This is a genomic window from Paenibacillus sp. FSL R7-0189 (genome assembly GCF_037969925.1).
Taxonomy (GTDB): Bacteria; Bacillota; Bacilli; order Paenibacillales; family Paenibacillaceae; genus Paenibacillus_AQ; species Paenibacillus_AQ odorifer.
Genome location: NZ_CP150223.1, coordinates 6170846 through 6228516, shown reverse-complemented (window position 1 = coordinate 6228516; position 57671 = coordinate 6170846). Strand labels below are relative to the sequence as shown.

Annotated in this window: 56 protein-coding genes and 1 pseudogene (2 of these 57 running past the window's edge); 49 read left to right on the top strand and 8 right to left on the bottom strand. The window is 41.1% G+C overall.

From position 1 onward, the window contains the following. Positions 1 to 210, bottom strand: partial view of a LysR family transcriptional regulator gene (locus tag MKY63_RS27260; protein WP_036678261.1) — the beginning only. The gene continues 675 nt to the left of window position 1, outside the view; only the first 210 of its 885 coding nucleotides appear in the window; the start codon lies at positions 208 to 210; its stop codon lies beyond the left edge, outside the window. A 173-nt stretch (positions 211 to 383) separates the two neighbouring features. Between MKY63_RS27260 and MKY63_RS27255 the strand changes: the two genes are divergently transcribed. The 9 genes from MKY63_RS27255 to MKY63_RS27215 all read left to right on the top strand — a co-directional run bounded on the left by MKY63_RS27255 (position 384) and on the right by MKY63_RS27215 (position 10714). Next, complete coding sequence (locus MKY63_RS27255; RefSeq protein WP_036678259.1) at positions 384 to 1073, top strand: YeeE/YedE thiosulfate transporter family protein; 690 nt, start codon at positions 384 to 386, stop codon at positions 1071 to 1073. Positions 1074 to 1138: 65 nt separating this feature from the next. Next, positions 1139 to 1366 (top strand): sulfurtransferase TusA family protein, encoded by a 228-nt coding sequence (locus tag MKY63_RS27250; RefSeq protein WP_036678256.1) that lies wholly within the window; start codon positions 1139 to 1141, stop codon positions 1364 to 1366. A gap of 22 nt (positions 1367 to 1388) precedes the next feature. Then, positions 1389 to 1949: a YeeE/YedE thiosulfate transporter family protein gene (locus MKY63_RS27245; protein ID WP_232061338.1), complete on the top strand. Its 561-nt coding sequence runs from the start codon at positions 1389 to 1391 to the stop codon at positions 1947 to 1949. 84 nt (positions 1950 to 2033) lie between these two features. Next, positions 2034 to 3254 (top strand): FAD-dependent oxidoreductase, encoded by a 1221-nt coding sequence (locus tag MKY63_RS27240; protein ID WP_339810572.1) that lies wholly within the window; start codon positions 2034 to 2036, stop codon positions 3252 to 3254. 244 nt (positions 3255 to 3498) lie between these two features. Continuing rightward, positions 3499 to 4467 carry an ABC transporter permease subunit gene (locus MKY63_RS27235; RefSeq protein WP_076129315.1) on the top strand — a complete coding sequence of 323 codons (969 nt, stop codon included), beginning with the start codon at positions 3499 to 3501 and terminating at the stop codon, positions 4465 to 4467. Positions 4468 to 4496: 29 nt separating this feature from the next. Further along, positions 4497 to 5393: a carbohydrate ABC transporter permease gene (locus MKY63_RS27230; RefSeq protein WP_036678249.1), complete on the top strand. Its 897-nt coding sequence runs from the start codon at positions 4497 to 4499 to the stop codon at positions 5391 to 5393. Between the two features lie 72 nt (positions 5394 to 5465). Continuing rightward, entirely contained in the window at positions 5466 to 7151 is a 1686-nt protein-coding gene (locus MKY63_RS27225) for an extracellular solute-binding protein (protein WP_172628815.1), read from the top strand. Positions 7152 to 7323: 172 nt separating this feature from the next. Continuing rightward, entirely contained in the window at positions 7324 to 8904 is a 1581-nt protein-coding gene (locus MKY63_RS27220) for a response regulator (RefSeq protein WP_076146120.1), read from the top strand. A gap of 16 nt (positions 8905 to 8920) precedes the next feature. Further along, entirely contained in the window at positions 8921 to 10714 is a 1794-nt protein-coding gene (locus MKY63_RS27215) for a sensor histidine kinase (RefSeq protein ID WP_339810570.1), read from the top strand. 37 nt (positions 10715 to 10751) lie between these two features. On the opposite strand, the gene MKY63_RS27210 is transcribed toward MKY63_RS27215, so the two are convergent. Beyond that, positions 10752 to 10958 carry a DUF1657 domain-containing protein gene (locus MKY63_RS27210; protein ID WP_036678243.1) on the bottom strand — a complete coding sequence of 69 codons (207 nt, stop codon included), beginning with the start codon at positions 10956 to 10958 and terminating at the stop codon, positions 10752 to 10754. 208 nt (positions 10959 to 11166) lie between these two features. On the opposite strand from MKY63_RS27210, the gene MKY63_RS27205 reads away from it, so the two are divergent. From MKY63_RS27205 to MKY63_RS27150, 12 genes and pseudogenes are all read left to right on the top strand, one after another. Then, positions 11167 to 12027 (top strand): DUF421 domain-containing protein, encoded by an 861-nt coding sequence (locus tag MKY63_RS27205; protein WP_036678238.1) that lies wholly within the window; start codon positions 11167 to 11169, stop codon positions 12025 to 12027. Positions 12028 to 12995: 968 nt separating this feature from the next. After that, positions 12996 to 14165, top strand: a pseudogene (locus MKY63_RS27200) (right-handed parallel beta-helix repeat-containing protein); the annotation flags it as partial. Positions 14166 to 14298: 133 nt separating this feature from the next. After that, positions 14299 to 15750: a spore germination protein gene (locus MKY63_RS27195; protein ID WP_036678236.1), complete on the top strand. Its 1452-nt coding sequence runs from the start codon at positions 14299 to 14301 to the stop codon at positions 15748 to 15750. Then, positions 15747 to 16898, top strand: a complete 1152-nt coding sequence (locus MKY63_RS27190) for a Ger(x)C family spore germination protein (protein WP_036678233.1) — start codon at positions 15747 to 15749, stop codon at positions 16896 to 16898. Before MKY63_RS27195 ends, MKY63_RS27190 begins: the two co-directional genes overlap by 4 nt. A gap of 21 nt (positions 16899 to 16919) precedes the next feature. Further along, complete coding sequence (locus tag MKY63_RS27185; RefSeq protein ID WP_038570738.1) at positions 16920 to 18008, top strand: GerAB/ArcD/ProY family transporter; 1089 nt, start codon at positions 16920 to 16922, stop codon at positions 18006 to 18008. Positions 18009 to 18141: 133 nt separating this feature from the next. Beyond that, positions 18142 to 19119, top strand: coding sequence for a MoxR family ATPase (locus MKY63_RS27180; RefSeq protein WP_339810567.1), 978 nt, complete (start codon positions 18142 to 18144; stop codon positions 19117 to 19119). 3 nt (positions 19120 to 19122) lie between these two features. Continuing rightward, the gene (locus MKY63_RS27175; RefSeq protein ID WP_339810565.1) at positions 19123 to 20211 is read left to right on the top strand and encodes a DUF58 domain-containing protein; all 1089 of its coding nucleotides are present in this window, start codon (positions 19123 to 19125) and stop codon (positions 20209 to 20211) included. Next, positions 20208 to 21539, top strand: a complete 1332-nt coding sequence (locus MKY63_RS27170) for an FUSC family protein (RefSeq protein WP_036678223.1) — start codon at positions 20208 to 20210, stop codon at positions 21537 to 21539. The genes MKY63_RS27175 and MKY63_RS27170 overlap by 4 nt, the downstream gene beginning before the upstream one ends. Positions 21540 to 21671: 132 nt before the next feature. Beyond that, entirely contained in the window at positions 21672 to 24269 is a 2598-nt protein-coding gene (locus tag MKY63_RS27165; protein ID WP_339810563.1) for a hypothetical protein, read from the top strand. Between the two features lie 39 nt (positions 24270 to 24308). Further along, a complete protein-coding gene (locus MKY63_RS27160) occupies positions 24309 to 25028 on the top strand; it encodes an ABC transporter ATP-binding protein (RefSeq protein ID WP_036678220.1) in 720 nt (239 codons plus the stop codon). Beyond that, positions 25018 to 26406 (top strand): ABC transporter permease, encoded by a 1389-nt coding sequence (locus MKY63_RS27155; RefSeq protein WP_170914247.1) that lies wholly within the window; start codon positions 25018 to 25020, stop codon positions 26404 to 26406. Before MKY63_RS27160 ends, MKY63_RS27155 begins: the two co-directional genes overlap by 11 nt. A 30-nt stretch (positions 26407 to 26436) precedes the next feature. Further along, positions 26437 to 27525: an efflux RND transporter periplasmic adaptor subunit gene (locus tag MKY63_RS27150; RefSeq protein ID WP_076129326.1), complete on the top strand. Its 1089-nt coding sequence runs from the start codon at positions 26437 to 26439 to the stop codon at positions 27523 to 27525. A gap of 19 nt (positions 27526 to 27544) precedes the next feature. Here the strand turns inward: MKY63_RS27150 and nagZ are convergent, their stop codons facing one another. Beyond that, on the bottom strand, positions 27545 to 28843 hold the full coding sequence (nagZ, locus tag MKY63_RS27145) for a beta-N-acetylhexosaminidase (protein WP_339810560.1): 1299 nt from the start codon (positions 28841 to 28843) through the stop codon (positions 27545 to 27547). Positions 28844 to 28970: 127 nt separating this feature from the next. Here nagZ and MKY63_RS27140 point away from each other — a divergent pair, with 127 nt between their 5' ends. Next, on the top strand, positions 28971 to 29474 hold the full coding sequence (locus MKY63_RS27140) for a ferritin (protein ID WP_076129328.1): 504 nt from the start codon (positions 28971 to 28973) through the stop codon (positions 29472 to 29474). A gap of 37 nt (positions 29475 to 29511) precedes the next feature. Here MKY63_RS27140 and MKY63_RS27135 read toward each other — a convergent pair whose 3' ends face one another. Beyond that, entirely contained in the window at positions 29512 to 30870 is a 1359-nt protein-coding gene (locus tag MKY63_RS27135) for a PQQ-binding-like beta-propeller repeat protein (protein WP_339810557.1), read from the bottom strand. A 249-nt stretch (positions 30871 to 31119) separates the two neighbouring features. Here MKY63_RS27135 and MKY63_RS27130 point away from each other — a divergent pair, with 249 nt between their 5' ends. The 9 genes from MKY63_RS27130 to MKY63_RS27090 all read left to right on the top strand — a co-directional run bounded on the left by MKY63_RS27130 (position 31120) and on the right by MKY63_RS27090 (position 39303). After that, complete coding sequence (locus tag MKY63_RS27130; RefSeq protein WP_036678210.1) at positions 31120 to 31989, top strand: cation diffusion facilitator family transporter; 870 nt, start codon at positions 31120 to 31122, stop codon at positions 31987 to 31989. A gap of 150 nt (positions 31990 to 32139) precedes the next feature. Further along, the gene (locus MKY63_RS27125) at positions 32140 to 32550 is read left to right on the top strand and encodes a bacteriohemerythrin (RefSeq protein WP_051491008.1); all 411 of its coding nucleotides are present in this window, start codon (positions 32140 to 32142) and stop codon (positions 32548 to 32550) included. Between the two features lie 152 nt (positions 32551 to 32702). Next, the gene (locus MKY63_RS27120) at positions 32703 to 33896 is read left to right on the top strand and encodes a metallophosphoesterase (RefSeq protein WP_038570755.1); all 1194 of its coding nucleotides are present in this window, start codon (positions 32703 to 32705) and stop codon (positions 33894 to 33896) included. Between the two features lie 140 nt (positions 33897 to 34036). Continuing rightward, positions 34037 to 34489, top strand: coding sequence for a MarR family transcriptional regulator (locus MKY63_RS27115; protein WP_038570758.1), 453 nt, complete (start codon positions 34037 to 34039; stop codon positions 34487 to 34489). A 17-nt stretch (positions 34490 to 34506) separates the two neighbouring features. After that, positions 34507 to 35313, top strand: a complete 807-nt coding sequence (locus MKY63_RS27110) for an NmrA family NAD(P)-binding protein (protein ID WP_076099327.1) — start codon at positions 34507 to 34509, stop codon at positions 35311 to 35313. Positions 35314 to 35384: 71 nt separating this feature from the next. Then, positions 35385 to 36062: a response regulator transcription factor gene (locus MKY63_RS27105; protein ID WP_036678199.1), complete on the top strand. Its 678-nt coding sequence runs from the start codon at positions 35385 to 35387 to the stop codon at positions 36060 to 36062. Further along, on the top strand, positions 36059 to 37435 hold the full coding sequence (locus MKY63_RS27100; protein ID WP_339810553.1) for a HAMP domain-containing sensor histidine kinase: 1377 nt from the start codon (positions 36059 to 36061) through the stop codon (positions 37433 to 37435). The genes MKY63_RS27105 and MKY63_RS27100 overlap by 4 nt, the downstream gene beginning before the upstream one ends. Before the next feature lie 69 nt (positions 37436 to 37504). Further along, positions 37505 to 38623 carry an ABC transporter permease gene (locus tag MKY63_RS27095; RefSeq protein ID WP_339810550.1) on the top strand — a complete coding sequence of 373 codons (1119 nt, stop codon included), beginning with the start codon at positions 37505 to 37507 and terminating at the stop codon, positions 38621 to 38623. Then, on the top strand, positions 38620 to 39303 hold the full coding sequence (locus tag MKY63_RS27090; RefSeq protein WP_036678191.1) for an ABC transporter ATP-binding protein: 684 nt from the start codon (positions 38620 to 38622) through the stop codon (positions 39301 to 39303). The genes MKY63_RS27095 and MKY63_RS27090 overlap by 4 nt, the downstream gene beginning before the upstream one ends. A 24-nt stretch (positions 39304 to 39327) precedes the next feature. On the opposite strand, the gene MKY63_RS27085 is transcribed toward MKY63_RS27090, so the two are convergent. From MKY63_RS27085 to MKY63_RS27070, 4 genes are read right to left on the bottom strand one after another with little or no spacing between them, the layout of a single operon-like run. Continuing rightward, positions 39328 to 40218: a LysR family transcriptional regulator gene (locus tag MKY63_RS27085; RefSeq protein ID WP_036678189.1), complete on the bottom strand. Its 891-nt coding sequence runs from the start codon at positions 40216 to 40218 to the stop codon at positions 39328 to 39330. Between the two features lie 22 nt (positions 40219 to 40240). Beyond that, the gene (locus MKY63_RS27080) at positions 40241 to 41095 is read right to left on the bottom strand and encodes an SDR family oxidoreductase (RefSeq protein ID WP_076099325.1); all 855 of its coding nucleotides are present in this window, start codon (positions 41093 to 41095) and stop codon (positions 40241 to 40243) included. A gap of 15 nt (positions 41096 to 41110) precedes the next feature. Beyond that, positions 41111 to 41392, bottom strand: a complete 282-nt coding sequence (locus MKY63_RS27075) for a GNAT family N-acetyltransferase (RefSeq protein ID WP_254924520.1) — start codon at positions 41390 to 41392, stop codon at positions 41111 to 41113. A gap of 29 nt (positions 41393 to 41421) precedes the next feature. Further along, a complete protein-coding gene (locus MKY63_RS27070) occupies positions 41422 to 42258 on the bottom strand; it encodes an AraC family transcriptional regulator (RefSeq protein WP_305953517.1) in 837 nt (278 codons plus the stop codon). 154 nt (positions 42259 to 42412) lie between these two features. On the opposite strand from MKY63_RS27070, the gene MKY63_RS27065 reads away from it, so the two are divergent. The 18 genes from MKY63_RS27065 to MKY63_RS26980 all read left to right on the top strand — a co-directional run. Further along, positions 42413 to 43576: a Gfo/Idh/MocA family oxidoreductase gene (locus MKY63_RS27065; RefSeq protein WP_339810547.1), complete on the top strand. Its 1164-nt coding sequence runs from the start codon at positions 42413 to 42415 to the stop codon at positions 43574 to 43576. 25 nt (positions 43577 to 43601) lie between these two features. Further along, complete coding sequence (locus MKY63_RS27060) at positions 43602 to 44363, top strand: sugar phosphate isomerase/epimerase (RefSeq protein WP_038570765.1); 762 nt, start codon at positions 43602 to 43604, stop codon at positions 44361 to 44363. Between the two features lie 30 nt (positions 44364 to 44393). Beyond that, positions 44394 to 45482, top strand: a complete 1089-nt coding sequence (locus MKY63_RS27055) for a Gfo/Idh/MocA family oxidoreductase (RefSeq protein ID WP_036678180.1) — start codon at positions 44394 to 44396, stop codon at positions 45480 to 45482. Positions 45483 to 45512: 30 nt separating this feature from the next. Then, on the top strand, positions 45513 to 46514 hold the full coding sequence (locus MKY63_RS27050) for a Gfo/Idh/MocA family oxidoreductase (RefSeq protein WP_339810545.1): 1002 nt from the start codon (positions 45513 to 45515) through the stop codon (positions 46512 to 46514). Positions 46515 to 46747: 233 nt separating this feature from the next. Beyond that, the gene (locus MKY63_RS27045) at positions 46748 to 47788 is read left to right on the top strand and encodes a hypothetical protein (RefSeq protein ID WP_076099321.1); all 1041 of its coding nucleotides are present in this window, start codon (positions 46748 to 46750) and stop codon (positions 47786 to 47788) included. Positions 47789 to 48003: 215 nt separating this feature from the next. Continuing rightward, positions 48004 to 49512 (top strand): malate:quinone oxidoreductase, encoded by a 1509-nt coding sequence (locus MKY63_RS27040; protein WP_339810541.1) that lies wholly within the window; start codon positions 48004 to 48006, stop codon positions 49510 to 49512. Positions 49513 to 49651: 139 nt separating this feature from the next. Continuing rightward, positions 49652 to 50068 (top strand): GntR family transcriptional regulator, encoded by a 417-nt coding sequence (locus tag MKY63_RS27035; RefSeq protein ID WP_036678170.1) that lies wholly within the window; start codon positions 49652 to 49654, stop codon positions 50066 to 50068. After that, the gene (locus tag MKY63_RS27030) at positions 50065 to 50751 is read left to right on the top strand and encodes an ABC transporter ATP-binding protein (protein ID WP_036678167.1); all 687 of its coding nucleotides are present in this window, start codon (positions 50065 to 50067) and stop codon (positions 50749 to 50751) included. Before MKY63_RS27035 ends, MKY63_RS27030 begins: the two co-directional genes overlap by 4 nt. Continuing rightward, complete coding sequence (locus tag MKY63_RS27025) at positions 50748 to 51593, top strand: hypothetical protein (protein ID WP_038570781.1); 846 nt, start codon at positions 50748 to 50750, stop codon at positions 51591 to 51593. The genes MKY63_RS27030 and MKY63_RS27025 overlap by 4 nt, the downstream gene beginning before the upstream one ends. Before the next feature lie 24 nt (positions 51594 to 51617). Beyond that, entirely contained in the window at positions 51618 to 52817 is a 1200-nt protein-coding gene (locus MKY63_RS27020) for a hypothetical protein (protein ID WP_036678162.1), read from the top strand. A 208-nt stretch (positions 52818 to 53025) separates the two neighbouring features. Then, entirely contained in the window at positions 53026 to 53508 is a 483-nt protein-coding gene (locus MKY63_RS27015; RefSeq protein WP_038570783.1) for a DUF2975 domain-containing protein, read from the top strand. A gap of 10 nt (positions 53509 to 53518) precedes the next feature. Further along, positions 53519 to 53734 carry a helix-turn-helix transcriptional regulator gene (locus MKY63_RS27010; protein ID WP_036678155.1) on the top strand — a complete coding sequence of 72 codons (216 nt, stop codon included), beginning with the start codon at positions 53519 to 53521 and terminating at the stop codon, positions 53732 to 53734. A gap of 2 nt (positions 53735 to 53736) precedes the next feature. Next, positions 53737 to 54513 (top strand): DUF817 domain-containing protein, encoded by a 777-nt coding sequence (locus MKY63_RS27005; protein WP_038570784.1) that lies wholly within the window; start codon positions 53737 to 53739, stop codon positions 54511 to 54513. Positions 54514 to 54697: 184 nt separating this feature from the next. Then, positions 54698 to 55354, top strand: coding sequence for a CatB-related O-acetyltransferase (locus MKY63_RS27000; protein WP_038570785.1), 657 nt, complete (start codon positions 54698 to 54700; stop codon positions 55352 to 55354). Positions 55355 to 55504: 150 nt separating this feature from the next. Beyond that, complete coding sequence (locus MKY63_RS26995; RefSeq protein ID WP_036678147.1) at positions 55505 to 56020, top strand: GNAT family N-acetyltransferase; 516 nt, start codon at positions 55505 to 55507, stop codon at positions 56018 to 56020. 29 nt (positions 56021 to 56049) lie between these two features. Next, a complete protein-coding gene (locus tag MKY63_RS26990; RefSeq protein ID WP_076141673.1) occupies positions 56050 to 56286 on the top strand; it encodes a DUF3977 family protein in 237 nt (78 codons plus the stop codon). Positions 56287 to 56334: 48 nt separating this feature from the next. Next, positions 56335 to 57219 (top strand): GNAT family N-acetyltransferase, encoded by an 885-nt coding sequence (locus tag MKY63_RS26985; RefSeq protein ID WP_339810535.1) that lies wholly within the window; start codon positions 56335 to 56337, stop codon positions 57217 to 57219. A gap of 34 nt (positions 57220 to 57253) precedes the next feature. Next, positions 57254 to 57671 carry the 5' end (the start) of a serine hydrolase gene (locus MKY63_RS26980; protein ID WP_339810533.1) on the top strand. Its footprint extends 971 nt past the window's final position, so only the first 418 of its 1389 coding nucleotides appear in the window; the start codon lies at positions 57254 to 57256; its stop codon lies beyond the right edge, outside the window.

The window sequence follows — 57671 nt, the reverse complement described above, 5'->3', positions numbered from 1 at the left end:
TTGCTCCGCATACTTCTCCGCTATAATCCCTGCTTCTGTAAGGCTGGCCCCTTTATTACTTCTCACAAAAAGCTCAGAACCCAGGGTATTCTCCCAGGATTTCAACTGCTGACTAAGTGCGGATTGGGTGATATGAGATTTCTGAGCGGCTTTAGATATACTTTTTAACGAAGCAATATCTAAAAATAATTTAAGCGTTTCCATATTCATACTTATTCCTCCTGTTGCCCGCTGTTAGTGCACACTATAGCATACTTGATTACGCTCCATCTGTGCCATTAGTAACACTTATACAGCATAAAGAAAGCAGATAACCACAGCTCGAATAAGTATGTTACTATTTTCACATAGTCAATTACATAAAACGATGGAGGTGTTAGAATATGGGGCAAACCGTAAGTCCCGAAACGAAATCAACCCGAACCAGAGCTCCTAGAAAACCTAAAAAGAGTCAGTTGCCCATCGCGTTGCTGGTTACAGTTCTCATTATTGGGTTTGGTTTTTTCCTAGACCATTCCCACGATAAAATGGTTGTCTACCTGCTTTTCGGTATTTCGTTTGGCGTTATTTTGCAAAGATCACGATTCTGCTTTACTGCATCACTTAGAGATCCATGTATTACAGGCAGCACATCGGTAACAAGAGCTGTACTGATAGCATTTTCTCTCGCTACGATCGGATTTACAGCCATTAAGTATCCAGCGTTCCTGGAAGGTAAACCGATTCCTGGGATGGACAATGTGGGTCAAATCAGTTTTGCTTTGATAATTGGCGCTGTATTATTTGGAATTGGCATGGTTATTGCAGGTGGTTGCGCTTCGGGTACATTGATGCGTGTAGGTGAAGGGTTCACAATGCAGATGCTGTCGCTTGTATTTTTTATCATTGGTTCACTTTGGGGATCACATGATATGGGTTGGTGGAGAGCTAACGTTATAAAGGATGCACCAACAGTATTTTTACCAGACGTCTTTGGTTGGCTTGGAGCACTAGTTGTTCAGTTCCTGATCATTCTTCTGTTGTACATCGCTGCAGTTAAATGGCAAGAGAAAAAGATGGGAAGCGCAGATTAGTATAAGTTATTACGTGAATATTTTCACTATTGGTATTTCAAAAAAATATAAAGGTGGTTTTTAAGATGGCTGAATTTACACTTGATTGCATGGGAGAAGCTTGTCCGGTACCGTTAATGAGAACAGAAAAGAAGATGACTGAACTAAATGTTGGAGACGTTTTAGTTGTTGCTATTGATCATAGTTGCGCAATGAAAAACGTACCAGAATGGGCGAGAAAACAGGGACATAATGTGGAAATCGAAGAGGTCGATGATGGCGAGTGGGAAGTTGTTATTGAGAAGGTAAAATAGGATCGCTGAGTAGGAAAGGACGGTGAATGAAACGGTGAACGAATTCTGGTTGAAGATATCGTCTAACCGCTTTTACAAGCAATTGCTCAAAGAACCGTTTACTTATGTAACTGGAGCTGTACTTCTGGCTGTGTTCGCTACAGCACATCTGGCTGTTTTCTCAAAAGGATGGGGAGTAACCAGCGCCTTCGCGGACTGGGGAGCTTGGGCGTATCGACTGGTAGGAGGAAATGTAGATAACTGGGCTTACTTTAGTACGGAGAAAGCTCAAAAAACATTATCTTCCGGATTTTTAAATGATGGTGGGTCCATTCGAAATGTAGGGATTATCTTAGGTGCATTAGCAGCGACATTGTTTGCTTCCGAGTTCAAGCTTAAGAAAATTAAGTCCAAAAAGCAGGTAGTGGCAGCTGTACTTGGTGGGTTGCTCATGGGGTACGGAGCTAGACTGGCTAATGGATGTAATATAGGTGCATTATTTACGGCTATAGCTTCTTTATCGCTTTCAGGCTGGATTTTTGGATTGTTCCTGCTGGTTGGTGCATTTATAGGCAGTAAATTATTAGCCAAATTCTTTATGTAAAAGTGAAATAGGCTGAGCTTATAGTGCTGACGAGAGTCAGCCTATTTTATTGAAACCAAAATCTACACAGGAGGGACAATTGAAATGGAAAAGAAGACAGAACAGTATGATGTCGTCATTATCGGTGGCGGGGCTGCTGGATTAACAGCAGGGATCTATTGTGGACGAGCAAAATTGAAGACACTCCTTTTGGAAAAATCGCTGGTAGGCGGTCTTGCGACTTATACTAATGAAATAGAAAATTATCCTGGTTTTCCTGAAGGAACGACCGGAACAGACCTTATGGGATTATTTCATAAACAAGCCAAAAAATTTGGTGTTGATTTCAAAATGACAGATGTCAAATCTGTCTCGGTAGCAGAAGACATTAAAGTAGTGGAGACCTTTCGGGTTCGATATGAGTGTAAAGTCATTATCATAGCCAGTGGAGGAAAACCAAGAATTACAGGTGCAGCTAATGAAGATATGTTCTTATATGATAAAGGGATTTCCTTCTGTGCAACCTGTGACGCTGCGGCAAATACGGGGAAAACAGTTATGGTCGTTGGCAGTGGTGATGCAGCTATTGAGGAAGGGATGTTTCTGACTAAGTTTGCAGATAAAGTGATCGTATCTGTCATGCATGATCATGGGAAAATGGATTGTAATGAAATTGCCAAAACGCAGGCACTAGAAAACCCTAAAATGGAATTCATGTGGAATACGGTGGTGAGTTCTTTCGAAGGTGAGGAACGTTTAAATTCCGTCGTCCTGAAAAATTTAAAAGCTAATGAACTGCAAAACGTAAAGGTCGATTCATGTTTCTTATTTATTGGATACACCCCGAACACAGAAATCTTATCAGGTGTAGTAGAGTTGAATCGTAATGGATATGTACGTATTAATGAGAAAATGGAAACGAATATACCTGGGGTTTTTGCAGCAGGAGATGTGTGCGATAAGTTTCTTAAACAAGTTGCTACTGCTGTTGGCGATGGTGCCATTGCAGGGTATGGTGCAGAGAAGTATATATCTGAATGTGAGGTTTATGAGCATCAAATTCTGAATCAAGGCAAAGCATCTGTTGTTTATTTATGGAATGCCACAGATCCTTCCTGTCGGGAGTTATTGCCTCTAATTGAAGGATTTGAGCAATCCCATTCGGATGTCAGGGTCACAAAGGTAGATGTATATAAGTCACCCGGACTTGCCGCCAAGCTAGGAATAGATTCAGTTCCTTCTATTGTTTATCTGGATAATGGGAAGGTCCAAAAAGTAATTACTGAAAAGATAAATGAAGAAATACTGAGTACTCTTGCTAATTAAGGAGAAAGTCAAAGACACATGCAGATGTTATCTCTGTATGTGTCTTTTTTTATTCAAGCTTAAGGAATATGAGACGAGCTAATGCAAGAGAGTGTCAAAGTATCAATAATAGTTGTTTTGTCATATATTTTTGAAAGCGCTTAAACCTTATGATTATTTTATAAATGTTGCAACTATAGCGGAGGGAGAAAGGACATCAATTATCTGTACATATCTTCAAAATCATCACAAGGAGGATTCACCTATGGCGAACGCAAGCGTCGCACCAGACAAGAGATCCGGACCGAATCTCAACAAGCAACGAACTAGCGGGATCAGACGCTTTTTTAAGCAAATAGATCTACAGCTTATGGTATTACCAGCACTTGTTCTAGTTTTTATTTTTGCCTATATCCCCATGTACGGGATTCTAATTGCATTCCAGGATTACAAGTTAGGGAATAGCTTTATTAGCAGTGACTGGGTTGGCTTAAAGCACTTTATTTACTTCTTTAATGCTCCTGAATTTGAAGTGGTTATGAAAAATACAATCATCATCAGCTTACTGAAGTTTTGTTTTGGATTTCCTGCACCGATTATTTTGGCGTTAATGCTAAACGAAGTCCGTAAGATGTTCTTTAAACGGGTTATTCAGACCGTTACTTACTTGCCTCACTTCTTATCTTGGGTAGTTATCGGCTCAATGGTTACCTCGATGTTATCCGTAGATAACGGCAGTATAAATATGCTGCTTGAGAAATTGAAATTCATTGATGAACCGATCAACTTCCTTTCCATGACAGAATATTTCTGGGGCATTTTAGTTACAACCAATGTATGGAAAGAAATTGGATTTGCTTCTATCGTCTACTTAGCTGCCATTGCTGGTATTGACCCGCATTTATACGAAGCGGCTTCGATGGATGGTGCAAGTCGGTTTAAACAGATATATTTGATTACGTTGCCTTCAATTATGCCAGTTGTAATCATCTTTATGATTTTGGCAATCGGTAATCTGGTGAATGCAGGATTCGAAGATATTTTGATCCTAGCTTCCAATCCAGCTCTACGAGAAGTGTCAGATTCAGTTGATGTATATGTTGTACGTGTCGGTATAGACAATTTCAGGTACTCCTATGCGACTGCTATCGGATTGTTCAAGGCCGTGATCAGCGTGACATTACTTACCTTTGCCAACTTCATTGCCAGAAGAGCAGGGAACAGCTTGTGGTAATGAATTACTCAATATAGGGGGACCAAACTATGAAACGTATTAATATAGGAGATCGAATATTTATAGGATTCATATATGTATTTTTGACCTTACTGGCGTTTTCCGCTTTTTATCCTTTTTGGAACTCACTTGTTATTTCCTTTAATGAGGGGATGGATACTTCGAAAGGTGGAGTTACTTTCTGGGTCCGTGAGTTCACGCTTGAGAATTATAAGATTGTTTTTGAAGATTCCCGTCTAATGGGTGGATTCGTCATTGCTACATTGCGGACAGTAATCGGTACAGTAACAGCGATACTGGCCACTTCGATATTCGCTTATGGAATGTCGAAGCGTGAACTGATGGGTCGCAAATACTACATGATTATGTGTATCATTACTATGTATTTCGGAGGGGGACTCATTCCGTCATACATGCTTATCAGAAGTTTAGGTCTCTTCAACTCATTTTGGGTGTTTATTATTCCTGCACTGGTCAGCGTATGGAATATGATCATATTCCGGACCTTCTTTCAAGGTCTTCCACAAGGTTTAGAGGAGTCAGCAAAGATTGACGGTTGCGGATATTGGGGGACTTTTGTCCGCATCGTACTTCCTTTGTCGGGACCAGTTATTGCAACATTATCTTTGTTCACAGCAGTAAATCACTGGAATGAGTGGTTCGTAGCGAGTATTTACATTACGAAAGAGGAGTTAATGCCGATTCAGACCATTTTAAGACAGATATTGTTCTCTAATATTGCTTCAGAACAGCTGTCAAATGTAGATGCAAGCTCCATTGCTCATATTAACTCGGCTAAGAAAATAACCTCGAAGTCATTAACGATGGCTACGATCATGGTTGCAACTATTCCGATTGTATGTGTGTATCCATTCCTACAAAGATTCTTCGTTAAAGGGGTCTTGGTCGGATCATTGAAAGAGTAGGATGATAGAATGAGATTGGGTTTAGAGCGTATTGCTTTGAACATAGATTACAAATTGAAAGGGGAAAATACATTGAAGACTAAGAGAAAGATGCTTCTCGGTATGATGTCTACCTTGCTATTGACGACTTTGGTGGCGGGTTGTGGTGGCAACAATTCAAGCGCTCCGGCGGCAACTGCTGAACCAGAGAAAGAAGGAGGAACAGCGGTCAATACAGCAACTGAAGCTCCTGCGGCTGATTTGTATGAATTAGGGAAAGAACCGCTTGAAGTCTCATTCTACGGAAATTACGGCTGGTATCAAATGCCGAAATGGGGCAAAGATGCTGCTTCTAAATGGATTTTAGATAATCTGAAGATCAATGTCACAGGAATTAGCTCTGGTGGTAATAACGCTCAAAAGCTGCAAACGATGATCGTTGGTAACGAGCTGCCGGATATTGTGTGGACCGAAAAAGGTGCTGACGTAGAACGTCTTCGCCAAGCGGATATGCTAGTTCCTTTGGATGAATATATTGATAAATATCCAAACTTTAAGAAATACTTAACAGCTGGACATTTGGAATTGCTTCGTTCCCCTGATGGGAAGATCTATCAGCTGCCGAATTATTATACAACTCAACCAAACGGAAATGCCGGTTATGCTATTAATAAAAAGATTTACAAAGAGCTTGGTTCTCCTAAGCTAGAAACGACAGATGATTTGTATGCTTATTTAAATGCTGTTAAGGCAAAGTTCCCTGACGTTATTCCGTTCGAGACGGGTTTAGCGAGAGATGGTAACGGAATTGACCAGTTATTCTCCTCTTTTAAAGAGAGTAATCTGTCGTATACTAGAATATACGCCGTACCTGATGGCGACAAAATGGGTTCGATATACAAGGATGAAGGATTCCGTGAGTCTGTTGTATTTGCTGCTAAATTAATGCGTGAGAAGCTAATGACGCAGGATGCGAATACACAAACAGAAGATCAAATTAGAGAGAAAGCGATGAATGGCAAGTTTGCTGTTATTGCGACTTTTGATCCAATGAAATTGCTCGCCACTGCTGATGAAGAGATGAAGAAGACGGATCCAGAAGCTGGTTATATGTTTATTAAACCGATTTACAAAGCTGGTTTGGATCAAAGTAAGATTACTCCAGGAACGTACAATCAGTTAGGTTGGAACGTTGCTACAATCACTAAAAACGCTAAAAATCCAGAGGCTGTATTCGCTATGCTTGACTGGATGACAGGACCAGAAGGTTCTATGGTTCTTAACTGGGGTCCTCCAGGACCAGATGGTTATTGGGATGGATTTGAAGCAGATGGACTTACTCCTAAATTTAATAAAGATAAGTATCTGAATGAGCCAGAAGCTCTGTCCGAAATTAGCGGAAAAGCCGGTGACTTGGTATGGGTAGGTAATACAGTTTTCTTGGATAATACAAAGAAAATGATGTTGCAAACCCTTCCAGCTGACAAGATTGACTTTAGTAACCGTTGGCAGATGGAAGTTACTTGGGCTTCACAAGGTGACTTTACGGAGTTCCTGAATTGGGATCCGGCTCCAGACAGTGAAGAAGGTATTATTAGACAAAGTGTCAGAGATATCTGGTTAACAGCAAGAGCAAAATCAATGTATGCGAAGACTGATGCAGAAGCATTAGCAATTCTTGATAAAGCACATGAAGATTCTATCAAGGTTGGCTATGAGAAATTCCTCGATTATGTAACAAAAGTATGGACAGAAAATAAGAAAGCTTTAGGTAAATAATAATTTGTAATACGAAGGTTTGCTATTTAGCGAGCCTTCGTTTTTACGTCCCATTTCTAGTGCTCATTGCTTTATAAGCTGTTAGGTAAGAGAATGAATGGTATACTGAAAAAGATTGGTTAGTAGAATTCAGCAGGTTGGTTTAAAAACATTTCAAAGGAGGATTGTGTTGATGTACAACGTATTATTAGTAGACGATGAGATGCTTGATCTTGAAGGCATGAGACAATTCATTCCTTGGAATGAACTGGGTATGCAGGTCGTGGAGGCAGCGAATAACGCGTTTACCGCATGCGATATTTTAGAACAGCATGTTATTGATATTATTGTTAGTGATGTGAATATGCCGAATATGTCGGGTCTAGAGCTGGCTCGGATTGCCATAGAGAAAAAAAACGATATACGTGTGATTTTTGTAAGCGGTTACCAGGATTTCAGTTATGTGAAACAGGCGCTTTCGCTAAAAGCGTATAGCTATGTCCTTAAACCAATGGATGACAAGGAACTTATTGCTGCACTTCAGAAAGTTAAGCAGGATTTAGATGATGAAAGTAAACGGCGTGACGTTGAAGAAGCTTATCAGCATATGATTCCTATGGCCAAAAATGATTTGTTGATCCGCTTGTTTGAAGGGGAATGGGAGGGGGATACTCAAGCTGGAATGTTGAAGCTTATGAAATCCTACGGTCTGGATAAGCTGGAATGGCCTATACGTGTGGCGGTCTTGGAGCTGGACTATTTCAACTGGTTTCAAGAACAGGATAATCTAACTAAACATCTAATGTCCAAGGACTTTCTATATGAAGTGAATACAATTGCTCAGAAGCACAGGATGCCTCATTGCTATAAGGTATCGTCTTATCGAATCGCGTTGTTGATTAACGAACAGGAGATGGAGAGGTTTATTGAAGAAATTTATGACTCGATTCGTACAAAATTTCCTGTCACTATGACCGTAGGTGTAGGGAAGCCTACATTTGCTATGGAACAGGTCCACACCTCCTATCGGCAAGCTATGGAAGCCGTTGACGGAAAGATGTTTCTTGGCAAAGGCAAACTTATTATGTATGAAACGGTTAGCAGCGAACCTGGAATGATTGATGCCCGTACGTTGGATACCCGTATGGATACGCTTTTTAAAGCGATGAAAGAATATGAGTTAGTCCTTATTTATGATGAGATCGATAAGCTGTTCAGATCCGTGAGTAGTCTAAGATCTAAATTTACGATTCATAATCTAGCCATGTATATTATATGGAAGCTGGATCAGCAGTTGAAGGAGGTTAGCGAGGATTTATTTGAAATCTTAGGTATGGAGTTACATAGTTTAGATATTTTGCTTCAATTCGATACGATCAGTGATATACGCTCTTGGCTTGTACTCAAAACGTTTGAAATATCCGAGTACCTACGAAGCAAAACAGAGTCAGTGAACAATAAACTGATTAGAGAAATTATGCAAATGATGAAGGATAAGATGAGCGAGAATTTTACGTTAAAGGATATTGCACAGCAGTTCTCTTTCTCACCCAACTATTTGGGATATCTATTTAAAGAGGAAACTGGGAAAACGTTCAGCGAAGTACTCATTCAGCTGCGAATGGAACAAGCAGGCAAGCTTTTGAAAGATCCGAAGTGTAAAATCTATGAAATCGCGAGCCAGGTAGGTTACCGTTATCTTCCTTACTTCAGCAGACAGTTCAAAGAAGCCTATGGTATGACACCTATGGAGTATCGTAAGCGGGAGAAGTGATGGGGGATGATGTTGCATGAAACAACCAAGAAGAAAACATAAGTATGTGCCGATAGGGTATAAATTAATGCTGACCTATATTTTTTTCATTATTATCCCTGTATCCGTGATCGGTTTTGTCTCTCACTCTATGTACAATGATTCATTACGCGAGCATACAAGTTCGAATATTAAAGGTACGTTGTTGCAGATTCGCGATAATATTGATTATAAAATGGGGGAAGTTATTCGGATATCAACGCAATTATATAGTGATTATGATTTCTATCGGAATTTGCGAAGTTATGAAGAAGGCTGGGAAAATTATGATAGGATGTCTATGAAGGTACTTCCAAAGCTGGACGTAGCTATTCAATCAACGGGTATGAGGATTGGGATGTCGCTATTTTTAAAGAATGAATCCATTCCTGAGATCTATTCGAATTCACTTGAGGGCTATCTGGATAATAGTAGCTTCTATCATCTTTACCATATGAAACGGATTGAAGGGAAATCCTGGTATTATGATTTTCCAACCGAGAAATACGCGGAGACTATGAAATGGTGGCAGATCGAGCGCGATGTAGAAAATAATCGGATCTCGTTGCTCCGTAGATTAATAGATACATACGACCCTCTCGTGCCTAAGGAGATTGGCTTCTTGCGGATTAATGTAGGCATTCCAGATCTGTTCAATAGTGTGAATTATACGAAGATAGGAAAAGGAAGTATTCTAATTTTAAAAAACGAGTTCGGAAGAACGATGTACCAATCGGGAGAACTACCAGAGCACTATACCAATGAAACCGAACTTAATAAGGATTACCTGACGATTAGTGAAACAGTTACGGTTTCTAACCAAGCTTGGCAATTAAACGCGCTAGTTCCAATTACAATACTTGAACAGGATGCAGTGAAGGTACGACTGTTTATTATTTCAATGTGTCTCATCTGTTGTATTGTCTTTAGTTTTGTCGGCATATTTATATCCCGATATTTTTCAATTCGGATTAATAAGTTCGTGTACGTGCTGAATGCCTATCGGGAAGGTGATCTTCACAAGCGTATTTCCTATCGAGGTAAGGATGAATTCTCTCAGATTGCAACCGCGTTAAATGATATGGGCGAGAATATCGATATGTTGATTAAAGAAGTATATTTGACGCAGCTTCAGAAGAAGGAAGCAGAGCTTGAAATTCTACAATCACAAATCAATCCTCATTTCCTATATAATACGTTATCTTCTATTATTCAATTAGCCAAGTTTGGTCAAAATGAGAAGCTGCAGCAGATGGTGCTGGAATTAGCGAAGTTTTATCGCCTGACGCTTAATGAAGGACGTACCATGATTCCGGTCCCCACTGAAATTGAACAGGCTAACGCTTATTTAGAAATTCAGAAAATTAAATACGGTGATCGTCTGGAAGTTATGTTTGATTTTGATACAGAAATCTGGCCTTATGAGACCATAAAACTGATTTTACAACCATTTATCGAGAACGTGCTGAAGCACGCCTGGTGTGGTGACCACATTCATTTACGCATTGTTGGGCGTAAAGAGGGCAATGATATTCTGTTCCGCATCATTGATGATGGAATCGGCATGAGACAGGAACGTATTGATCAAATTTTTGATCCAAAGGGCCATACGAATACAGGTTATGGGGTCCGTAATGTGGATCAGCGGATTAAACTGCAATATGGATCTGAGTATGGCGTAACCATTTTTAGTCGTGTCGGAATTGGCACTTCTGTTCAGATACTTATTCCGGCTAATAAGGGCAAGCGTGGCATTCGTTCAAATATTGTACATGATGAAAAGGGGTCTTAAAGCTAGTTTTTCTAGCCTAAGACCCCTTTAGCTTTAATTAGAACCCTTTATATTGAGGCTCTTCGGACTCTAATTCGGTTACCCGGTTCTCTACTTGAGTTACGATTTGTTGTGTTTGCTCAGCTGCGTTTGTGAACAAGGTTTTTGCACTCTCGTTTTGTGTTTCTAGTGCAAATTGTTCAAGACTGGCTTGAGCACCTTTTAAAGAAGATAAACATGTTTTTACTTGTGAGGCTACTGTCATTGAGTTTCTCTCCTCTGTGTTGGATTATTAGCAAGACGATTGCTATTGTCCTCAAATGCATCTATCGTTATGCAGGAAAGAAATTCATGTTTGTAGTAATAGAGGATTTTCCATAAATAAGTAGTGGAATTCCGGAGTGAATGCGGCTTTATTGACAAATAATGAGTGTTAGTAAACAAGCTTTGATTCAAAAAGGAGGGTATTTGTAATGCCGGAGTGGTTGGAGGTTATAGTTCGAACGCTCTTTGCTGTGGTTGTACTTTTCTTTTTAACAAAATTACTGGGAAAGAGACAAGTATCGCAGCTCTCGTTCTTCGAGTATATTACGGGGATAACTGTCGGCAGCTTAGCCGCTTATATTTCTTTGGATACGGATAAGTTATGGCATTTAGGGCTCATTGCACTGATTGTATGGGTAGCTTGTTCTTTAGGGATCGAATACCTTCAGATGAAGAGTAAAAAAGCAAGAGACTTTATTGATTTCAAGTCTACCGTACTAATTAAGGACGGAAAAATTCTCGAAGATCACATGAAAAAAGAACGTTTAACCACAGATGAACTGCTGGAGGAGTTACGCAAAAAAGACGTTTTCAATATATCGGAAGTGGAATTTGCGATTATGGAATCTGATGGAGCCATAAATGTTTTACTTAAGAGTGAAAATCAGCCGCTAACCCCTAAGCAATTGGGTATAAAGGTTGCTCCAGAGAAAGAGTCACAAGTTGTCATTATGGATGGTAAAGTGCTCGACAAACCATTAGATACTCTAAATCTAACGCGAAGCTGGCTTGATGGTGCCCTTGAAAAAATGGGTCTGACTGTTGAAAATGTGTTTCTTGGACAAGTTGATTCTTATGGTGAGCTGACAGTCGATTTGTATGCCGATAACTTTAAAGTCCCACAGCCGCAGGATAAGCCACAATTATATGCTTTGCTGAAAAAGTGTGAAGCTGATTTAGAGATGTTCAGTTTATCAACAGATAACGAAAAAGCTAAAAAAATGTATGAACAATGTTCGGAGCAATTGCAAGCTTCACTGAAGGTTTTGAAACCGTTAATTCAAAACTAAGGGTATAGATAAGGCACTCTCGAGTGAGATCGAGGGTGTTTTTTTATATTAATTTAAATAAATGTAATAATATGGGCACAAAGTAGCTGTACAACTTCAAAATATTAATTATAGTTGAGATTAGGCTGGAGTTATAGATGACACAGGATTGGAGGAATGTCCTCGCTTTTTATTTAAATCACAAAAACAAGGAGGAAGATGTTCACGTGAAACTAAAAGGAAAATTTTCATTCGGAATTATGGTTACGCTTACAACTTCGCTGGTTCTAGGTAATTTGGTATGGAGTAACCCTACCGCACAGGCAGCAAATATTTTTAGCAATGATTTTGAGAATGGAAATGCCGACAATTGGACGAGTACAACAGGAACTTGGTCTGTAGTTGAAGAGAGTGGCAATCATATGTATTATCAATCCAGTCAAAACGAAGGACGTTCGTTCTCCGGTAGCAACACGTGGACAGATTACAGTGTTCAAGCCGATGTGAAGATTGATAATTTCAATGGAACTAATCGAACTTATGTGTGCGGGCGCTATGTTGACGGAAATAACTATTATGCTGCATCTCTGTCTAACAGTAATGGTGGGACGCTTGAAATACGAAAAAAGGTGAATGGTTCAAGTTCAACACTGGCTAGTAAAACTGATTTTCCTATAACCACTGGAACTGCCTATACAGTTAGGCTGGAGCTTAGTGGAGATTCGCTTAAAATGTATGTAAATGATGTTTTGCAGTTAAATGCACACGATAACAATTTGACGGCAGGAGGTATTGGACTTGTAGCTTATAAGACAGCAGCGAAGTTCGACAATATCAATGTCTCCGATATCACAACGGGCACTCCGACATCTACGCCTACCGTAGCACCAACAATTGCACCAACGGTAGCTCCTACGGCTACTCCAACAGCAAGCGCAACCCCCACTGCGACAGTAGCTCCAACCGCCACTCCAACTGCAACACCAATTGCAGGCTCGATTTATGTAGCCCCTAATGGTCTGGACAGCAACGCAGGAACAATTGGTAGTCCAACCACACTGGCCTCAGCGATTACGAAGGTAGCCCCCGGGGAAACCATCTATATGCGTGGAGGGGTTTACACGTATTCTTCAACAATAATTGTTGGACAAGATAATAGCGGAAGCTCTAACTTACGAAAGAACATCGCTGCATATGGGACTGAGAAGCCTATACTGGATTTTTACGCCCAGCCATTTGACCCAGCTCAACGTGGTTTGCAGATATACGGAAACTACTGGAAGGTAAAAGGATTAGAGATAAGAGGCTCAGGAGACAATGGGCTCTTTATTGGCGGGAACTATAACATTATTGAGAATGTTGAAACCCATCATAATCGGGATTCGGGACTGCAAATCAGCCGTTATGCTTCATCTCTGACCAGCATGAGTCAATGGCCGAGCTATAATCAAATCATTGGAGTATACTCTCATGATAATTATGATCCAGATAATGGAGAAGACGCTGATGGTTTTGCTGCTAAGCTGACTATAGGTCCTGGTAACGTATTTGATAAATGTATAGCTGCATGGAATACAGATGACGGCTGGGATCTTTACAGTAAATCAGAAACAGGCCCCATCGGAGTGGTGACGATCAAGAATAGTATCTCCTATAAGAACGGACAGACCTCAGATGGAAATTCAACGGCAAACAGCGATGGGAATGGATTCAAACTAGGTGGTGAAAAGATTGCAGTAAACCACATTGTACTGAATAGCATCGCATTTCAAAATAAAAAACACGGATTCACTTACAACAGTAATCCAGGTTCCATCCAGTTAACAAATAATACTTCTTGGAGTAACGGACAGAGTAACTTTGCTTTTGATACCGGTACTCACCAATTTACGAACAACTTGTCTTTTGCAGGAGGATCGAGCGATAAAACAAGTGGCACCGATATTCTAAGTACTAATGTGTGGTGGAAGAGTAATGCAAGTACCAATGCCAAGGGTTTGGTAGCCAGTGCCGCTGATTTTGTAAGTCTTACGCCTTCAGTGGTGCGAAATGCTGATGGATCTTTTAGTCTGGGCAGTTTCCTCAAATTAACTGGGGGTAGCGACCTAATCGGATCTGGAACACCTAGCGGAACTAATATTGGTGCTACATTTCCTTGATTTGAAATCTAGGGGTTTGATGGGCATGAGTTCGGTACTATACCGGACTCATGCCTTTTTGCTCTGATATAAGAATAAACCTTCCATTTCATTGGCAAACTAAGCCAGATTAACAAGTCACAATCTTGGAGGTATGCCGCAGATGTCTGGAATTATTGAAACAATTAAAGAACAACTAGAGGGATCTAGTGATGCAGTTTTTCAATCCATTCGCCTTCACGGGCATTCCTGCCACTTGATCTATATCCCATTCATTGTGAATTCCCTGAGTCTTCATAAGGATATTGCATTGCCGCTAAGAAATGAAGCAAATTCAGAGCACAAATGGTCTGATTTTTTAGAACGACTGGATCGAGGAGCTGTTTTTCCAATCCCGTATCTTAAGGAGTTTGACTTAAACAAGGCTGTAGATCTGATCGTCGCTGGAAAAGTAGTGCTTTGTTTTGAAGAGCTTCCTTATGTTTATTATTTTGAGATCACGCAATATCAGAAAAGATCGGTCACGGAATCACAAAATGAACTTGTGGTGATTGGACCTCAAGAGGCATTTATTGAAGATATTGAAACGAATCTGTCCCTGCTCCGACACAAAATTAAACATCCGGATCTAAAGACTATTCATTATACGATTGGTAAATATACAAAAACCGATGTGTATGTTGTATACATTGAAGGTCTTTATAAAAAAGAAGTTCTTGCTGAAATTGAAAAGCAAATAAATGAAATAGAAATTGACGGAATATTGGGCATTAGTTATATATCGGAACAATTGCGGAAGGGGAACTTGACACCATTTCCGGTATTTCAATATACAGAACGCCCCGACTCGGTGGCAGCTTCTTTAATGGAAGGCCGGATTGGAATATTACAGGATGGCACACCCACTGCAATGATTGCACCTACATCTTTTTTTACAATGCTACAATCCTCTGAGGATTATTATCAAAGCTTCTATGCAGCAAGCTGGATTCGAATCGTTCGATTTGTGTTCTCCATCATATCCATGATTCTTCCATCGCTTTATGTTGCGATTACAACCTTTCATCCTCAGATCATTCCCTCAAACCTGTTAATTACGATAGCATCTGCCAGAGAGAATATTCCTTTCTCAGCATTGACTGAGGCTTTAATCATGGAGCTTACCTTCGAGGCCCTTAGAGAAGCTGGAACCCGAATACCAAAGCCTGTGGGCCAGACCGTTTCTATTATTGGGGGTATAGTCATCGGTCAAGCTGCGGTACAAGCAGGAATTGTATCTGCTCCAATGGTCATTGTGGTTTCTATCACCGGAATTGCCACCTACATCATTCCCCATTATGAGCTGGGTTTGACTTTTCGTTTACTTCGTTTCCCTTTATTGATTATGGGGGGGACGATGGGATTACTCGGGGTATATATTACAGCCTTTTTGATTTACGGGCATCTGGCTAATCTTAGACCGTTAGGTTCACCGTATTTACAACCCGTTGCTCCTTTGGTGTTACAAGACTGGAAGGACACATTATCTCGTTTTCCCTCTAACTATATGAAGAAACGAAGCAACATTTATAGCAACAGGAATCTAAGGAGACAGAAACAAAAATGAGAACTCTAAAAATTGGAGTTGTTATACTTCTACTCCTAAATGTAACAGGCTGCTGGTCGTCCAAGGTGGAACTGGACGAATTAACCTTTGTATACGGCTTGTTTATAGATGTAGGCAAAGAAGCAGGCACCGTTGAAATTACGATTAACTCTCCTTTGCCCAATCGTCTTAACTCATCAAGCCAACCCGCTAGTGGTGGCGGCGATGGAAATAGTTATTCTACAGTTTCCAAGACCGCAGATACGATAGCAGATGCCATGTTACTAGTCCAAAAAGACCTAACACGTCAGCTTAGTCTTTCCCAATTAAAAATAATCGTCTTAGGGAAAGCTTATGCAGAACAAGGAATCGGTGAACTTCTGTTATGGATTAGACGAGAGCCAGCCCTTCCCCTTGGAACCTATGTCATGGCGAGTCCCGGCAGTGCCAAAGAGATGAATACATTAACACCTATCTACGAACAATTGCCTTCTGATGTACTAATGAGCTTTGGAACAGAAAAATATATGTTTTCAACTACAATCAAGGACTGCTTGTTCGCCGAGGCATCTGGAGTTGGGTTTGCTATAAATAATCTTTCATTTGGTAAAAAAGAGGAAACTACAAAAGAAGGTAAACCACAATATTGGGCAGGCATTCAAGGGGCCATGTTGTTTCAGAATGAGAAAATGAAGGGAATACTAAAGCTTAAAGAAGGTAGGGCATTGGCATGGGCCGCAGGCAAGCTTAAGCTGTCGGTTTATTCTGTTACCTGGGATGGAGGAGAAAGTGCGGCAAGTGTTGTATTTGTTAGCACCAAAGCTTCAAAGAAAGTAAAACTAACGGATAAAGGCCCAGTGTTCACAGTGAAATTAAAAGGAAAAGCTAGTGTGATTTATTTAAGGGACCCTAAGAAAAGAAATCTAGAAGAGATCAGTAATATCATTACAGAGAAACTAAGCGATAAAATTACTGCTAATCTGACCGAAGCTATACGTTTATCCCAAGAAGCAGGTGCGGATGTTCTACAACTCGGCATGTTACTGGAATGGAATGATCCGAAACTTTGGAAGGAAGTAAGAGAACGTTGGGATAATTACTACACTCACGAGGCAGATATTAAGGTGGCAACGGACTTTCGAATTGTAGATTTTGGAACAGCAAAATAAAGAACTGAGGAATGAAAAGTTATGCGTACAACAAAGTGGCAGCTGTTCCGGTTTATCACTATTTTTTTCAGCTCACAAACCACCATTTTTTTGATTCCAACTATTATTGCTAGTTCCTCCTATCAAGGCTGGATTGCATTAATAGTTGGCTCTTTATTAGGCTTGATTTTATTATGGTTTACAATCTATGTTGGTAAGCTGCGACCTAATCAAGCTTGGGTTCACTTTGGAAAAGAGATCATTGGCAAATGGCCACATAAATTTATGCTACTGGTCCTACTATGCTGGTGTGTTTATTATGTTTCTTACGATATAGAGAACTTTGTACTATTCTTTGGTTCAAATTATTTAAGAGGAACTCCGCCGCTGTTTATTCAGCTTGTAATTGGTTTGGTGATTATGTACACAGCAAGTCTAGGTTTTGTAACGATTACATATATGGCCGACGGATTATTTATTATTTTTCTAATAACCACGATCATTTTATTTAATTTGTTCCTTTCGAACGCGGATTTTAATATGTTACCAGCTTTTATTCATTATCATGATCCTGGAATCGCCATGAAAGACTCTATTGTGGTCATGTCATGGTTTGGAGAATGGATTGTTCTCTTGTTCGTTGCACCTGATTTAAAAATTGAAGCAAAGATGTTAAAAAGATTGGTATTTGCACAGCTCTATGTATCAATCACTGTCTTAATTGGATGGATATTGACGATGCTGAGTTTTGGTCCACATCTTGGTCAGCAGCTCCAATATCCTTTTCTTGAGATGGTGCGTAGTTCGAAAGAAGAGAATTTATTAGGGAATACTGACCCGCTTTTGATTGGAATATGGTCGTCATCTATGTTTATTCACAGCTCTTTCCTTATCTACATAGCTTCAAAATGTCTATCGAGTTTGTTCAATACTAATGGTAAAAAAATTTACGTTCCTCTTTTAACACTGGCTTCAGTGACAATAGCATACTTATATTCACGAAACGTCGGCAGATATTACGAACATTATAAAAGCTTTGCAATTGTGATCATTTGGCTAATCGTAGAAAGCATACCTATCTTTTATGGGATTGTAGCTTTCATTCGATATCGGCATAAGACTGTGAAATGAAAATCGAAAGGATGACGGGGGCTGTCTAATTATGGACATTGCCTTTTTTGTGTGAATTATAAATTGGGTACGCTTTCTGTTATGATTAAAGCACTTATTACATAATTATCCTCAGATTGGATGGTGCATTCACATGAATCTTCAAGAAGTTACTGAACTTATCAAATCTATTAGGGCCAATCTTGCCAAAGTCATTGTAGGAAAAGAGGATGGAGTAGACTTGCTGCTGACCGCATTACTTGCGAATGGACATGTTCTGCTGGAAGATGTACCAGGAACGGGTAAAACCTTGCTCGCAAAGGTTCTTGCCAAATCAATAGATTGTTCATTTAAGCGCATTCAATTTACACCGGATTTATTGCCTTCTGATTTAAGCGGGATCAACTATTACAATCAGAAGACGGGAGAGTTTCAGTTCAGACCGGGTCCGGTATTTGCTAATATACTGCTGGCTGACGAAATTAATCGTGCAACACCTAGAACTCAATCCAGCCTATTAGAGTGTATGGAGGAACGGCAAATTACTATCGATGGCGTAACGCACGGATTAGAAGCACCATTTCTTGTCATTGCTACTCAGAATCCGATAGACAACCAAGGGACCTTCCCACTGCCTGAGGCTCAGTTAGATCGATTTTTGATGCGGATTACTACGGGTTATCCTACCTTCGATGAAGGGATACATATTTTACAGCGTTTTCGTGAGAATAATCCGCTCGAAGAGTCTTTTCCTGTAGCAACGGCACAAGATATTCAAGCCGCACAGCGTTTAGCCGCATCGGTAAGTATCAGTGATGATTTATTAGGTTATATCGTACGGATAACGGAAGCTACCCGCAAATCTACGGCAGTAAAACTGGGGGCGAGTCCACGTGCTAGTGGCGCGTTGCTTAGATCAGCTCAGGGATATGCACTTATTCAAGGCAGATCTTATGTAACACCGGATGATATCAAAGCCGTAGCTGTTTCCGTGCTTGCACATCGTCTGCTGCTTCATCGGGGATTAGGCTCAAGAGAGGGACAAGCCGCGGATATTGTATTGCAAGTGCTACGTGAAGTTGAGGTGCCTGCTGAACCCGTGACGTCCTTAAGTGGCGGAAAGGTGGAATGACCTATGGCTTTGCCTTGGTTCATTTTCATTACTGTGGCGTTGGTGTTACTTCTTGCTGACATTTATAAACGGAATGGCCTGAAAGCGCTTAGTTATTCTCGCTATTTTTCACGTAAGACTGCTTATGAAGGAGAACGTATTGAGATGATCGAGGAGATCGTTAATGCGAAACTTCTTCCTTTGCCGTGGCTCCGATTGGAGTCTAGTATTGCGAGAGGTCTGGAATTTGGAAGTCAGGATAATCTTGGGATTAGTACAGGAGAAATCTCTCAGAATCATATTAGTTTATTCTATTTAAAATCTTATCGTCATATTAAAAGACGGCATCAGGTGACATGTGAGCGTCGTGGTTTATATCGTTTGGAATCCGTGACTATGACAACGGGAGATCCATTTGGTTTGACTCGAAAAAACAAAACGTATCCACTCGAGTTAGAGTTATTGATCTATCCCGTTCTGCTGAATCTAGACGAGCTTCCATTGCCCATTCATAGCTGGCTGGGTGAGCTTCCTGTGAAAAGATGGATCGTTGAAGACCCTTTTCTGACTGCTGGCATTCGTGAGTATAGCTCAGGAGATTCTATGGGATTGGTAAACTGGAAGGCTACAGCACGTACTGGTGTTATGCAGGTTCATAAAAAAGATTATACTGCTGACTCCCGACTCGTCATCTGTCTGAATATAGAGGACAGTGATTCCATGTGGAGAACGGTGACTGATGTGGAACGAATCGAGCAAGGAATAAGATATGCAGCGACTATAGCTGAATACGCAATGCAGCATGGAATTGAGACCGGATTAATCTGTAATGGCAGATTGGACGATGCTGGCGAAAGAGATCCAATTGAAGCAGAGCCGATGGCTCAGCTCGAAGATATGTTAGAGCTGCTGGCAAGGCTGAAGCTGGATAGAACACTTCCTATGAGTCGACTATTGGAATTGCAGGTTGAGAGTGGAGTTAGTGACACAGACTTTCTAATCATAAGCTGCCATAGAGGAGCAGAATTGCAAAAGGCGACGGATCTCCTAATGCAGCAAGGCAATGGTGTGGAATGGCTGGATATTCCGGAACAAGGGAGAGAGAGCGCATGAAGCTTACGTTGTCTGGCTATGTAAGGGAAACAGTCAAGCTCTGGTTGTGGTCTGTTATTGAATTGTTGCTATTTCTACCGGTTTGGGTTCTATTTCAGATTTATTTGTTGCCCCAACAAGATGAACAAATATGGTTGATTGCACTGCCTATACTAGCTTTAGCGGGCATTCTTTTGCGCAATTTTTGCAATGTAAGATGGAAGCAATTGCTTGCCGCCTTAATCCTCGGGGTATTATTAGGTGCGGTTTCAGGGAGTTTATCCATCGAAAGCCTTCCCTTAGGTGTGGCTGGATTTATATGTACATTTTTAGGGATGACGGTAGACTCTAGAAATAATAGATTCAGAATGTTTTGGATAGGTATAATAATCTATTTTGTAGCTACTATAGCGTTTCATAGAGTTCCTGAATTGGAGCCAAGTGTGCCGTTATTGACCTGGTGTGGCAGTCTGTATTTAATACTGACTTTACTTATTTCTAATAGCAGCTATATACGATACAGCGCACTTACTGAAGAGAATGAAACGCTGCCCAAAGGGATACAACGGAATAATCGTATATATGTCATTGTGATTGGAGTTATTGCAGCTGTACTAGCAGCAGGTGTCGGCAAAGCTATAGGAACACTGGTATGGAGACTCTTACGCTCATTTTTCAATTTTATTAATCAGTTATTTTCTGGCACAAAAGAACCAGAGCCTCCGCCAGCAGAATTGCCGCCAGCAACTCCGATGTTACCGCCTGTTGGCGAGCAAAAGCGGGGCTGGCTAGCTATTATACTAGAGTACGGATTCTATATTTTGGCAGCGGTATTATTGGGGTTTGTAGCCTATTATGCACTTCGCTGGTTGTACAGAAATGCTGGAGAAAAGTGGCGGAGAGCCATAGATGCATTGTTATCGATGTTACGTAGGGAACATGCCCCTAAGAATAATACAGCATATCTTGACGAAGAGAAAAGCGTCTTTACTTGGGAACAAACCGTTCGAGGGTTGAAGGATTTCTGGAGCTCACGTCTTCCTTCAAAACATCGAAAGGATCGCTGGGAACAGATGAATGGCGAGCAGGAACGTGTACGTTGGCTTTATCGGCGGTGGCTAAATATAAAGCGCGATAACGGTTATGAAATGAAAAGTTATCTTACGCCGCAGGAAACAAAAAGGGATGTTTTGCTATGGGGAGATCGTAACAAGCATAAACGTAAGGGAGATGAAGATTCTATAGCTGCGTCAGAACAATTGATTGAAATATATGAAAAAGTTAGATACGGAGAAGACCAGCCTGCGGCTTCTGATATTGCAGCCTTGAAAAATCAACTGAAATTATAGAATCGTTTTCAGAATATATGCAAATTGGAACAAATAGGTTACAAAAGGCCTGTAAGTGTTACAACATGGATACAATTGGATCTGCTCTAACCACTATAATAATTCTAGTAAAATACTCGTGGAGGGAAGTCAATGAGAAAGCATAGCAGTACATATGTTGTTTTACTCTTAAGCACCTTTGTCATAAGCCAGTTGACAGGGCATACCGCTTCGGCTGCATCAGTTAGTTCTGTTCAGCCAAAATCTGCGGTAGCTGCTGCAACTGTAGCAGCTCCTAGTAATCTGGGTTCCGTTTCTTTAGGAGCTAATATCAAAGCTACACTGGAAGATGTGAATATTTGGTCACAACCTGGAGGCAATATTTTAACTTATACAATTAACTATTCGAATGGCAGCAACAAAAGTGCTAGCCTATTGTATTATTTTTCGAGAGTTATGACCTCTGGCGGCTCTGTCATTCCAGGGAATCCACTAAGTGCTGACTCTACTAAGAAAAAAGTGGGTTCTAATGAAAGCTTGCGCGTTACATATTATGTTAATGTCGGCCAGGTAAATTCGTTAAAAGGTATCAAGATTCCAATGTACGTTTGGGATTCCAAAACCAAGGGGTATCTCAAGCAAGTAGGAACTTTTAATATACCCGCCAACTATTCGCCAACCGCTGTAAACGGTAAAACTGTAAGCACTACAATGAATGACATTCCGGTTGTTGCTAAAAGCGAATCCTTGGAGCTCTACAAATACAGCGGAAAGGTTTATGCCAAGGTGGGCATAAGCTTGACCAATAAAGGCAGCAAAGTATTAAGTGATCCTGGTTACGCAGCATATTTGGTCTCGGCAGGGGGAAGCTCGTATGAATTAGCCCTTGACCGTTCTCAGCTTAGTTATAAAATTCAGCCACAAGAGAAAAAGACCATTTATTATCTTACAGAAATTCCTTCGTATATGAAGACGGATAATATGAAACTGCAATTCACCCAAAAGGATGAGGCGCTGAAGCTGGAGATTGCCAAATCTTCGTACAAGCTGCCTGCGGCTACAACACCAAATTTGGTAGTTGGCAAAGGTGTAATCAAGAAAATTACCATCAATAACAATACGATTGAAACACAATTAAATAACGCAACCGTATACGCAGAGAACAATAAGGGATTCTGGACTTTTCAGCTGCGAGTGAAGAATACAGGGAAGACAGCCGTTACGTTACCTTCTTATGAGCTTGCCGTCAAATCCTCAACTGGGACAACCTTTCCGATCAATTCTAAGGGCTTGAGCGGATTAACCATAAAACCTCTGGAGGAAAAAATCATCCCGCTTACCGCACAAGTCCCCCTTGAAGTAGAACAGAATTCACTGCAATTGCAGATGATTGAGGCTGTTTCTGCTCCAGATAATAGTGAGTCGGGAACTACCGGAGACGGAGCAGGAACTGGAAGCACTGGTGGAACCAATGTCGTTACGGGCAACACAGCTAAACTAACTGTTCCGGTTGCTTACTTTACAATCTCCTATACCTTGCGTCCAGAGGTACAGAAAGGGCTCGAATACAGAGCAACAAATGAATATGGGACGTTTACTTACAGTTTAGTTTCCTTACAGCGTTTTCCATGGAAAGACGACGATATCGTAGTTGCCAGATTAAATATTACGAATACCCAATCGGTTGCCTTGTCTCTGCCGGAATTAAAGGGAGCTGTTCAGGTAGACAATGAGGACATGTCATCTTCAACGGAACTGTTTATGGATAAGGAAACTTCAACGATTGGACCAGGTAAAAACGCTGAAATCTATGTGTTTGCCAAAATTCCTTATACACAAGAGTTCGATAAACTAAAATTAAATCTTTATTCTATGGTAAAAGAAGAGAAGAGCTCGTTCCTATCAGTTACTACTAACAGCATGATGAACGCTGTAGCTTCTATTGAAACTGGAGGAAGTTATGTTATCTCTGGTAAAGGTAAGAACGCTAAAGTGCAAGAGAACAAAACCATTATTTATGAAGGACTTAACTCCAATCTCGTATACACAGAGCTCCTTTTGAGCAGTGAAGAGAAAAGACAAAGCAAAATGGCTCGCCTCCAAGCTTATTACAAAACGGGAGACGGTCAGCTATTCGAAGCTACAGCCAATCAACCAGATACTTCTGCTACTCCGGGCGGTAAGCAATTAATCACCTTCTGGGCGAAGGTTCCGAAGGCCGTTAATACTTCTGATGTTAGCCTGTTCCTAGGGCCAGGGATTACTGGGAATAAGCTGACGGAACCGGGTCAGGAATCCACTGGATTTATTAATATGGCTTCACTGTCATTAAATCCGGTTACCACTCCACCAGAGAAAAACTTGACGAAGGTGGCAATTTATCCGTATACCATGTCCGTTCTAAGTTCAGAAGGGCGCTCATTAAAAGGCAGTGACTCTATAAATATAGTTATGAATTACAATCTTCTTCGTGATAGCAGCTATGATATGGGTACCTTCACGCATAAACTGGTCCTGAAAATGACGGACCCATATGGTCTTTCTCAGGAACGAAGCTTGAACATCGGTACTGATATTCTTGAAGGGACCAACAACTCGTATACAGCAAGCTTTAGCAATAATATGTATAAGAATTTGTCAGGAGGTACCTACCGGATCACGCTGTACGATGAATTCCAAGGCGAACGGATCGAGCTGGCTAGTCAAGCTTATAACATCAAGATTGATAGAGCAGTTGTAACTGAGAAATAGCATTTCATATCTATTATTGTACGAAGAGGAGCAGCTCCAATGTTGCGAGTGGAAAATGTAACGCATTCTTATAAAAACGGTAATGAAACTACAGCAGTGCTTCATCAAATTGACTTTTCTGTGAAAGAGGGGGAGATGGTAGCACTGCTGGGGAGCTCGGGTTCCGGTAAGTCAACGATGCTGAATCTGATGGCAGGACTAATGAAGCCTACTGAAGGCCATATTTATATTGCCGATCAAGATATCGTGAAGATGAGTGAGAATAAGTTATCGGAATTTCGCAGAAAAAATATCGGGTTTATCTTTCAAGCGTATGAGCTGATTACTAGCATGACAGTCCGTGAAAATGTAGAGCTGCCGCTGGTTTTTCAATCCGTTGCACCCTCTATACGTAAACAAAAAGCTTTAGAATTGTTGGAAGGGGTCGGCATTCCTGATAAAGCCGACTTGTTCCCTTCCCAGCTGTCTGGCGGACAGCAGCAGCGTGTCAGTATTGCGCGCTCCTTAATTACGGAACCGTCTGTTATTTTTGCAGATGAACCAACCGGAAACCTAGATTCGAAGACAGAAGAAGAAATTATCAATATCCTGCTTAACCTGAACAAGAAGATGAAGACCACCTTCATAGTTGTAACTCACGAGCTAAAAGTCGCGGAGCAAATGCAGCGGATATTCACGCTTCGGGACGGATATATGATTACTGAAAACCAAACTTCTTCGGATACTGAACTCGAAGGGGGTATACTCATTGAGGATTAGTGATATTTCCCGCTTGGCTTGGGAACAGGTCAAACGGCGGAAAGTTGTCACAGGTCTTTGTATGGCTGGCATATCCATTGGATGTGCTGCAATCATAGTTGCATTAAGTATAGGAGACTCCGCACAGAGCTACACGGAGCGGGAAATCAACCGCAATTTCAAAATGGATGAAATTACGGTGTCGCCCAACGGAGGTATACCCTCCCAAGGAGGAGGCAGCGGTGGCAGCGGATCGTCTGCGGCCAATGAAAAGCTTGATCCCGGCAGGCTGACGGCGCAAAAGCTGGAGATTATTAAAGGCTTGCGGCATGTAACTGCAGCAGCTCCCTTTCAAGAGCTAGGGTACATACAGATGTTGACTATCGATAATAAAATAACAGATGTACAGCTTATTGGAACCGATCTACGCCTGTTAACGAAATATGATAAGAAATTCAAACAAGGCGGGGCTTCTGATTTAGTGGGAATGGCTGTACTGAACTATGGTGCAACCGTTGGACTGATTGATAACGAAACTCGGCAGCGGCTTTTTGAACAACTGAGTACAGATCCATATAACAATAAGTTGATGGAACAGTACAACAGCTTAAGTATGCTTCCAACAGATATGTACAAGCAACAGGTTCAATTACAATCTTTTGATCCCGCCTCTCAAACCGGAGGGATGTTAGTTAGCTCACCGATTCAAGTGGTGGGGATCCTCGACAACCCGAGTGGAACGAACGAGAATATGGCTATGTACGACAAGAAGATCTATGTGTCACTAGAGACTGGCGAGCGGCTTGTAGAACAAATGAAGCTATCGAGTGGAACCGCTGGGCAAAAGGGTGTCTATAACTCAGCGATTGTAAAGGTAGACAGCACTGAGAATATCGTGGAACTAGAGAAGCTTATTCAGAAACTTACACTAACGACAAGCACGAATTTGTATCAAAAAGAGGCACTCGCTGATACCTTCAGCATGGTCAAGAAAGCGGCTCTCGGTGTAGGTGTATTTATTCTAATTATTGCTTCGATCTCCATTATCGTTGCGATGACTATGTCCACTCATCAACGACGGCGGCAGATCGGTATCATGAAAGTGCTGGGCGCCAATATGGGCCAGATCCGCAATATGTTCATTACAGAAGCGGCATTGCTCGGGATGTTGGGCGGATTGCTTGGTATAGTCTTTTCATACTTGATTGTATTAGGAATTAATAAGCTCATCGGTACCTCTTCAGGAATGGGTGGAGGCGAGCCTTTGGTGATTTATATTCCTCTGATGACTCTCCCGGTAGGGATCGCATTTGCGGTAATGACAGGGGTATTATCAGGTATTTATCCGGCGATCAGTGCATCCAGAACGAATGCACTCACGGCGATTAAACGGGATTAGCTATTTTTAAGTTGAAAGGAAGCCAAAGTGATGAAGAGGAGAATCAAGTGGATTGTATTGGTACTGATTATAATTGCAGCAGGTTATTTTCTATATAGTAAGATGTATAAGCCTGAAGCGCAGTTAGAGCCTGTTGAACCCCCACAAGCCATAACTTTTGAGGTCACACAGGAGACCATTACCAATTCCATACAAGTTAAAGGTAATTCTAATTATGAGAAAGAAACGCTTGTTTATGCTCCATATGCTTCAAAGGTGACAAAGTGGAAGGTTGAGAACGGTGGACAGGTCAAAAAAGGTGATTTACTGTTTACTCTCGATCAGGAAGCCTTGAAGAATGAGATTGCTACACAAGAGGCGACCATCCGTAAAGCAAAGCTGGAAGCAGAGCTGAATGCATTTGTGAGCCAGCAAGACGAGGAGAATGCAGCCCTTGGTGCGACTGAAGCAGAACGCATTAAAGCACTCACAGCCCAAGAAGCAACACGGCTAGGGGACGAGCTTAATCAGGTCAATGCCGAAATACAAGCACGCGAATTAACAGAGAAAAAAGCCAAACTCAAAACAGCACTTTATTATGCTCCGGCAACCGGCATTTTCTTATTTGACAGTGCAAGCGAAATTCCGCAAACAGTGACAGATAATCAATATATCGGAAAAATAGTAGATATGAACAAGCTAGAATTCATTGCTCTTGTAGGTGAACAAGACGTCTTCCGTATAAAGACAGGCATGAAGGTCGACGTAAAAATGACAGCTATAAAAGATTTGAAGTTATCTGGAGAAGTTACGAAGGTAGCGAAATTTGCAAAGACAGCTTCAGGGCAGAATGCTACTGCCAGTTCGGTTCCTCAATTCGAAGTGGTTATCACGCTGCAGCCTGACGAGCATTTGATCGGTGGCTTAAGCTTAAACGGAGAAATTGAAACAGTTCGCAAAGAAAATGCCACCGTTGTATCCAGCATAGCTGTAATGCATGAAGGAGACCTCTCCTACGTTATGCTGGATAAAGGGGACGGGCAATATGAACGAAAAGATATCGAAGTGGGACTGGAAACAACGGACAAAACAGAGGTTCTCTCTGGGTTGAAGGTTGGAGATGTTGTTGTTCTTCAGTAAAAATGACTAACCCTTTGTTTTACTTCTCAATTGTTTGACGCCAAACGTTAATATCTTTATTAAGATCGGTAAGATCAGGAACCGGGATTTGCTCATCGGAAAGGTTATATTTGGCTTTTAAGGCTAAGATCCGATAGACGCTTTCATCAATCCGTGTTTCTTGAATCTTACCGTTTTTTACGTTTTGCAGGAGGGAGTCTATGACCCGTTTTTCATTATCATAGCCGTGAGCAACAAGGAGAATATCACTACCTGCATTCACAGTATCTACTGCTGCTGTAGTCAGATCGTAGTTCTTCATAATGGCTCCCATGGTTAGATCGTCTGTAATTACGATTCCTTGGTAGCCCATTTCATCTCGAAGCTGTTCACCAATAATGGTACGCGATAAGGATGCAGGTTTGTCTGGATCTAATTTTGGAAACAAAATATGAGCGACCATTACGGCGTCCGTCCCCTCTTTAATGGCTGCTTGGAAGGGGAGCCATTCTAAGTCAGCTAGCTGACCGGCTGTTTTGTTCACAATCGGCAGATCCAGATGGGAGTCGACAGAAGTATCTCCGTGTCCTGGGAAATGCTTGACAACAGGAACGACGCCTTCGCTCTCAATTCCCTTCATTTCGGCAATTCCTAGTTGAATGACTTGGTCAGCAGCATTGCCGAACGACCGGTCTCCGATGACTGGATTGTCTGGATTGCTATTGATATCGAGAACGGGAGCAAAGTTCATATTAAATCCGGCTGAACGTACTTCTCTTGCGAGCAGCTTTCCCATTTTCTCGGCAGCAGCAGCGTCATTACTTGCACCCACTGTTCCGTTAGAAGGGAATGTAGCATATTCTTTAGGCATCCGGCTGACTTTTCCACCCTCCTGATCAACACTCATGAATAGTGGGGCAGGGTTGCCAGTGTTACTCTTTTTCATAGAATTGATAAGACTGATCATCCCTTTCAGGCTTTTAATATTGTCCTTATAGAGGATGATTCCACCTATTTTGTCTTCGGTAATCATCTTTTTAGCTTGCTCATCAAGGACAGTTCCATCAATTCCAACTAGGAGCATTTGTCCGATTTTTTCTTCCAAAGTCATCTCAGCAACCTGAAGAGCAATTGGATCGCTGACTGCTGAGGGGGTGGGAGCCAAGCTGGTGGTTGGTGCAGGTGTGGATTGGGAGGTCGGTGAATCGGTAGCTTCGGACTGTGAATTACTGCTGCTATTAGAACAGCCAGCAATGAGGAACAGTGACACCATAGCTGCAATAATGAAGAGTGTACCGGAAATCTTAGGCTTTAGGCTGTGACGGGTGAATCTAATCATCTGAATAGTCGTCCTTTCGTTAGCTAAATTAGATATTGGGAGAGGAATCCTTGCTGACTTAGAAGCACGGTGATAAGATAAACTTAAATATTTACATATTAAATTTGAATAATGAGGTGACGGTCCAATGAAAGATGGATTAGTACAAGCACTTAATGAACAGATGAATTTCGAGTTTTATTCCGCTCATGTTTATCTAGCGATGGCTGCTTATTGTTCCGGCGAAAGTCTGGATGGATTTGCAAACTTTTTTCTAATTCAAGCCGAAGAAGAACGGTTCCATGCCATGAAGATTTATAAATTCCTTAACGACCGGGATAACCGTGCTACGCTAGAAGCACTGCCAGAGCCGAAGAACGAATATAACTCGATGTTAGATGCTTTTGAACATGCCTTCGCGCATGAACAGCAGAACACTAAACGGTTCTATCATTTGGCTGACCTTGCTCTGGATGAGCGTGAACATGCGACGATTTATTTCTTGAAATGGTTTATAGACGAGCAAGTAGAAGAAGAAGCACTCTTTAGCAACATCATCAGTAAACTGAAACGAATTGAAAAAGATAGCAACGCCTTCTACATGCTGGATGCCGAGTTTGCTGCACGTACTTTTACAGCTCCGGCTGAATAAGTTATTGAAGCCCAAAAGCCTGAGAAATCAGGCTTTTTTATTTTATAGATGTAGGAAGTTTAATCGCGAGCAGCTTATTATCCGTCCGAATCATCAGCATCCCTCCAGTTTTAAGGGAAGGGGCAAAGTTACGAGAGCCTGTGTTCACAGTGAAAATAGGCTTTAGAGTTAACATGTCATAAGCGTGAAATAGGCCATCAGATTGTCCACTATAAACCACGTTTCCGAACAGATCCGTCTGTACCACTGGATTCTCTCCAATATTGAGGTCGACAAGCTGGCCAGTTCCTAGCTTAAGTGCGGATAAAGTACCTTTATCTTGATTTTGAAATAACATTCTTTGTTGATAAACTTGGTTCAATGGAGAGTCTTTTTCTTTAACCATCGAGGCCCAGGTTTGCACCGGTTTACCCTCTGCAGAATAATTCCAGAAATCATATTTCACAAACTTACTGCCCTGAAAGATATAAAAGTCCTTTCCATCCAAAAACGCGTTTCCATTCATCCCATTATAACTGTACACACCATCTTTATTCTCGGTATCTGTCCATTTATATAAACGTTCTCCTTTTAATTCACCTGTCTTTATGTTGAACACGGATACTTTGACTTTTCGATTTACCGGGTCATCATCCATCATAAATGTATTCGTGATAGAGTAGAGGAGCCCATCCTTCACTGCTAACGGCATCCATTGCCGGGTCTGGTCCCATAGTTTTTTTCCTGTCAGACTGTCATAAGCGGCGAGTCCAGCAGTAGTTAAGGCCCCTTGAGACAGATAGCTGCGAATAACGACCCCATCTGATTCCATGACCTCTGATAAGCCTGTAAAGTTATTGCTTTTCTCTACAGCCTTCCATTTGATCTTTCCGGTTACGGCGTCAACTGCTGCTAATTGTTCCTCTTGAGTAACATAAATAGTAGATCCTAAACGCTGTATATTTGTAGCTTTGGGGAGTGTTATGGAAGCCGACCATGCTTTTTTACCTGCCTCACTAACGGCATATAGGGAGCCGCTTTGGGTCAGACCGTAGATAAATCCATTATTGTATGTGAATAGCGGCGCTAATCCACTTCCGAACTCCCATAATTTTTTGCCTGTTGCCGCATTCATTGCGGTTAATTTTTCATTGCGCTGCAACGCAAAGATCTTCCCGTTTTCCGCGAGTGCTGTAATGTCCTGTCCGGTGATTCTGTCTTTTTTTAAAATGGCGAGTTGTGCTGACCAAACAGGTTTTAGGATCGGGGCTGTGACTTCACTGTAATAAGTGTTACTTAGGCTTACAACTGCTTTTTCTGCGGAAATGACTGACGTTGATCCACTGTTTGTTACTGGAATTAAAATACTCCCTATAGCTAAACACGTAACAATTTTCTTCGGCAAAGACTGAATCATCACTCCACGCTCCTTTAAATTTGTCATTACTATAATTAGACAATAAAAATAGCAAAAAGTTACTATTCCAGAAGAATGGAAGCAAAGTTGAACGGGGGCAAACTATGTTACGTTCTGCAAAACAGTTACGACCTTGCAACTCTATTTGACAGAGGGAACTATTACGCCCCGTAGCAACACTGTTTCTCTAGACCCACCCGAATCTCAAAGTGTAGTATAGAACAATACTATTCTTTGGGGGTTCTTTTTTTGGAAACTTATAACGACATTAAACAAGGCGAAAAAGGAGCTTGGCTAAGCATCGTTGCTTATATCTTTTTATCAGCTATCAAGCTGTTCATAGGTACAGTCTCAGGATCTCAAGCGTTGCTTGCAGATGGATTGAATAACAGTACCGATATTATTGCTTCTATCGCGGTACTAATTGGCCTGAAGATTTCCAGAAGACCGCCGGATTCGAACCACAGCTACGGGCATTTTAGAGCGGAGACCGTGGCTTCATTAATTGCTTCATTCATTATGATTGCGGTAGGGCTTCAAGTTTTGTATCAAGCTGTGAACAAGTTTATTCAACCAGCACTGGAAAGTCCTGATCTTATAGCGGCGTGGACGGCAGTGGGGTGTGCTGTAGTTATGATGGCTGTCTATATGTATAATATTAGGCTGGCCCGCGCCATTAACAGTAACGCAATGCGGGCAGTAGCACTGGATAATCGATCAGATGCTATAGTTAGCGTGGGCGCTTTTATCGGAATTGTGGCTTCCTCCTTAGGCGTTCCTTGGCTTGACCCGCTTACAGCTATCATTGTCGGACTAATCATCTGTAAGACGGCATGGGATATCTTTAGCAAGGCTACGCATGATCTAACGGACGGATTTGATGCGGAAGAGCTTGAACAGATGAAAGAAACTGTGGCAGAAATTGATGGCGTACAATCCATAAAAGATATCAAAGCCCGTATCCATGGGAATAACGTATTAGTAGACACAACTGTACTAGTGGATTCTCAGCTAAGTGTGGTGCAGAGCCATGATATTACGGAAGAAATTGAAGAACAGTTAAAAGACCGGCACCAAGTTTCCAATGTACTTGTACATATCGAACCCGTGATGAAGTAGAGATTATTAAATAGGTACCAAATCAGTAGGTGCTATATGTACAGCTAAAGGTTGAATATAGACGCCTGTGATGTTGTTAATAGTTCTTTTGTGGAGAAAGGTGGAAAATAAAATTGAAATGTAATTTTCAAGAAACGGAATGGTGATTTCATGATCGCTTGGAAAGATTCATATGATATCGGTGTAGAAAAAATTGACTGCCAGCACAGACAGTTGTTAGCGAAATTGAACGAGTTCTTTGAAGCATGCAGTAATCAGCAAGGGAAAGAAAAGATCGAGGAAACGCTGAAATTCTTAAAAGAATACACGATTGAACATTTCAGTAATGAAGAGCAGCTGATGGAGGAGATCAACTTCCCTGAACTAGCTGAACATCGTCAGACACATGCTGATTTCGTGAAGGCTGTTCTCGAATTGGAAGAAACGGTCAAAACAAAGGGAGTATCCGTACTCTCAACCATCAAGCTTAATCGAACGTTAACAGACTGGCTGATAAATCACATCAATAAATGCGATAAGCTGATTGGTCAATGTATGGCCACACGTGATAAAGCGATATAAGATAAACCTCCAAAGGAGATGCCGAAGGGCATTTTCTTTTTTTAGTTCCGATGTTTTCCGAACACCGCATTACAGTTTATACTGGGTTAACGGTTTGTGTTATGATTTGAGATAAGAAGTAGAGAAGTAGTAAGGTAAAGGGGAGAGAAACGATGAAAACATTACGAATGTTAGCTTCAGGATTTGCTATGCTGCTCATTCTGGGTCTTGTTAATTTCTACATTGGCTATCACGGCTGGTTACTTATTCATGAATGGTTTTCAGGTGTTTCGTCAGCAGTATTCTGGACATTATTTATACTCATCGCTTTTGCGTATGTCATTGGAATGATTCCATGGCCAAAATCGGTTAAACCGATCGCCAGATTCTTTAAAGTGATTGGATCGTATTATCTAGCCTGTATGGAATTTGCTATCATTACGTTACCTTTGGCAGACCTATTATATGTGATACTGGGATGGTCGGGAATCGATCGTACCTATTACATCGCAGAAGCGGGCGGGACAATTCTGATATTACTGGCAGTTTTTCTGGTCTGGGGTTCAATCAACGCCTGGAGTACCGTGATCCGCACACATTCCATTCCTATTGATAAATCTATTGGCACCAGCACGCCATTAACGATCGCGGTTGCTTCAGACCTGCACTTAGGGAATATCGTGGGCAATCGTCATCTCAAAAAAATGGTTTCACAAATGAACGCTATGCAACCCGATGTGATTTTGCTGGCTGGAGATGTCTTGGATGACAGCATTGAACCTTTTATCCGCAATAGTATGAGTGAACAGATTAAACAGTTAAAAGCTCGTTATGGTGTCTACGCAGTACTGGGCAATCACGAATATTATGGTGGATCAATTAAGGAATATACCGATTTGATGAGTAGTATTGGGATCAAGGTCCTGCAAGATGAGGTTGAAGAAGTCGCAGGAACCTATATTGTAGGCCGAAAAGATAAGACAGCCGAGGCGATGGAAGCCGGTGGCAGACAAAGTGTAAGCTCCTTGCTCGAAGGACTTGATCTTACACGTCCTGTGATTATGATGGATCATCAGCCTACAGGCTTCGACGTAGCCGCTCAAGCTGGGGTAGACGTTCTACTCTCTGGTCATACACACCGAGGACAGATTGCTCCAAATCACTGGATCACTAAACGTTTGTTCGAGCTGGACTGGGGATATCTTCGTAAGGACAATTTGCATGTAGTCGTGTCGTCAGGTTATGGAACATGGGGACCCCCAATTCGTTTAGCAAGCCGGTCGGAGATCATTAAGCTAGAGGTTATGCTGGAGGGTTCTAAAAAATACAGTGAAGAGCCTGTTTCCACAAAAACGGTGTTAATCTAAGGTGAGTTTATATTTAGAGGCTGTTTCATCAGCAGATTTATTCTGCTAGGTGAGGCAGCTTCTTTTTTTTGACAACGCATGGGGATTGTAGTATGTTTGAAAAAAGTTAAGGACTTAACTATATTGGAGCTGAATTATAGATTATGGATCATTTACAACAGTTTGTGCTGAATCAGCCATTGCATACCAAAGCATTTTTTACATTAGTTGAAGCTACTGCAAATTTAGTTTCTGTTTCTGAGAAATATTGGCAGTCGAAAGGATTGAACGGAGCAAGAATTCGTATCTTGGTGGAGATATCTAAACAAGGAGGTGCGATTTTACCTTCTACATTGGCTCAAATTATTGGAGTTACCAAAGCTAATATAAGCATGCTGTTAACACCATTGGAACGAGATGGATTAATAACCCGTTCGAATGATACCAAGGATGGCAGAAAAAGCGTCATTTCGATTACAAGTGAAGGCAAGCAATTACTTTTAGAGCATCTTCCAGAGAATCGTCAGGCTGTCGCAGAGAGAATGCAGAATCTGAATGATCAGGAGCTGCACCAACTTATCTTTTTATTACAAAAACTGAGTACATTCGAATAACAGAAAGGGTGTTATGTATGTCGATTATGGTTACAGGAGCCACAGGCCAATTAGGCAGCTTAATTATGGAGAACCTTGAGAAGTATGTTCCGGCTAGTCAAGTTATTGCGTGTGTTCGTCAGCGAGAGAAAGCTGCTAATTATTTAGAAAAAGGGTTCGAAGTCCGTTTTGGCGATTATGACCAGTTGGATTCGCTGATTGAAGCTTTTACAGGGGTCACAACATTACTTCTAATCTCCAGCTCTCATACCGATGATAAGATCAGATTAAATCAGCATGCTCAGGTCATTCATGCAGCAAAAAAAGCCGATGTGAAACATCTGCTTTATACTGGATTTGCATTTCCCCCCAAAGGTCCGATTCCTTCTTATCATGTTCATTTACTAACTGAGCAGATGATTCTTGAATCAGGGATAGATTATACGTTTCTGCGTAACGCTTTGTATATAGATTTTGTGGGTGTGCTTGGGTTGAAGGAAGCCATGGAAAGCGGCGAGCTAACCACTTATCCAGGGAACTGGCAGTTTAACTCAGTCACTCGTGAGGATCTCGCTTTAGCTACGGCAAAGGTTCTTACAACGAGTGGACATGAGAACCAAATCTACGAACTAGCCGCACCTAGCGTTTGGGACTTTAACGAATTAGTTGATGTATTATCAGAGTTATCAGGGAAAAGAATTACGTTTCGCGAGGATTCAAGCGTTCAACATTGGATATATTCGTTTCTTGCGAAGATAGACACTGCTTCTACATCAAAAGATCTGGAGAGACTGATGGAGCGGCCGGTTACCACACTTAGAGAGAGTATCAAGCCTTTTGTTTGATCTGACTTTAGTTGTTCTATCGTTATAAAGTTGTTACTATGAGTTCATCCATTATTCAGGGAGTGTAAATGATGAAGAAGATTTTAGTAGCAGATGACGATGTGAATATTCGAACATTATTAAAACATGTACTAACAAGGGAAGGATATCAGGTGATGGAGGCCAGTGATGGCCGAGATGCGATACATAAATTGCAGGACAGTATTGCGGATTTAGCGGTCGTAGATGTAATGATGCCACATGTAGATGGGTTAGAGCTATGTCAGCATATTAGAGAAACGTATGATATTCCGATCATTTTATTGACAGCACGCCAGCAGCTGAGTGATAAAGAGCAAGGTTATTTGCGGGGGACGGATGATTATGTAACGAAGCCTTTTGAGCCTGAAGAGTTGCTATTTCGGATCAAAGCTTTATTCCGCCGCTATTCCATTGCTTCAGATGATCGGATTCGATTAAATTCTCTAGTTATTGATCGGAAAAATTATGAAATAACCGATGGTGATGAGGTTCTGCTGCTGCCGGTAAAAGAGTTTGAGCTTCTGGCTCAATTGGCGCAATATCCAGGCAGGTTATATACACGTAGTGAGTTAATTGAACTGGTATGGGGCATGGATTATGAAGGTGATGAGCGAACAGTCGATGTACATATCAAACGTTTGCGTCAGCGCTTCGTAGATTATCAGGAAGATTTTGTGATCCGAACAGTTCGAGGTATTGGCTATAAATTGGAGATGGTTAACGTATGAGATCCTTGTATGTCCGGATGTGTATTGTCTTCTGTTCAGTAATTGTGGTGAGTAGCCTTCTTGGATTTTTGGTGTCTAATATTTACTATCAAGCCCAGATTAAATCTCAGAACGATGCCAAACTTACCGGAATGGCTATCGAGGTTCAACAATTCGTAGAATCACATCCGGAAACGATGGAGGATTATTTGCGGAGTATAGCCAAGCTGGGTTATAAAATCTATTTAACTGATGCTGAAGGGGAATCAAGATTCTACGGTAAGCCCTTTAGAAAAGAAGATTTGGATGAGCAGCAACTAGAGAAGGTTCTGAATGGGCAAATTTATCATGGGGTCGCGGATTTCCCGGACAGTGCATTTATTACCGGATTTTTTGATAATCAACTGCGTAATTCAATTGGTGTTCCTGTAAAAGTAAACAATGAGACGTATGCTTTGTTTATGCGGCCGGATGCTGAAGTACAGTTCGGTGAGCTGCGCGTCTTTTTCGCTGTGATCATTGGGTTCACCGTGTTGTTTAGCTTAGGCTTTGTAATGATTAGCGTACTGCATGTAGTTAGACCTATTACACGTTTGACGACGGCCACTAAACGGATCTCAAAAGGCAGATACGATATCAAATTGAATACGTGGCGGCGTGATGAAATTGGTCAGCTAGCTTCCCATTTTATGATTATGAGCCGGGAGCTGGAACGAACAAATCGGGCACGTCAGGAATTTGTCGCTAATGTATCGCATGAAATTGAGTCGCCATTAACATCTATTCAGGGATTTGCCCAAGCTTTAAAAGATTCTACCTTACCTGAGGATGAACGGTTACAGTATCTCAATATTATTGACCAAGAAAGCCATCGTCTTTCATTGCTTAGCAAACAGCTGCTTACCTTGTCTTCACTTGATTATGATCCTAATTCCATACAGAAAAAGTCGACAGACTTGCGTGCACAACTAAGACAGGTCGTACAAATCATGGAATGGAGATTAACGGAGAAACAACTGGCCGTGCGTTTGAATCTTGCTGACATCAGCGTTCTAGGTGATTCAAATCTATTGTTCCAGGTATGGATGAACCTGCTCTCCAACGCCATAAAATACACACCTGCTGAAGGTTCCATTATGATTTCCGCGAAGCTAGTGGAACAGAACTGTATTGTTTCTGTGTCTGATACGGGTGAAGGCATTTCAGCCGAGGAGTTACCGTTAATCTTTGATCGTTTCTATAAAGTAGATCGAGCACGAACGCATGAAACACATAGCAGCGGACTTGGACTTGCGATTTCTCAAAAAATCGTAGAAGCGCATAACGGAACCATTGAAGTAACCAGTACTTTGGGTGAAGGGACTACCTTTACAGTTACACTTCCGCTTTTGTAATTCATTATTCATACTCCGTTCATTTTCATCTTCTAAACTGTGACTATACAGATTAGAAGGAGTGGTAATATGTTTTTAGCCTTAAGGGAAATGCGACATTCTAAAGCCAGATACCTATTAATTATGGTTATCATGTTATTGGTTTCCTTTCTTGTACTTTTCGTCACGGGACTAGCCAGAGGATTAGCGTATGCAAATATCTCTGCAGTAGAGAACATGCCGGCGAATTATTTTGTAGTACAAGGTGATGCGGATCAGACCTTTAGACGTTCTCAGTTAACAGATACGGAGCTCCAGAATGTACGTGCAGTAGTTGGAGACAATAATGCGTCTTCACTTGCAATGCAGATGAGCACTGTCACTGCTAATGATGCAGACGTTAAAGTAGATATTACTTTTTTTGCAGTAGATATGAATGGGTTATTAGCCCCTAAAGTAGCTGAAGGTGACAAGATTACTAATGAGACAAACGGTAAAGTCCTTGTTGATCGTGACCTCGAACAGTCAGGAATCAAACTTGGCAGTATTATTCGTGATCAGGCAACCGGGATGGAATTTACTGTTGCAGGTTTTGTTGAGGATAGCTCATACAGCCATACCCCAGTAGTTTATATCAACAATCAGGATTGGCAAGCTATGAAGCAGGTGGTTAACCAAGGAGAAGAAACCTCTTCGTCGGTACCGTTTAATGTGATTGCCCTGAATGCGAATGCTGATCAAGTAGATAAGATTTCAACGAATGTAAAAGATGTAGAGGTCATTACGCAAAAAGTAGCTATATCCAATATTCCGGGCTACTCGGCAGAGCAGGGTTCACTGCTAATGATGATTGTTTTCCTGTTTGTGATCGCAGCGTTTGTTCTGGCGGTATTCTTCTATGTCATTACGATTCAGAAAACAAGTCAGTTTGGTATTCTGAAGGCGATGGGTACTAAAATGTCTTACTTGGCTTGGAGCGTGGTAGGGCAGGTCATGATTTTAGCTATATCAAGTCTTTGCATTAGCTTACTGCTTACCTTTGGGATGAATAAGGTCCTGCCAGATTCGATGCCATTCCAACTGGAGCCTTCCACCATTCTTTTAACCAGCTGTTTATTCGTTGGGATGTCTCTTTTAGGATCACTAATTTCTGTCGCTAAAGTGGCAAAAGTAGATGCATTAGAAGCTATTGGGAGGGCTGGAGCATGAGTGCAAAACTAATTATGAAGCAAGTAACCAAAAACTACGGTGATGGCGACACAACGGTGTCTGTGCTGAACAATTTGAATCTGATCGTTAATGAAGGGGAATTCGTTGCTGTCCTTGGACCTTCGGGAACAGGGAAAAGTACATTCCTTTCAGCGGCTGGTGCGCTTCTAACACCTACTAGCGGTGAGATTTTTATAGATGGAGAATCACTTACAGATAAAAGTAAAAGTGAGCTGACAGAGCTCCGTTTAGAGAAGATAGGCTTTATGTTCCAAAGCGCTCAACTATTGCCTTATTTGAAGGTAGAGGAGCAACTCCTTTTTGTAGCTAAGCAGGGGAAAATGAGTGCTAAGGAAGCGAAGGAACGGGCTGCCGATTTGATGAAACGATTGGATATCTGGAAACGGCGTAATCACTATCCGGAGCAGCTATCCGGTGGGGAGAAGCAGCGTGTAGCTATCGCTAGAGCATGGATGAATAAACCAGCGATTCTCTTTGCAGATGAGCCGACAGCCAGTCTGGACTTCAAACGCGGAAGAGAAGTTGTACGCATGATCGCTGATGAGGTGAAGAGTGAGGGGAAAGCAGCGGTAATGGTCACTCATGATGAACGGATGCTCGAATGGTGTGACCGCGTTCTGCATCTGGAAGACGGGCATTTGGTTGAACATCAAGTATAATTTCATAGTGTGGAAGAAAAAAAGCTATTTGTCTTTTCTAAAGACAAGTAGCTTTTTTATAAAGACATCGGTAGCTAAGGAAGAAGAACATTCTTGATGTCGGATGATCGAGAATTGCCTTTCCAGATGATGTTGCCTGATTGGCAGCTCCTTGATCTCACCACTTTCCAGTTCCTTCCGTACAATCCATCTGGAGAGCATGGCGATTCCGAGACCGGAGGCCACAGCTTCTTTAACACCTTGAGAGCTGTTGAAGACATAGGATCTTTTAACAGAAATATCTTCCTCCTGTAGGAAATGATCGCTGAAAGCTCGTGTGCCCGAGCCATGCTCGCGAAGCACCCAAACCTGATCCTGCAACATGCTCTGCTCCACAGAAATCGCTTTTGACAGAGGGTGGGTAGCAGGGGCGACCATAATCATCTCGTCTTTCATATAAGGAGTGACGTTGAGATCATTCTCATGGACCTCGCCTTCAATAAACCCTATGTCCAGTTCGTTGGATTTAACGCCTCCAATAATCTCCTCAGTATTGCCTATCGTCACTTGCAGCTTGACCTGCGGATATTGATTGGCAAAATCAGCAAGTCTTGCCGGCAAAATATATTCACCAATAGTAAAACTAGCGCCGATATGTATACTCCCAGTGACTTCGTCCTGAAGCATATGGATTTCCTGACTTGCTTCATCGAAATGAGCCAATATTTGTTTGGCGTGTTTATAAAGAATACTACCGGCTTCTGTTAATCTAACCTGTTTAGAAGAACGATGCAGGAGTTTAGCACCGAGCTCATTCTCAAGATTCCGGATATGCAGACTGACACCGGGTTGAGATAAATTCAGCGCTTCTCCTGCTTTGGAAAAATGACTCAGTTCAGCTACAGTAACGAATACGCGTAATGGATCTACAATCATTTTAATCCCTCATTAGATTAGTCTATACTCCCGAATAAGCCAAGAATCCACCGTCAACGGGGACGGTAACTCCGGTCACAAAGCTGGACATTGCTTCATCTGCTAACCAGAGTAGTGTGCCAAGCAGATCCTCCGGCTGTCCAAAGCGGCGCATTGGAGTATGAGAGATGATTTTTTGGGAACGGTCTGTAAGCTCGCCATCTTCACGAACCAACAGCTTCTCATTTTGTTTAGTAAGGAAAAAGCCAGGGGCAATGGCATTCACACGTATACCAGACTCAGCGAAATGAACGGAGAGCCACTGGGTGAGATTATTAATTCCTGCTTTGGCAGCGCTGTAGGCAGGTACTTTGGTCATTGGAGAAGGTGCGCTCATGGATGAAATATTAATTACAGATGTGCCCGTTCTGCCGAGCATCTGCTTGGCAAAAACTTGGGTTGGGATCAATGTTCCAATCAGATTAAGGTCCATCACGTTGCGAAATCCATCTACACTAAGGTCAAAAAAAGTGAATATGTCCGGGTTCTCCAGGTCATCATTTTTGAAAATCTCTTGGGTCGTATTTGCTGAGGAATCATTTCCGCCAGCACCGTTAATTAATAGATCGCAAGGACCCCAGTGATTCTTAACAGCTTCTGCGGCTTTCATAACACTCTGTTGATCTGTAACATCACAGGAGAGTGAAATTGCTTGACCGCCTGCGGCAGTAATTTCAGCGGCAACCAAATCTCCCTTAGCTGCGGTACGATTTAGAATCGCGACTTTAGCTCCTTGTCGACCTAACTCTAGCGCCATAACCCGGCATAATACACCGGCTCCTCCGGTAATCACAGCGATTTTTCCTTCTAATGTTGGATGCAAAGTTAATTCTAGCATAACCATTGAGCCTCCCTAAAAGTCCTGAGTGTGATTAAAGTTCCTTATCAAGTACGAACTAATCCCTGTTTGGATTGCCCATCGTTCACAGGTTTCTACAAGCTGTCTGCCAATTCCTTCTCCGCGGCAAGTCTGATCAACAACAAGACCTCCGATTTCAACAAATGAAGGAGACTCAAGCAAAATTCGAACGGTCGCATGTATCCATCCTACCAATCGGTGATCTGATTCAGCTACATATACAGCATGATCTCTATGGGTTCCGATTTCTTGTAGTCGTTCTCCTAATTGTTCCAACACATAGATCCGGACATTCCCTAATAAATTTACTTAGTGCTGTTACGATAGGCAGAAGGGGAGATTCCTATTGTCTTTTTGAAATATTTAGAGAAATGGGCTAATTCCATACTTACTTGCTCCGCGATATCTGAAATGCTGAAATTGCTATAAGAAAGCTGTCTTTTAGCATGCTCCATTCTTTTCAATTGTACATAATGCATGGGGGGAACCCCTATAAATTTCTTGAAGTAGGGGATGAAATAGTTCGGATGTAAGTGGACAATTTCTGCTAACTCTTCTATTTCTATGGGTTTATCCAGCCGCTCATCAATATATTGAAGAACATAGGCGAGCTTTCCTTGATCCCCCGTATGTATAAATTCTTGCATAAAGTCTGTTTTGATATTCTCGTTCGATTCAAGGCAAGTAGCAATTAGATTGAGGACGTTCGCCTGAGTACGCAGAATGGACAATACATCATCTTTTTGAAACTGTTCGATCATTTCTGTGAAAATAACCCGTACGGAATCTGGGTCGGGCGCATCACAGATAAACAGTTTGTTTGCCGAATGGAATAAGGGCCACTCCCCAATATCAGCATCAAAATGGCAGAAATAGCGTGTATAGGGATCATTCATTGACGTTTCTGTAGTTTGAGTGCTTCCTGCGGGCATGATCATTAGCTGACCTGCTCTCGGATAATAAGTAACACCGTTAATGATAACTTTTCCCTCACCGCGGTCAATAAAATACAGCCGATTAAATGTTGGGGTTTCCAGCGTACGATTCCACCCGCTATATCCGCTTCTAAGTTGGGCATGGGTCACTTTTACGGTAAGATTCTGGAGGAATCTGCCGGTAAGGTTACCTGGATTATTCATCATCTAGCTCCTCTATGACTTGATTATCCTTATTATAACGAATTTATTTAACTAAATCATCTTATTATTATGCAAATAATGCTTAGTTTCGATCATGTTCATGTCTATTAATTAAGTATATTCTCATAACATAACCTCAAATAGGGAAGTGATCTGATTGAATAAAGTACGGTATGGCATTATTGGAATTGGGAATATGGGGAGTGCACATGCACAAAGTCTGTTGAATCATATTAAAGATGCTGAGCTTGCAGCTGTATGTGATGTAAGGGAAGAACGTTTGAAATGGGCAGAAGAGCATTTACCGGAAAGTGTACAGAAATTTGCAACACCCCAAGAGTTATATGAGTCTCATCTCATAGATGCAGTATTAATCTGTACTCCACATTATGATCATCCAACTTTAGCTATCGAGGCTTTTCAATATGGTTATCATGTATTGGTAGAGAAACCGGCTGGGGTCTATACCAAAGCTGTTAAGCAGATGAACGAAGCTGCAGCAAAGTCTGATCGCAAATTCGGAATCATGTATAACCAGCGGACGAATCCTTTATATCAAAAGCTTAGGGATCTCATAAAGTCTGGTGAACTAGGCGAAATCCGCCGCACAAATTGGATCATCACCAACTGGTACAGATCACAAAGTTACTATAATTCCGGTGGTTGGCGGGCTACATGGGCAGGCGAAGGTGGTGGGGTGCTGCTGAATCAAGATCCTCATCAACTAGATTTATGGCAGTGGACGACAGGTATGATGCCTAAGCGGATCAGAGCGTTTTGTCATTTTGGTAAATACCGCAATATTGAGGTTGAAGATGATGTAACCGCTTATGTGGAATATGAAAATGGTGCGACAGGGCTTTTTATCACCACAACAGGTGAAGCACCGGGAACTAACCGTTTCGAAATTACTGGTGATCATGGAAAAATCGTAGTGGAAGACGGGAAGCTAACCTTTTGGCGTCTACGCACGCCGGAGCCGCAATTCAATGCAGAGTTTACGGGAGGATTCGGCAGCCCAGAGTGTTGGAAATGTGAGATTCCTGTAGAAGAAGGTGGCGGTGAACAGCATAAAGGAATTTTGCGGAACTTTACGAATGCCATTCTACACGATGAGAAATTGTTAGCTCCGGGTGAGGAAGGTATTCACGGTCTAACGTTATCTAATGGAATGTATTTATCGGCTTGGACCGACGATTGGGTGGAGTTACCGATTGATGAAGATTTATTTTATGAGAAGCTCATGGAAAAGGTAGAGAATTCTAACTTCAACAAAGAAACCACAGTCGCCCAAACCTTTGATGTTAAGGGAACTCATTAAATTCTAATCAGAGAGGAAAGATCCTATGAATCGTTCAACCATTGCTGCTCAAATGTACACATTACGTGATTTTACTAAAACTGCGGAGGATTTAAGATCCACTTTTCAAAAGGTATCTGCTATGGGTTATGAAGCTATTCAGATTTCAGCCATCGGGCCGATCGATCCGAAACTCGTAAAAGAGTATGCGGATGAATCAGGTCTGGCAATATGTGCAACCCATGTGTCATGGGATCGCCTAACGAACGATTTGGATGCTTTAGCCGCTGAACATAAGCTGTGGAACTGCAAAAATATTGGACTAGGAAGTTTACCGGAAATATTCCGTACGGGACAAGAAGGTTACCGTGAATTCGCAAAGCTGATGTCGGACATTGCAGTTACTTTAAAAGATCAACATGATCTGCAATTTGTTTATCATAATCACGATTTTGAATTTGAACGCTTTGATGGAATGACTGGCATGGAAATTCTGCTCACCGAGTCTGATCCTGCCGTTGGTTTTGAGCTGGATTTATATTGGGTTCAAGCAGGCGGAGGGAGTCCGGCTGAATGGATACGCAAAGTTGCAGGCAGAATGCAGGTAGTTCATTTAAAAGATATGGCGATCGTTAATAGAAAACAGATCTTTGCTGAAATCGGTGAAGGGAATATGAACTATAAAGAAATTATCAATGTTTGTCGCGAAACAGGTGTTGAATGGTTCGTAGTGGAGCAGGATGTTTGCCGTCGTGATCCTTTTGAAAGCTTGGAGATCAGTCTGCGTTATCTTCTTAATACGTTATAGAATGGAGTAATACTGATTAGGAGGGTTTTTATGAATCGGAAAAATGGGATGACCTATGCACCAACATATGAATCCAAACCAGTAGTGAAGCCGGGTGAATTCATCATTGCCGCTATTGCCCTAGATCACGGTCATATTTACGGGATGTGTAACGGACTGGTTGAAGCAGGGGCAGAGCTGAAATGGGTATATGATCCGGATGAGGAAAAGGTCAGAAATTTTATTAGTAAATATCCCGGTGTCAAAGCTGCTGGATCTGTGGAAGAAGTTCTGGAAGATCCCGAAGTGCGATTAATAGCAGCGGCAGCAATTCCATCTGAACGCGGACCTTTAGGCAATCGAGTAATGGCTCACGGGAAGGACTATTTTACGGATAAAGCACCCTTTACAACCCTGGAACAGCTTGAATCCGCTAGAGCAGTGGCAGCAGCAACTAATAAGAAATATATGGTCTACTACAGTGAACGCCTTCACGTTGAAAGCGCTATCTATGCTGGGCGGCTGATTCAGCAAGGAGCTATCGGCCGTGTCCTGCAAGTCATTGGATTAGGGCCACATCGTCTAAATGCTCCTAACCGGCCGGAATGGTTTTTCCAAAGGGAGAAATATGGTGGGATTTTGTGTGACATAGGCAGTCATCAAATAGAACAATTTTTGTATTATGCAGATTGTCAGGATGCTTCGGTTATTCATAGTAAAGTGGCCAATTACAACCATCCGACTTATCCCGAATTAGAGGATTTTGGTGATGCTACTCTTGTAGGGGACAATGGGGCAACACAATATTTTCGCGTGGATTGGTTTACCCCTGATGGGCTGGGCACTTGGGGAGACGGGCGCACGATGATTATGGGTACTGAGGGATACATTGAACTGCGTAAATATACTGATATGGGTCGTTCAAATACACCGGATCATGTGTACTGGGTCAATGGGGAAGGGGAACATTATGAGCATGTAGCTGGGAAGGTTGGTTTTCCTTTCTTTGGTGAGCTAATCCTTGACTGTCTGAATCGGACAGAGCTGGCGATGACACAGAGCCATGTGTTCAAAGCTGCCGAGTTATGTCTGAAGGCTCAAGAACAAGCGATCAATCTAACCCCGGCAATACTCAGATAACGATTGAATGATGAACGGAGGGTAATATAGATGAATGAACTTGGAGCAGCCATTATTGGATGCGGAGCCATTTTCCCTCTTCATGCAAAAACATTAACAGGCATCGATGGTGTGAGCCTACTTGCAGTTGCAGATATTGATGCTGACAAAGCATTACATGCGGCTAATGAATATGACTGCCAAGCTACTAATGATTATAGAGAAATTATAAATGATAACCGTATTCATGTTGTACATCTCTGTACGCCTCATTATTTACATGCAGAAATGGCTACGGAGTTGTTACGAGCAGGAAAACATGTCCTTACCGAAAAGCCTATGGCGGCAGATCTTCCTTCAGCCAGACGAATACTTGAAGCCGCACAGCAAAGCACAGGACAGCTTGGTGTGGTGTTTCAGAACCGTTATAATGATGCCTCCATATATATTAAGCAGGTCATTGATTCAGGAATATATGGGAAGCTGCTCTGCATGAAAGGAATCGTGACCTGGCACCGCAGCGAAAGTTATTATAGCGATAGTGACTGGAGAGGACGCTGGTCTACGGAAGGTGGAGGTCTGCTAATTAACCAAACCATTCATACACTGGATTTACTTCAGTGGTTTGGTGGAGAGGTGGCATCGGTGAAAGGCAGTATTACCACGGATGTGCTAAATGGGGTCATAGAGGTAGAAGATACCGCCCACGCCTGCATCGATTTCACTAATAATGTCAGAGGGCTCTTTTATGGTACAAATACCTATCTGGAGAATTCTCCAGTGGAGCTGGAGCTAGTCTTTGAAGAAGGGACTATCAACCTCCGCAGAGATCATTTATATCTTTGGAAGGATGGAAAGGAAACCTTGCTGTGTGAGCCTAGATTTAGTGCTACGGAAGGTAAATCCTATTGGGGTACCGGGCATAAGAGACTGATTGAGGACTTCTATGAGCATGTCGCCAGGGGTCAAAAGTTTTGGTTGGATGGTGCTGAAGGGATAAAAGCGCTGGAGTTGGTGGCGGGGATTTATAGTTCATCGCAAAAGGCTGAATAAATAATAAATAAGCTGTATCAAAAGTAGATTACTCTACGAATGATACAGCTTATTGTATTTTTAATGTGAATCACTTATTCTCAATCCTCATCAACGGAACTCTAAATAATCTATAACCTACCTTTTTAGCTTGTCCATGGGGGTGATTTATGTAATTATGTTCATGGGTAAGTAATTCGTAGATTTACAATAAATATAAAATGATGATTAACGGCAGGTAGGAGGGGTTAGGAATGAGTGTTACATGGAAAAGAAGGATTCTGATCAATGATCCTATTTCACTAGATCCAGTTCAGATTCAGCAAGACTTGTACAGCGGCAACCAAGTGATTGTTCAGTTCTCTGATCCATCGACCTATGGTTCGATTCTGGATGAAGTAAATGAGCTTTGCGCGCGTTTTGATGAAAATTTTGGAGTGCGTTTTTATGGCCATTATTCTGTATCCTTTGATTGTGAGACACTCCTGCAGATTCCAAATGTTAAAATGCTGCTGCTGAATTGTCTTCGCCAGGCACATAACACGAACGTATTGGCTAAGCTGAATAACCTGTATAGTCTGAGCGTGGGTATTTATGAGCTTGAGAATTCGGAGATTCTGAGTATAGATACGTTGCGGTCTTTAAGCATTTTAAATATTAGTTCGGAGAAAAAGACGCTTAATCTGGAATACCTAAAAGAATTCTCTCGTCTAGAACAGTTGCATGTAATAGGAAAGGTTAAAAACCTTGATGCTATTGGTGATCTGGAGGATCTTACCTATCTCGCGCTGCACTCCATTAGCAACAAACCCTTACATTTTATTAATCGGCTAAAGAAATTGAGAGAACTTCGCATTTTACTTGGAGGCAGAGAACATATTCAGGACATCGAAGAGAATGAGATCGAGAGCCTGGAAATTTGTAGAGTCCGTGGCTTTCATGATCTGAGTAATATTTCGGTTTTTCGTGCGTTAAAAAAGCTTGTGATTGAAGATCAAATCCAGCTACGTGAGATTAACTTTGATCAGCAGATGAAGGCATTGGAAGAGCTAACGATTATGAATTGTAAAACATTGGCTCATTTGACGGGAATGGAGCAATTACCTTTTCTGCACAAGCTTCGTATTTTCAAAACGGCGATCGATTTTGATTCATTTATAGAACAAGAGCTTCCAATTGGCTTAACTACATTAGAGTTTGCAACTTTTAAAAGAAAAGTAGATCAGGAAATTCAAAAAACAATAGTAGGGTTGGGATATCAAAACGGAATTGTCTACAATGAGAACAGGGGATGATACAGCTTTTTTTATTCCATAAATCTTGAGGACTTATTTCTATCTTTTTTACAAGCTTTTAAATATTTTATTTTTTTCATATAATAGTAGATATTAAATTTATAAATAATTGTAATACACCATGATAAGGTTATAATTGATACAGAAAAGGTGTGACGCCTAAGAAGGAGCGCCCACATCCTTTCTGCAAAATTCAGGGGATAAGGATGGTAATAATGGGCAAAAGTGCAACTGATACAGACGTCATTTTAATTGGTGCCGGAATCATGAGTGCGACTTTAGGAACACTTTTGAAGGAATTAGTACCGGAATGGAAAATTAAAGTATTTGAAAAGCTTGAAAAAGCAGGGGAAGAAAGCTCTAATGAATGGAATAATGCAGGAACCGGGCATGCGGCGCTCTGTGAGCTTAATTATACTGTTGAAAAGCCAGACGGATCTTTAGATATTAGCAAAGCTATTCAGATTAATGAACAGTTTCAGCTTTCGATGCAGTTTTGGTCTTATCTTGTAAATCGTAAGCTGATACATAATCCCCAGGACTTTATTATGCCGTTACCTCATATGAGTTTGGTGCAAGGGGAGAAGGATATAGCTTTTTTAAAGAAAAGATTTGAAGCGCTCTCAAAAAATCCATTATTCCAAGGTATGGAATTTTCTGCTGACTCTAAAAAACTGATGGAATGGATTCCGCTTATTATACAAAATCGTCCAGCGAACGAATCCATTGCGGCTACAAAAATTGACTCTGGAACGGATGTTAACTTTGGTGCTTTAACGCGTATCTTATTTGAGCATTTAAAAAGTAAAAACGTCGATCTCCACTACAAACATAGTGTCAATAGTATGAAGCGCAACAGTGCTGGCTTATGGGATCTGAAAATCAGAAATGCCAGCGGTAACATTGAACAACATACAGCGAAATTTGTGTTTATTGGTGGCGGGGGAGGAAGCCTGCACTTACTGCAGAAATCAGGTATTCCTGAAGGAAAACATATAGGTGGATTCCCAGTAAGCGGTATTTTTATGGTGTGTAATAATCCGGAAGTTATTGCGCAGCATCATGCCAAAGTATACGGCAAAGCTAAAGTTGGAGCCCCTCCAATGTCCGTACCGCACTTAGACACAAGATTTATCGACAATAAAAAATCACTGTTATTTGGGCCATTTGCCGGCTTCTCACCTAAATTCTTAAAAACGGGCTCAATGTTTGATTTAATAACTTCTGTGAAACCGGATAACCTCATAACAATGCTGTCGGCAGGTGCTAAAAACATGTCATTAACAAAATACCTGATCGAACAAGTGCTGTTATCGAAAGAAAAACGTCTGGAAGAACTGAAAGAGTTTATCCCCAATGCCAAGATTGAAGATTGGGATCTTGTTGTAGCTGGTCAGCGTGTGCAAGTTATCAAAGATACAGAAGCTGGCAAAGGCACACTTCAATTTGGTACCGAGGTTATTAGTGCCGCTGATGGTTCGGTCGCAGCACTGTTAGGGGCTTCCCCTGGAGCTTCTACGGCTGTTCACGTGATGCTTGAAGTGCTTAACAAATGTTTCCCTCAATATATAAAAGAATGGGAACCCAAAATAAAAGAAATGATTCCTTCTTATGGCTTGTCACTAATGGATAATCCCGTGCTTCTGCAGAAAATTCACACTACAACAGCAGCTGCACTGGGTTTAGGTGGAAAAGAACATGTTTTTAATCAAAAGGTGTTTTAGTAATAAGAGGGCTGCCGAAAGGCAGCTTTTTTTTCTGCTCAAACCTGAACTATTGACACAAAAGTGTATTACACGTATAGTACATAAATAAGATGTATGAACCACTTAGTACACACACTTAGTATATGGAGTTGGTTGTATGACAGAAGAACAGAAATCAGGCGTCAGCTTTAATATTCGTGAGCCGGTATATATTCAAGTTGTGCGTCATTTCAAGGAACAGATCGCCACAGGGCAAATCGGAGCGGGAGACAAAATTCCTTCACGGCGTGAACTTGCATCAGTAATGAAGATTAATGCGAACACGGCGCAGAAGGCATATAAGGAAATGGAGGAACAGGGTTTGATCGTAACAGAAGGGAATTCCCCGAGCCGAATTACACAGGATCAGCAAATACTTAACTCGATTCGAGCTGAATTAATCGAAAGTGCAGTGGATATATTCATCAGCTCCATTCAGAATATTCAAATTCCAGTTGAAGAACTGGTAGATATCATAAAGACAAAATATACATCCGAGCGAAAGTTATCTCCAGAGGATGGTGACACAAGATGATCCAAGTGAATCAGATGGTGAAGAATTATGGATTCAAGAAGGTACTTAATGGCGTTAGCTTCACTGCTGCCAAAGGAGAGATTACCTGCCTGATCGGAATCAATGGTGCCGGGAAGTCAACGGTGCTGAAGTCCATCATGGGACTGACACCATACAAAGGTGAAGTCTTAATCGATAATGTATCACTAACACCTGTGATGTATGAGAAAATCACTTTTATTCCAGATTCGTTAACGATGCCCTCCAATATGCGAATTGCTGATTGCTTGATCTTTATGGCTGACTTTTATCGGAATTGGAACGCTGAACGTGCAAAGGAATTGCTTAAGTTCTTCCAACTGAGCTCTTCGGATCGCGTATCCTCATTGTCGAAGGGGATGGCTGCGAAGGTAAATTTGTTGCTGGGACTAGCCTTGGATTGTGATTACATCCTAATGGACGAACCGTTCTCGGGGATTGATATGTTCAGCCGCGAGCAAATTACTGATGTGTTCACGAGTGAATTGATCGAGGACCGTGGTGTGATTATTACAACTCATGAAATTAACGATATTGAGCATTTAATTGATAAAGCGGTCTTGCTACAGCACGGGAAGGTAGAGCGTGAATTCTACTGTGAAGAAGTTCGCGAGCAGGAAGGTAAGTCCATTACGGACGTAATGAGAGAGGTGTACATGAAATGAGAGCTTTTGTGAAGCTATTGAATTTTGAAATGAACCGATTTGCCAAAATATATATTGGACTCATGGTGCTGACAGTTGCCTTGCAGCTTGCAGCAGTCACCATCGGTGCTAATCATTGGCTGGATTCTGCGAATGAGGCAATGAGAGTGAATCAATGGACGCTTGAGCAATATCACAATGTGACTGGATATATTCAGCTAAACAGTATGATGTATGCTCGCTATAATGGACTTCTATATTTCGGACCCATATTCTTGAGCATAACAGTGTTACTAATATATAGCTGCTTCATCTGGTACCGTGACTGGAGAGGTAAAAATACGATAGTATATCGCCTGCTCACCTTGCCATCCAATCGGGCGAATTTGTATTTTGCCAAGCTGGTTACGATCTTGCTATTCGCATTTGGACTTGTTGCCCTGCAAATTGTGCTTGTGCCACTGGAGCGTTTGATAGCACAGTCGATTCTTCCTGCTGAACTATATCGGAACATCTCGGTATTTGATTATTTGAAGTATCCTACTGTGCTTAGAGTACTGGTTCCGCCCTACTTTTCTGAGTTTGTTCTATATTATGGACTGGGCATTACGGGCTTGATCGTCTTGTTCACAGCGATTCTAATGGAGCGGAGCTACAGACTGAAAGGGATCGGCTTTATCGTATTATACTTAGCGGTTCTAGCTGGATTAGCCTCAATACCCTATCTTATGGGTTATAGCAGATACGATAGCTACTTCTATCCCGGAGAAATCTTAGGTGCTTGTCTCGGATTAATAGTGATTATTGCTGGAGGTTCGCTTTGGTACAGCTTGTATCTATTGCGTAAGAAAATATCGGTATAATTGAAGGGGAATGGAGGTTAAGGAATGAGAAAATATATGGTTACCGCCGTTCTTGTAGTGTTCGCGGTTGTTACAATCGGGACGTATTATGTACAGGCTTCACAAGAGACACCACCTAATTATAAGCTGACGATGGTTCAAGGGGATGCTTCTCTCGTTGAAGATATAGCTTTATACGGAAATTATCTGACTAAGGATAGTGTTTTTGGCATCAAACGAGCTAATATCACTACAAATGGTACAGATTATCCAGATGAAAAGTTAACGATCAGCCAAAGCTTAAACCGAAGACCAGTGAACACACAATTGGATAAATGGAGGGATCAGCATCGTCAGTTCATGCGTGGAAAGAAGAACTTAGCTGGGTTTTATGAAAATCAGGATATGCTTGCTTACGTGAATTGGACCGTAGATAAGCAGCAATCCAATGATCCTTCAGCGAAGAAAAATGCTAAGCTCAGTATTTCTGTGCTTAACAAGCAGAAGAACAATACGCTGGAAATCACATCCGATATCAATGTAGATCATGATGTTTCAGATATGTATGTACAAAATGTACAGCTTGTTGATCAAGAGCTTGTTGCAATGGTGTTTTTGAATCACAGCGCCAAAGGTTATGTATCTGAACCGCAGATTATCCGTGTTAATCTAACAACAAAGGAGATTACAAATGAGCCGCTCGTGTTACCAGGAGCTAAATCTGAAGCAGCAAATGGGGATAATCAATTCGTTAGGTTAGCCAATCAAAATCTGGATCACACGGATCAATGGATTTTAACGGTTAGTAAAGATAATCATAAAAAGGCATATCAAGTAGATGTTGCAACAGGACAAATCTCGCCGCTCGCGTTCCAAGGGCATGAAATGTTATTGAATAATATTATGAATGCGTATGGACAGAAAATTTATTTCCTGCAAAAAGCTGTATCGGGTAAGGAGAATATAGGATTTACTGTTATTTCTTACGATCTCGTGAGTAAAGAATATGAGACTACTTTGAAGAATACAAATATAGATTTAAGTGAAAACATTACCTATGATTTTAAACAAAACTATCTCTATATTGTGGGTTATAAGAATTTCAAAGGTAATCGTCTATATGTATTCAATTTGACAAGCGGTAACCTTGAATACGAAGGAAAAGTAGTATCAACGGAGGCTGCAAATCAGGCTGAAGATGAAACTAACATGGATTTGAATTTTATCGATCTCGGTCAGTATTAGAATTATTTGTAGAATAGAAAAATAGAGATAAAGAGATATGAAAAGGTACCAAGGCCGAGCTAATGACTTCTAATAGTCAATTAGCTCGGCCTTTTAGTAGAAAATTATAAAACAGCCAATAATAACTGTATTTCGATTAAAATATATTGTAAAACGATAAATAATGTGATAAATTCAATTCACAATAAATCTGTGAGGTGTGTTTTTTATGGAAAGAGGATCAACACTTTTTTTAAGGGCAGCGGTTATTCTTATAGGTATCCCGGTGCTTGCTTTGTGCATATTTGTGGTGCCGGAGATAGCGAGTTTCGCAGCAGAACTGTATCCGGATTATAGTTTATTGAAATATCTCATTGCCATTGATTTGTATGCCTCGGCGATACCTTTTTACTTTGCACTGTATCAAGCTTTTAAACTGTTGGGCTATATTGACAAGAACAATGCTTTCTCGGAAATGTCTGTACAGGTTTTAAAGAAAATAAAATATTGTGCAATCATCATCAGTTGCTTGTATGTAGTTGGTATGCCACTCTTTTACCTCATGGCGGAGAAAGATGATGCCCCCGGGATTATAGTCATCGGTTTGATTATCATTTTTGCCTCCATGGTGATTGCCGTTTTTGCTGCAGTTCTACAAAAGCTTTTAAAAGAAGCTATTGATATAAAATCAGAAAATGACTTAACTGTCTGAGGTGAAAACAATGGCGATTATAATTAATATCGACGTGATGCTGGCTAAAAGAAAAATGAGTGTTACTGAGCTTTCGGAGAGAGTTGGAATAACAATGGCTAATCTTTCTATATTGAAAAATGGAAAAGCAAAAGCGGTGCGATTATCAACGTTAGAGGCAATTTGTAAGGCTTTGGAATGTCAGCCTGGAGATCTATTAGAATACAAAAATGATGAGGAAAGTTAAGAATGAAGTCAATAACACAATTGCTGCATTTTGGATATCATCAGGCGATGAGTTGTATATTTCCTATTGCGATTTTTGGGACTTTAGCTCTTTCTAACATAATAGAAATGCCTTTTCTTTACCGTTATGATGCCATTCTTCTAATACTGCTTACAGTGCAGTACCTCATGTACCGTACTGGATTAGAGACACTGGATGAAATAAAAGTAATCTGTGTGTTCCACGTTATTGGTTTATTGCTGGAAATCTATAAGGTAAAGATGGGTTCATGGGCATACCCAGAGCCAGGGTTTACGAAGGTGTTTGGTGTACCCCTCTATAGTGGATTTATGTATGCGAGTGTCGCAAGCTTTATGTGCCAGATATGGCGAAGACTGAAAATGGATATGACCGGTTGGCCGGGGCTTGCTTCAGCGGGATTGTTGGGAGGAGCCATCTATTTAAATTTTTTCACACATCATTTCATTCCTGATTTTCGTTGGTGGCTGACAGCGCTTGTGGTTGTTGTCTTCTGGAAAACATGGATCATTTATAGGGTACGGACGGTTACCTATCGAATGCCCTTGACACTGGCCTTTTTTATTGTAGGATTTTTTATCTGGTTAGCTGAAAATATCGCTACATTTTTTAATGCATGGAAATATCCTGATCAATATCAAACGTGGCAACTGGTTAGTTTCAGTAAGATCAGTTCGTGGTTCCTTCTAGTGATCATTAGCGTCATTATAGTTGCCCAGCTTAAACATGTTAAGGCTAGCCGTAATCCGATAAATTCATAATTGAGCTGAGTTCGGACAATACGGTTGATTTGACGAATAAATCATTCGTTTGTTACAATGACGGCATCAATTAGGAAAAGGATGAGGACGATGGTTCGTCGTTTGAAAAGGTTTAAGAATGTCGCTACTGCATCAAGCTTCTAAGTATAAATGAATTACATTACTTAGAAGCGAGGGAAAGAAAATGAAACAACATCAGTTCAGCCACTGGTCTGAAATTAAGTATTTAAAGGATATTGTCACCAACCCAATGATTGAGGTAGGAGAGTACTCTTACTACTCTGGTTATTACGATAATCTTGATTTTGAAGATGGGTGTGTTAGATACCTTTGGGGTGATGAACAATCAAGAAAGTTGTTTAATCCCAGTGAAGATTATGGTTGGCATTTAGATAAATTGATTATAGGAAATTATGTTTGTATTGCTAGTGGTGTAATTATTCTCATGGGTGGGAATCACAATCATCATCCTGAATGGATCACCGTGTATCCTTTTGTAGATCAGATTGCAAACTCTTACGAATCCAAAGGGGATACAATCATTGCAAGTGATGCCTGGATTGGGATGAATGCAATGATTATGCCCGGTGTGAAAATAGGCGAAGGTGCTATTGTTGCGGCAGGATCAGTTGTTGTAAAGGATGTCCCACCGTATACGATAGTAGGCGGCAATCCTGCTAAAGTGATCAAGCAACGGTTTACAGATCAAGAAATCGAAAAGTTAAAGGAAATGTGCTGGTTCGATTGGAAACGTGAGAAAATTGAACAAGCCACGTCTATCTTTTCAAGTTCATCTATTGATCAATTATATGACTTTTACCTTAAAGAAATAAAAAAATAACAAAATCAGAACAGGCTGCCGGTATATTCTGCAGCCTGTTCTTTTATCTGACAGGGTAGTTTAACAATAATTGTTTTTTACCAGATTAATCCTAATTAGTATGTTAATATAGGAATGGACTCATTTAATAAGTTAGGAGGAAATTATATTATGGCCTTACCTTTACAAATCCGTCGAATGACACAAAACGATATTGCTATTATACATACGGGGTTATCTGAGCATGACGTAAGCCAACCTCTTGATTATGTCCAACGTTGTTGGCAAGAAAATCAAAATGAAAAGCGAGTTACAATTTTAGCTTTTTGTGAAAATGAGTTTGTTGGATGGGGACATGTGGTATACAGGTCGGAATATCCTTATTTTGCAGAGAATAATATACCTGAAATTCAAAACTTTGACGTCATCCCGCCATTTAGGAAACGTGGGGTAGGAAGTGTATTAATTGAAGCTCTTGAAAAAGATGCTTTTACTATATCTAATACTATTGGTATTGGATTTGGATTATACGCTGACTATGGAACCGCACAACGGATGTATATAAAGCGTGGTTTTATCCCTGATGGGCGGGGAATCATGTACGATAATAAGCCTGTTGAGCCTGGGGCACATGTTTGTGTGGACGATGATCTCTGCCTTTATCTAATAAAAACTATTGAGCAATAAAAGCAGCTCTTGTACGGGGGAGATAGATTCTGAAGTATATCGAATTTGGTCTTGGCAATACATGGCTTATTAGAACTGAAACGGAGTTAGAGGATGGAACGGAATATGAAGAAAAAGGCATAGTGAAACCGGTAAAGTTCCGCTCGTTATATTTTAGAGTTTGGATTGGCAAAACCGTAATCATTCTAGACTTAAGACAAGGCTTGAAAATAAGTAAGAAGAGTCGTAAAACGTTGAAGATTATTTTTGGTATAACAAGTCTTTAGGTTAAGTATGACAAGGTTGCCGTCTAAATGAACAAATGGAGGAGCAAGATGAACTCATTTTTAATACAAAAATATAGTCCGCAAAGAGATAAGGCGCAAATTGAACATATGTTACTTCACAATAAGGATTTATTAAAGAGTTTTTATCAAAATGAAGAAAGCAACAGAGAGAACATTGTGGTTGCCATTATGAATGATACATCCATAGGCTTTCTTTCATTTAACGGGTTTGGAAGAAAACCACAAGCAATCCTGTTTGTTAATAAAGAGTATGACACAATGGAAGTCGGCTCCAAGCTTATAGAAGAATATGAAAACATGCTTATACATAATGAAACAGTAGAGCATACAGTATTCAATGTTCTTTCTAGCAATGCTCAATTAATCAGCGTTTTGGAAAAAAATAATTATCGCGTATACTTTGCCATCTATAATATGGAACGAACAGGCGCTCCCTTTCCTTCAGAGAATATCCTGGTTAGAAATTATGAGGAAAAGGATTACTTTGAATGGGACAGAGTTTGCGAATTAGCTTTTTATCATATGCGTCAACGTGTAGGAATGTATCCCTCGTTTTTTTATAAACCTGTGGAATGGGAACGGGAACAGTATGCGGAGAATAAAGATAATATGTTTGTAATGATAGTTGATGAAACGATAGTAGCAGTAGGCAAGATAGCAGGAAATAAAATAAGTATGGTTGCTATTTCGATAGAACATCAATCACGAGGTTATGGAAGATCTTTTGTGAAATTTCTTATTAATGAAATCATTAGTAGAGGTGAAGATAAGGTCATACTTGAAGTAGTGAAGGGGAATTTTGCGAAAGCCTTATATGAGAGCCTTGGGTTTAAAGAAACGGAAATATACCACAACTATATCAAGTATTTTAGACCTGACACGAGACTTAGCGCTCCACCTGAGAATTATTAAAAAACTCAAAAATATAATGACAAGCGAGGTTTATATGGATCAGCCAGAGATTTTGACTCAAGCGCTGTCTAAGTTTTATGAAGAACTTGAACGATCTAATTTACCGGTTAATACTTTTATGCTATTGCGAAAGGGAGAAGTTATTACCGAGTTTTATCGTCAACCGTATCGCAAAAACGTTCCCCAATTTTTATTTTCTCTGAGTAAGAGCTTTACATCTATTGCAGCAGGCATAGCATGGGATAACGGTTATTTTGAATTAACGGATAAAGTGGTTTCTTTTTTCCCAGATCAGCTTCCTAGCTCAATTTCACCTAATTTAGATAAGATGACGATACATCATCTTCTTTCCATGAATACGGGGCATAACAATAATATATATGGTGCGATAGCCAAGCAAAATGATTGGGTTCGTGCCTTTTTAGCTTTGGACGTAGAAGATGAACCGGGAA

What these genes read in the sequence shown, in the direction of transcription:
- MKY63_RS27255 (WP_036678259.1), top strand. Translation starts at nt 384, where the DNA reads ATGGGGCAAACCGTAAGTCCCGAAACGAAATCAACCCGAACCAGAGCT.
- MKY63_RS27250 (WP_036678256.1), top strand. Translation starts at nt 1,139, where the DNA reads ATGGCTGAATTTACACTTGATTGCATGGGAGAAGCTTGTCCGGTACCG.
- MKY63_RS27240 (WP_339810572.1), top strand. Translation starts at nt 2,034, where the DNA reads ATGGAAAAGAAGACAGAACAGTATGATGTCGTCATTATCGGTGGCGGG.
- MKY63_RS27235 (WP_076129315.1), top strand. Translation starts at nt 3,499, where the DNA reads ATGGCGAACGCAAGCGTCGCACCAGACAAGAGATCCGGACCGAATCTC.
- MKY63_RS27230 (WP_036678249.1), top strand. Translation starts at nt 4,497, where the DNA reads ATGAAACGTATTAATATAGGAGATCGAATATTTATAGGATTCATATAT.
- MKY63_RS27220 (WP_076146120.1), top strand. Translation starts at nt 7,324, where the DNA reads ATGTACAACGTATTATTAGTAGACGATGAGATGCTTGATCTTGAAGGC.
- MKY63_RS27215 (WP_339810570.1), top strand. Translation starts at nt 8,921, where the DNA reads ATGAAACAACCAAGAAGAAAACATAAGTATGTGCCGATAGGGTATAAA.
- MKY63_RS27210 (WP_036678243.1), bottom strand. Translation starts at nt 10,958, where the DNA reads ATGACAGTAGCCTCACAAGTAAAAACATGTTTATCTTCTTTAAAAGGT.
- MKY63_RS27205 (WP_036678238.1), top strand. Translation starts at nt 11,167, where the DNA reads ATGCCGGAGTGGTTGGAGGTTATAGTTCGAACGCTCTTTGCTGTGGTT.
- MKY63_RS27195 (WP_036678236.1), top strand. Translation starts at nt 14,299, where the DNA reads ATGCCGCAGATGTCTGGAATTATTGAAACAATTAAAGAACAACTAGAG.
- MKY63_RS27190 (WP_036678233.1), top strand. Translation starts at nt 15,747, where the DNA reads ATGAGAACTCTAAAAATTGGAGTTGTTATACTTCTACTCCTAAATGTA.
- MKY63_RS27185 (WP_038570738.1), top strand. Translation starts at nt 16,920, where the DNA reads ATGCGTACAACAAAGTGGCAGCTGTTCCGGTTTATCACTATTTTTTTC.
- MKY63_RS27180 (WP_339810567.1), top strand. Translation starts at nt 18,142, where the DNA reads ATGAATCTTCAAGAAGTTACTGAACTTATCAAATCTATTAGGGCCAAT.
- MKY63_RS27175 (WP_339810565.1), top strand. Translation starts at nt 19,123, where the DNA reads ATGGCTTTGCCTTGGTTCATTTTCATTACTGTGGCGTTGGTGTTACTT.
- MKY63_RS27170 (WP_036678223.1), top strand. Translation starts at nt 20,208, where the DNA reads ATGAAGCTTACGTTGTCTGGCTATGTAAGGGAAACAGTCAAGCTCTGG.
- MKY63_RS27165 (WP_339810563.1), top strand. Translation starts at nt 21,672, where the DNA reads ATGAGAAAGCATAGCAGTACATATGTTGTTTTACTCTTAAGCACCTTT.
- MKY63_RS27160 (WP_036678220.1), top strand. Translation starts at nt 24,309, where the DNA reads ATGTTGCGAGTGGAAAATGTAACGCATTCTTATAAAAACGGTAATGAA.
- MKY63_RS27150 (WP_076129326.1), top strand. Translation starts at nt 26,437, where the DNA reads ATGAAGAGGAGAATCAAGTGGATTGTATTGGTACTGATTATAATTGCA.
- nagZ (WP_339810560.1), bottom strand. Translation starts at nt 28,843, where the DNA reads ATGATTAGATTCACCCGTCACAGCCTAAAGCCTAAGATTTCCGGTACA.
- MKY63_RS27140 (WP_076129328.1), top strand. Translation starts at nt 28,971, where the DNA reads ATGAAAGATGGATTAGTACAAGCACTTAATGAACAGATGAATTTCGAG.
- MKY63_RS27135 (WP_339810557.1), bottom strand. Translation starts at nt 30,870, where the DNA reads ATGATTCAGTCTTTGCCGAAGAAAATTGTTACGTGTTTAGCTATAGGG.
- MKY63_RS27125 (WP_051491008.1), top strand. Translation starts at nt 32,140, where the DNA reads ATGATCGCTTGGAAAGATTCATATGATATCGGTGTAGAAAAAATTGAC.
- MKY63_RS27120 (WP_038570755.1), top strand. Translation starts at nt 32,703, where the DNA reads ATGAAAACATTACGAATGTTAGCTTCAGGATTTGCTATGCTGCTCATT.
- MKY63_RS27110 (WP_076099327.1), top strand. Translation starts at nt 34,507, where the DNA reads ATGTCGATTATGGTTACAGGAGCCACAGGCCAATTAGGCAGCTTAATT.
- MKY63_RS27105 (WP_036678199.1), top strand. Translation starts at nt 35,385, where the DNA reads ATGAAGAAGATTTTAGTAGCAGATGACGATGTGAATATTCGAACATTA.
- MKY63_RS27100 (WP_339810553.1), top strand. Translation starts at nt 36,059, where the DNA reads ATGAGATCCTTGTATGTCCGGATGTGTATTGTCTTCTGTTCAGTAATT.
- MKY63_RS27095 (WP_339810550.1), top strand. Translation starts at nt 37,505, where the DNA reads ATGTTTTTAGCCTTAAGGGAAATGCGACATTCTAAAGCCAGATACCTA.
- MKY63_RS27090 (WP_036678191.1), top strand. Translation starts at nt 38,620, where the DNA reads ATGAGTGCAAAACTAATTATGAAGCAAGTAACCAAAAACTACGGTGAT.
- MKY63_RS27085 (WP_036678189.1), bottom strand. Translation starts at nt 40,218, where the DNA reads ATGATTGTAGATCCATTACGCGTATTCGTTACTGTAGCTGAACTGAGT.
- MKY63_RS27080 (WP_076099325.1), bottom strand. Translation starts at nt 41,095, where the DNA reads ATGCTAGAATTAACTTTGCATCCAACATTAGAAGGAAAAATCGCTGTG.
- MKY63_RS27070 (WP_305953517.1), bottom strand. Translation starts at nt 42,258, where the DNA reads ATGATGAATAATCCAGGTAACCTTACCGGCAGATTCCTCCAGAATCTT.
- MKY63_RS27060 (WP_038570765.1), top strand. Translation starts at nt 43,602, where the DNA reads ATGAATCGTTCAACCATTGCTGCTCAAATGTACACATTACGTGATTTT.
- MKY63_RS27055 (WP_036678180.1), top strand. Translation starts at nt 44,394, where the DNA reads ATGAATCGGAAAAATGGGATGACCTATGCACCAACATATGAATCCAAA.
- MKY63_RS27050 (WP_339810545.1), top strand. Translation starts at nt 45,513, where the DNA reads ATGAATGAACTTGGAGCAGCCATTATTGGATGCGGAGCCATTTTCCCT.
- MKY63_RS27045 (WP_076099321.1), top strand. Translation starts at nt 46,748, where the DNA reads ATGAGTGTTACATGGAAAAGAAGGATTCTGATCAATGATCCTATTTCA.
- MKY63_RS27040 (WP_339810541.1), top strand. Translation starts at nt 48,004, where the DNA reads ATGGGCAAAAGTGCAACTGATACAGACGTCATTTTAATTGGTGCCGGA.
- MKY63_RS27035 (WP_036678170.1), top strand. Translation starts at nt 49,652, where the DNA reads ATGACAGAAGAACAGAAATCAGGCGTCAGCTTTAATATTCGTGAGCCG.
- MKY63_RS27030 (WP_036678167.1), top strand. Translation starts at nt 50,065, where the DNA reads ATGATCCAAGTGAATCAGATGGTGAAGAATTATGGATTCAAGAAGGTA.
- MKY63_RS27025 (WP_038570781.1), top strand. Translation starts at nt 50,748, where the DNA reads ATGAGAGCTTTTGTGAAGCTATTGAATTTTGAAATGAACCGATTTGCC.
- MKY63_RS27020 (WP_036678162.1), top strand. Translation starts at nt 51,618, where the DNA reads ATGAGAAAATATATGGTTACCGCCGTTCTTGTAGTGTTCGCGGTTGTT.
- MKY63_RS27015 (WP_038570783.1), top strand. Translation starts at nt 53,026, where the DNA reads ATGGAAAGAGGATCAACACTTTTTTTAAGGGCAGCGGTTATTCTTATA.
- MKY63_RS27010 (WP_036678155.1), top strand. Translation starts at nt 53,519, where the DNA reads ATGGCGATTATAATTAATATCGACGTGATGCTGGCTAAAAGAAAAATG.
- MKY63_RS27005 (WP_038570784.1), top strand. Translation starts at nt 53,737, where the DNA reads ATGAAGTCAATAACACAATTGCTGCATTTTGGATATCATCAGGCGATG.
- MKY63_RS27000 (WP_038570785.1), top strand. Translation starts at nt 54,698, where the DNA reads ATGAAACAACATCAGTTCAGCCACTGGTCTGAAATTAAGTATTTAAAG.
- MKY63_RS26995 (WP_036678147.1), top strand. Translation starts at nt 55,505, where the DNA reads ATGGCCTTACCTTTACAAATCCGTCGAATGACACAAAACGATATTGCT.
- MKY63_RS26985 (WP_339810535.1), top strand. Translation starts at nt 56,335, where the DNA reads ATGAACTCATTTTTAATACAAAAATATAGTCCGCAAAGAGATAAGGCG.